Here is a 57671-nt window from a genome sequence, read left to right as displayed (position 1 = left end):
GAGAAGTTAATATTTTAGCTACTGGAAAACGACCTTTATTGGGAACTGGTTTACTTAATGGCTATGAACTATGTGTTGAATTTACAGAAGGTGGATTAGTAACAATTGAAGATTTATAAGTATTAATTATGAATTAGAAGATAAATGAAGTTTGATCAAAGGTCTCATTCAGTGATATTACTTATTTAAAGGTCAATTTCAACTTCTCATCTCATCCATCAATGAATATTATCCCCATTATTCTCAGTATATGTGCTGGGATTTGTCTCTATGTGGGTATATTACACCTACTGATTGGCTGGCAGCGATTAAAACCAGCACTTCATATCTGCTTTGGTTTATGCAGTTTGTTAGTCTGTAGCTATATCCTGGGTATGATAGCTATGTATCAAGCTACAAATATGGAAAACTATATCTATGGCAGAAAATGGGTATCTGGTACGGGATTTATCTTGGCGGTTTGTCTGACATGGTTTGTAGCTATATATACTAATTTTAAGCCAGTGCGTCTAATTTTCGTACTGAATAGCCTTTACCTGTTTTATTTTTTAATCAACTTAATTTCTCCTGCTGGTATTCCCTATTCCCATATCAGTCAGCTATCAAATTTTTCTTTACCTTGGGGTGAGTTAATTACTTATCCAGAAGGAACAACAATTAATCCCTTCATTAGATTCCAATCTCTGAGTTTAATTATTCTTGCTATTTTTATGTTTTATGCCTGTTATCGTCAATATCTTCGTAGTGAAAGGCGGGCGGCAATTGATCTGACTGTTAGTGTATATATATTACTAGGAATGTGTGTACATGATCGCCTCATAGATTTAGGGGTGTTCAAATCTGTGTATTTAGCTCAATTTGGGTTTATGTACTTTGTCTTGATTATGAGTCTACGTCTAATTAAAGAGTTGTTTCAAGCAGTCAAATTACGCCAACAATTATTAGAAAGCGATCGCCTGCGTAAAATAGCAGTAGAAGAGGAGCGAAATCGTTTAGCGAGAGATTTACATGATTCAGTATCGCAGACATTGTTTTCTGTGGCCACAATTGCCGAAACTGTACCCAGAGTATGGCAACGTCATCCAGAAGTAGCCCAGGAGAAATTAGAAGAACTTGCCCAATTGACACAGGGGGCATTAGCAGAAATGCGGAGTTTATTGGTAGAATTGCGTCCTAGCGGATTGAGAGAAAAATTATTAGGTGAATTACTAAAACAGTTAACTAAAGCAGTTAAAGGACGGGCAAAAATCCAAATTATCACCACAGTAACGGGAGATCAGCCTTTACCGGAAGAAGTAAAACTGGTATTTTATCGTGTTACGCAAGAAGCACTAAATAATATTATTAAACACGCTCAAGCTACGCAAGTGTCTGTTGTTCTTCAAAGCAATTCAGAGTATATAAAATTATGTATTAGTGATAATGGTTGTGGATTTGATATGAAAGATATACCATCGGGTCATTTAGGCATAGCAATTATGAGAGAACGGGCTGAGTCTATTGGTGCTACTTTCCATTTAGAAAGTTACTTAGGAAAGGGTACAAAGATTATATTAACTTGGTTAATCAATAGTGGGTAATTAAAAGAATTTAGAATTTAGAATGCAGAATTTAGAATTAGGTTTTGCAACGGTGATTTTAACCCCTAAACTTGGCTAAATATTACAAAATAATAACAAAATAATAACAAAATAATAAAAATATTAGAAATACTAACAGTAAAGAAGATATTATTTTAAAAATATTTTTAATTTAATACTCAGGGCATCAAAATGGAAAAAGATCAATTAATCAAACCTATTCGAGTCATAACTGTTGATGATCACGAAATCCTCAGAGGTGGGATTAAATTTTCTTTACTAGCCTTTGATGATATTGAATTAGTAGCTGAAGCACGTAATGGTAAAGAAGCAATACATCTGTGTGCAGAGTTACAGCCAGATGTGGTATTGATGGATTTGATGATGCCGGAAATGAATGGAGTTCAAACAACAAGATTTATTAAGAATAAATACCCAAAAATTCAGGTTTTAGTGTTAACAAGTTTTGTAGAAACAGACTTATTACAGGAAGTTATGGAAGCTGGAGCGATTGGTTATTTGCTCAAAGGTGCGTCAATTGATGAATTAGCGGATGCTCTACGATCTGCTGCTGCTGGTTTGTGTAAAGTAGCATCAGAGGCTCTTGTGGCATTATTTCAACAACCTCAATCTTTATCTCAACCTGTCTATAAATTGACTAAACGACAGGAAGAAGTGTTAGCATTATTGAGTGTAGGATTAACTAATGAAGCGATCGCTCAAAAGTTGAAAATCAGTCCTTCTACTATTAGACATCATGTGACACAAATCCTCAATAAATTAGGGGTAGAAAACCGTACTGAAGCCGCAACAACAGCAGTGCGAGTTGGATGTTTGCAATAATTTTTTTTAATTCATCCTGGGGGTTTAATTCCTAAACAGGCTGTTTCTGAATGTGTATATCTAGCTTTAGCTGTGAATAAAAATTGTCAAATGGTAACGGCTGATGAAAGATTTTATAATGCACTGTCTAAAGATAAGCTGTTTAGTTATTTGTGTTGGATAGAAGATTTACAATAAATTTCATTACTACAATGTCACGCATAAATCTGATGTTTATAACTATCAAAAAGCCTTAACATTCTAGAATATAGAAAATTATCGAGGTCTAGTTGTGTTTCCCATCAACAGACAACGCCGAAACCAACGCTGGAAAATTGCCGAAAACCTAGCCGGGTATCTGTTCATGATGCCCACAATCTTAATTTTAGGTACTTTTGTTATTCTCCCCATCCTCTACGCTGTCTTTCTTTCTCTCCACAAAGTTCAACTTTTAGGCGGTATTGAATATGAATTCATTGGTTGGCAAAATTTCACCCGTTTGGTAGAAGACGAACAATTAGGAATTGCGTTAAAAAATACAGCAGAATATGTGGCTATTGTTGTCCCCAGTCAAACTATTTTAGCTTTAATTCTCGCAGTTACTTTAAACTCTGGTATTCGTGGAAAAAACTGGTGGCGGATTCTTTATTTTCTGCCAACAGTCACATCGTCGGCTGTGTTAACACTCATCTTTATGTGGATTTATAATACCGATGGATTACTAAATGATTTTATCTCCTTTTTTGGACTACCTAAATATAACTGGTTAGGAGATCCCAAAGTGGCATTAAAAGGTATTATGATCATGAATATTTGGTCAACCGCACCTTTTTATATGGTGATTTATTTAGCAGCTTTACAAGATATCCCCCAAACACTTTATGAAGCAGCAGATTTAGATGGAGCAAATGGTTGGGATCAGTTTATTAGTATTACTATTCCTTTATTGCAACCTGTGACTTTTTTTATAGTAACAGTGGGGATAATTGGCACTTTTCAATTATTTGACCAATCTTACATTTTCTCTGGTGGAACTGGCGGACCAAATAACGCTACTTTAACCGTGGTATTGCTAATTTATCAAGCTGTATTTAGAAATTTACAATTAGGATATGCAGCGGCTATTGCATTTTTACTGGCAGCAGTTATCATTACGATCACTTTGATTCAACGGCGCATTTTTGGAGGTGAAAGAATGTGAATCTAATTTCTCGATTGCCCTGGCTAAAAGTCTTGTTATATCTATTGTTAACAGTTTATGCAATTATCACCCTAATTCCGTTTTTATGGGCGCTTTCTGCATCATTTAAACCTCTTTCAGAAATTATTAATGGTGCGCCAAATTTCATTCCTCAGAATTTTACTCTCGATAACTATAAGCAAATTTTTCTCCAAGAACCCCTATTTTTTCGTTGGTTATTTAACAGTGTAGTCATAGCTGTCAGCGTTACATTTTTGAATTTACTTTTAAATTCAATGGCAGGTTATGCCTTGGCTAGACTGCGATTTGTGGGTAAACGCTTTTGTTTTTTTCTGATTTTAGCTGTACTGGCAGTACCCGCACAAATTACCCTAATTCCCACATTTTTGATTTTAAAAGCGTTGGGTTGGCTCAATTCTTATCAAGGCATGATTGTGCCTAGTATGGTTAATGCTACTTTTATTTTTATGATGCGGCAGTTTTTTGTTAATTTTCCTCAAGAATTAGAAGAAGCAGCCCAATTAGATGGTTTAAATACCTGGGAGATTTTCCAAAATATTGTTTTACCCCTGGCCAAACCAGCCCTAGCAGCACAGGCGGTTTTTGTTTTTATGGGCAGTTGGAATAATTTTATACTTCCGCTGGTGATATTATTTGACCCGGAGATGTTTACCCTTCCTTTAGGTTTAAATACTTTTAAAGGCCAATACATCAGCTATTGGAATTACATCATGGCAGCTTCAATGATATTCACTCTCCCCGCTTTGGGAATTTACGCCTTTTTTAACCGCTATTTTATTCAAGGTGTAACTTTTACAGGTGGAAAAAGTTAACATTTCAATTTGTAAAGTTTTTGATAAAGATTTGTATCACAAAATCGAATATTTCAATTCCTAGTTAGGGACAAAATTAGGGTCAGCAGCTGTGAAGAGCAGCTAATGGTAAACTGATTCATGCTGATGTTAATGATAGCGAGAATATTTTACCAAAGTAATCCTGATAGCTTTTAGCCACAGGAACAGGGGTGTTATAGTTCTCCCCGTCGGCTTTATATCCGGCAAACTTTTAGCACCAGATAAATATCTATACTTATCTATGCTTTTTGGAACTATTAGTGTCTTAGCTGTGTTGAGCATTAAAAATTTGAAGGGGAAATATGTTTAGAAGACTGATTGGTGTTCTTGTTGCTGTTCTGGTGACGTTTCAGTTATTCGTCGGTAGTGCGACAGCCGTGGAAATGGATAAAGCTACCAGAACTGTCAAATTGAATGACAAAGGTGATACAGTTGTCATTAGCGTGCCACAACTTGCAAAAGGTAAAAGATTATTTAATGACACCTGCTCTCAATGTCATGCTGGGGGTGTAACCAAAACTAACCAAAACGTGGGACTAGAACCAGAAGCTTTGGCAGGCGCTACACCCAAGCGTGACAACATTGAAGGGTTAGTAGACTACATGAAAAATCCCACAACTTACGACGGTGAAACAGAGATTTCTGAAATACATCCCAGCATCAAGAGTGCGGATATATTTACGGAAATGAGAAACCTGACAGATGATGACTTGACAGCGATCGCAGGTCATATTCTCATTCAACCCAAAGTTGTTGGTACTCGCTGGGGTGGTGGTAAGATTTATTACTAAACACCAACTAGTTAGTCTCCTGACGGCATGAAGTAAGGGCAAGATTGCCCTTGCTGTGGCAAAAGTTCAGTTCCCTGTCCTGATACCTGAGTACATTTAAGCAGAACTATCATCTTTGGTTGCTTATACTTAAGTTTGTTCTTTGGCAACAGGACTCGGAACTTCATGTTTTAGTCAAACTTTGCAACTCTAACATCAAGCTGCTTTCACTCCTGACTCCTGGTGTATAAAGTTTATCCAAAAATATTTTTCCAACCGTATTTTCTAACAAGAGAAGCAATTTTATAAAAAATTCATCTATGACAGATTGTCGTATTTGGTGCTAAATGTATTTAAAATGAAAACAGAAAAATAAAACTATATCTCAGGAGAGAGCCATGAAATTAATTGCAGCAAGTTGGAGACGCTTGACTCTAGCAGTATTGACTGTACTTTTAGTTGTTAGCAGCTTTGCTATTTTTACTCCCACCGCATCTGCTGAAACTTACACCGTTAAATTGGGTAGTGACAAAGGACTGTTGCAATTTCAACCTAAAGCATTGACAATTAAGCCTGGTGATACAATTGAATGGCTTAACAACAAACTTGCTCCCCATAATGTTGTGTTTGATGCTACTAAAAACCCTGCAAAGGATAAAGCTTTAGCTGAATCTTTTTCTCACACTAAATTACTGTTGAATCCTGGACAGAAAGTGACAACAACTTTTCCCGCAGATGCGCCATCTGGTGATTACCTTTTCTACTGCACTCCCCACCGTGGTGCTGGTATGGCTGGTAAAATCACTGTTGAAGGCTAAAAATCTTGTTACTTTGACAGCAGATAATTTTTCTTGTTCAATTAGGTAGTGCAAACTACTGATCAGGTGCGGTAACGAGTTTAATCCCTTGGCAAAAAGATAGGGATCAGCTAGTTACCGCTAATTTTTATAAATTTTGCCCAAAATCCGTATTATACTATACCAAGTTATGCAAATAACTGAAGATACTATTTGCCTGATACCAATTCTTTGTGATAGCTTGCGTGGCGTAGCCATAATGGTATTGTATTCATCACCCATAATCCTTTGATGGTACAGGCCTCTGGATTTATGAGGTGGAATCAATCCAAAATCTAAAATCCAAAATCGGAGATGTGCTTGTTGCGAGGAAAATCTCTTGAGAATAATTTTATTAATTCTATTGTTAGCGATCGCTCTGTTGTTTAACTTTAAATTTATTGACCCAGCCTTAGCAGTAGAAATATCGACGGGTAGCGTAATTTTTAGTAAAAACTGCGCTGCTTGTCATATAGGAGGCGCTAATATCCTCGTTGAAAATAAAACTTTACAAAAGTCAGCACTATCAAAATATTTAGAAAATTATGATACTGACCCTATTAAAGCTATGATTAATCAAATTCAGAACGGCAAAAGTGCTATGCCAGCCTTCAAGAACAAATTAAGCGAACAAGAAATTCTAGAAGTAGCCGCTTATTTGTTCCAGAAAGCGGAAACAGGTTGGTAGAGGCTAATTGTTGAAATTCAGCAGTCACAAATCAAGAATCAATTGATTATGACTGCTGTATTCTGAAGAAAGTGAATTTTTCTTCAATTTTCTGGATTTGAGTTTTGTCTTTTTTCCTTGATTTGACGTAATTGTTCGATTAACTTTTGGGCAGATTCAGTAGAGATACTAGGCTTATCGTCATTGACTACAGGTATCACAGAAGAATTGGGAATAATCACAGCTTGATTATTCGGCTGATTTTTGCCTTTTTCTGGTTCAACCGCTTTTTGAGCATCTAGTTTTTGAACAGGTTTTAGCTCTTGAATTTTTTCAGGAATCTGAATATCGGGATTATTTTTAAAGCTGAGTTGGAAAGGATAAGAGCTAATCCGTTTTTCACTCTTAGGTGTATTGGCGCTGAAAAATTCTCTGGTTTGGGATTGCAGTTCAGGGGCTACTGACCTATCCTGGAATTTAATATCTAGGACTTTACCATCAGGGTCTACAACTAATCGACCCAAAACAGTACCTTCCATATCTCGTTTATTTGTAGAGATAGTTTCCCGGATGACTGCTTGTTCCTTGACATTGGGATATTCTTCCCGAATTGCTTTTCTGAGAGTGTTATAAGAGTCAAGCCTGGACAGCAACTGTTCCCGTTTCTTCCCTTGAGAGTCAGACTGGCTGAAACTGGGAACTTCCGCTTGTTGTTGTGCTGAATTTTCTGGTGCTGGTATAAATCTGGGGGCTGCTGATATGAATTGGCCCTTATCTTTTAGAGATGTTTCAGCAGCGATTCCAATTGGATTATCTCCAAACTTGATTTTTTGTGCTTCAGTAACTTCCTGTGGTGCTTTGGTAGAGCCAATATCAATAGCATCGGGAGATGGGTTAATTAGTGGTTCACTAGGTAATTTATTATCTGCCTGAACCTGTGGCAACCTGTTGATATTCAGTGGTTGCGTTTCTTGAATTTTGGCATCTATATCATCAACAAAAGGAGACTGTGAAGGAGAAAATCTATTTCTGATGCGGAAATTAGAAACTTGAGTTCTGAAATCGTTTCTAGCAAATTTCTGGATAGGTTGCCTTCTAGGTAAGTAAGAAAGATTATAATTTGCCGATGATGTAGGGATGGGTGGCAATACACCCTGGCTAGGTAAAGTAGCCTGTAACGGTGGTTCTATCGGAGGGATGATTGTTGTGTCACTACCAAAGTTCACCAGCGGAATTTGTGGTTGTAGTGGCAGTTGGGGTGGTTGTAAAGCAACCTGGGATGTATCCGCAGTTTGTGGCAAGCGATTTTGATCAACCGGACTTAATTCCATTAATCCTACCGCTGTTGCAGAATCAGCTTTTGCGGAGTTGCTGGAATCAACAGGCATTAATGGCACAATCAAGGCAATAGCACCGTGGATACCAAGAGAGGCTATAGCGGCTATCCCAGTGGGTTGGCTTAATATTTCTGGTATATTTTTCAGTAGGGAGACATAAGACATAGCTGTTATCGTTCACTCGGCTCAGTTGCAGTTGACTAGTCCAATTAGGCAGAAGGCTGGCTGTATAACTCTAGGACTTACTTTTTTAGTCTATTGATTAGATAGAGCCATTTCTGCCATGCTTTACTAGAGATTTTATTCTTTAAATTATATTGCCATTTTTAGAGATGGGCTTCTCTAACCAATAATAATTTCTTCTCCTGGCATTTATAAACAGGAATATTTAAGTCAATAATCTGGGGCTAGTAGGGGTAAATCACTTATTGACAAGCCTCAAATGGCGTAAGCTTGTTCCCGAATAGGTAGTCCGCCCCTATTGATTGAGCGGATAATGTAATTGCTTGTACTGCCGTTACTGGAACTGATGTTGGCAAGTGATACATCTATCAGCTTTACTATGGCAAGAAAAAGAAATGTCTCCAGAAAATATTGACTTTCAGTTACCAGATGCTTCAGTAGCAGAAAGCTGAGACAATTTAGCAATAGGTACTTCTTCCACTTCTGGTAAAGTTTCTAAAGCTAAAGCGGTAGATTGACTTGCACCAGATAAGCGTTTTAACAGATTTGGTCTGGAATCGTACAATAGGTAGATAATGCGATCGCCTACTTCCCAGTCTTGATTAACTGACATTACCTGTAGGCGTTCCTCCCTATCTATCAATAGCGGTACTAACACACCAGTCCGAACTTTTTCCTGTATATGCTCTTGTTGACTAGCAAATTCTGCCTCATTCAAAGTTGTTGTCCCCAACTTCACCCGGCCATCATTTAAGTATTCATTCCAGGTTTTAATTGGTAAGTCAGAGACAAAAGCTTGATTAACTCTAGTATTAGTTGAGGTAGAAGTTTGAGAATTACGAGGAAATACTGCCAAAACGCGAGGTGGGTTAAATTCCTCTGCTGCCCGTTGTGCTAACACAAAATTCACCTCGCCATTATTCGTCATTGCCAAAAAAGTACCCAAAGAAGCAATTCCTGCCTCTTCCAAAACTTCTGCATCCAGCGCACTACTAGCAATTACGCGCATATTTTGAGCTTCAGCTTGAGCAAAATATTGGGAGTCAGTGTCAATCATCACCACGCTTTCTCCCCGTTCTTGAAAAAAGCGGGCAATCAATAAACTCAACGGATTACAACCCACAATCACTGCCCCAGTAGCATCTTTAGAAGTGATTCGTAACCACTTCACCAGCCAACCCGCTGTTAAACCCTGACAAAACACAGTCATAATAATTGTCAGGAACACCAAAGCCTTAATGGCATCACCACCATTAACGCCACGCTGTGTCAGAGAAATAGCAAATAAAGAAGCCACAGAGGCGGAAACTATTCCTCTCGGCGCTACCCAACTTAAAAATAGTTTCTGTCGCCAATTCAGATTACTGTTCCAAGTACAAAACAGAATGTTAATTGGGCGAACCACAAACATCAACACCAAAACCGTAAATAAACTACCCCAACCCAAGGCCAACACACTGGCAATAGATAAGTCAGCAGCTAGGAGAATAAACAATACAGAAACGCTGAGAATTGTCAGCTGGTTTTTAAAGCTTTTTAACAGGCGTTCTTCAGGAACTGATGAGTTAGCAAATACTGCACCTGCAACGACTGTAGTCATAATTCCTGACTCGCTGCGGATAGTTTGCGCTAGGGTAAATAAACCCCACAGCACAGCCAACACCACCAAGTTTTTCAGTTCAAAAGAGAGAAAATTAGCGCGTTTGAAAATCCAACTCATCAGATAACCGCCAATACCCCCAATCATCGCTCCCACACCCAAACGCAAGGTTAAACCCATAATCGCTTTGATGGGGTCAGTATCACCATTCAAAATCGTATCTAGGACAACGTAGGCCAGGATAGCTCCCACTGGGTCGATTAAAACCCCTTCGCCTTCTAATAGCGTTGCTACTTGTCGATCTACGTTAATTTGTTTGAGCAGGGGTCCAACTACTGTTGGTCCAGTGACAACGACGATGGAAGCATAAAGAAAAGCTATATTCCAGGGAAATTCTCCCAACCAGTGCGCTGCCATGCTACCACCTAGCAGCGTTATTAAAGTTCCCAGGGTAACAAGCAATTGCAAGCTGACTGAAACTCTGCCCATCTCCCGCAAATCCAATTTCAGTCCGCCTTCAAACAAAATAATTGCTGTGGCTAGAGAGACAATTACTTCTAGTCCTGTGCCTAGCAGATGGGGTTGTAATAGTCCAATGCCATCTGCACCCAATAGGATACCTAAAAGGAGTAATAAGACGATGCTAGGCAGTCTGAGATAAGCAGCCATCACTTGGGCGCTGATGCCTGCCAGGACTGTGAACACCATCTGGAGGGTAATTTGAAAAGATGCTTCCATGTTGTAGATTTTGAGCGATTGATTTCAAAATCCTTTGTAAAGAACCATAAATACTAACGTACAACAGCATCCCCATCCTTAAGAAAATAAGAGATTTTTTTATGCTTAGTTGCTTATAGTACACCTTTTTTAGCTATTTGGTGACCGAATACTTTCGGAACAGCACAATAGGACTTGAGAAGTATGTGGGGTGGAGGGTGTCAGACCAGCATTTTTCCAGCCTCCATCTTCCTTTCTTCGAGAACTTTTTGATTTAATCTACCGAATTTTAGATGCCGTAAAAAATTTTTTAGCAAAAGGTGTTGACATCCTCTAAAAAATCCGGTAGATTATTAAAAGTCTGAACTCCGATGCCCCCATCGTCTAGAGGCCTAGGACACCTCCCTTTCACGGAGGTAACAGGGATTCGAATTCCCTTGGGGGTATTTTAAAAAATAAATAAACAGGTAGAAAGGAAAAATACTTTGTTTTTTCTTTGCTACCTGAAAACTAAATTCAATCATTGTGTTTTGCTAAAGCACAGCTTACAGATTGATTAAATCCCTGGCTCGTTGGCGAATTGCGAGCAGGTTTAGTTGTAGGTCTTTGCTGAAGCGGGTTTCAATAATTCCTATAGGCATTGTCAGCTTAGGCCAAACTTGAATTGTGTAGCAGAGAATTGTTCCTTCATCTACACCAAGGGAATAAGGTTCTAAGCCCCAGCTACCAGAAAAACTTTTAAAATCTCCTTCTACCATCTCAAAGCTGATGAGTTTGGGGAAGATTTCTTCTAAATCTAGGACTACACGCGCACAAAATTTGAAATTGAGCAACCGCTGAGAGCCTATTTGTTCTAGACGGATACCTCCATGGGGATGGTCTAACAGACAACTCTTCGCTAAGTTGGGAATAAATTGAGGTAAGGCTTCATAGTCTGTGAGAATCTTCCAGACTTTTTCGACAGAATGGGGAATGTGAACTTTAGCAGTGATTTGTCGCTGTCTCTCTGACAACTTTTCAACTTGGATGGTTACTGAATCAATATCCAAATTGGTTTCTAGACTATTGTCACTCATGGGGGAAGGGAAATCGAGTCCCGTTGTGTTGTGTTCTGTAGTCACTTTTGAGAATTTGGGTTATTTGCTACGGAAAACTGAGGTAGTGTGAGGGTAAAACAAATTTTGCTTAAAGGAGAGTTCTCGATGGGGATGCTCTCAACAGCAATCACCCCATGTAAATGCTCTACTAGAGATTTGACTAAAGCCAAGCCCAAGCCAGTACCTGGAGTCCAACGTCCTTTACCACGACGGAACTTGTCAAAGATATAAGCCGCTTCTTCTTGCGAGATGCCACGTCCTGTATTAATCACTTTAATAATAATTTGATTCCCACGAACCGCTTCGCTATCATGTTCTTGTTCGACTCTGTGAGTCGCCTGTAAATGAACAATAGTATCACGCTCCGAATATTTACTGACATTGTTTAACAATTCTTGCAAAATGCGATCAAAACTCTCGATTTCGGTTTGCAGTTTTAACGGCTTTTTAGGTAAATCTACAGTTATGGATAATCCTTGCTCTGTGAGTGGCTGTTCTAAAGTAGCTGCCAAGTCATTAAGTTTAGTATTTAAGTCTATAGTTTCAAATTGTGGTGCTTCCTGGTGAGATTCTAGTTTTTGGAGTGTGAGCAGGTCATTAATTAAGTTAATTTCTTTGGTACATTCTGATTCTAAAATATCTAGATATCGAGTTTGCCGTTCTGCTGTAATTCCTGGTAAACGTAAATTACGGATTGACATCCGCATATTTGTGAGAGGATACCGTAAGCGATCGCTTATATTGCTGACAAATTCATCTTTAAGTTCATTGAGTTCTTGTAACTGCTGAACATACTGCTTTGTTCTTTCGTACAATTTTGCCTGTACTTCCAAACTCCGCTTGAGTTGCTCTGTTCTTTCATCTACTAAATTTTGTACTTGCCGCAGTGTTTGTGATTGAATTATGGCATTACTTAATTGAGCGCATACCATTTCCACAAGATTTAATTCTGCTGGTTGCCAACCGCGAGCAACTTGTTGTTGTAAAACTACAAATCCTAAAACTTTGCCTTGATTTTCTAAGGGCATTAATAATGTGGAAGGAAACTCTTCAATTGCAAACAATGGATTTGGTTGCCAATTCTCTTTTTGCTCTGTCAAATTATCCATCATGATCGGTTTCCCCGATTCTACAAATATACGTTGGCATAAACCACATTCTGACAACCAAAAAGATTGTTCTAATTTGTCTAAAGTATGATCAGAAGTGCTTTGAGTTTTGTTCCATTTCCCGACTACCGTAGCTTTAGCTTTAGGAATTTGCTTTTTTTGGCGATTCCTAAACATAGGATCTGTATATTTTAATAAAATCAGTAATCCTCGATCTACTTCTAAAGATTCGGCAGTTGATGAAATCACTAACTGGAGCATTTGATTTAACTCCAAGTTACTAAGACTTAATATAGTTAATTGCTTGATTAAAGTTTGATGCTGGTTAGCTTTGTACAGATTCTGATTTTGATTAGTGAGAGTCTGTGTTTGGGCTACTTGTGCCATTGCGATCGCACAAGATGATTCTACTGATTTAAGTAATTGTTTTTCTGATTCACTCCAGTCATAGGGCTGGGATTTGATCAGGCTAATTACACCGTTATTTTTACCACTAAATCGCGTGGTAATTGCTAGAACCGATTTCATCGGTATGGGCAAAGATTGACATCCAATTGCTAGAGTTTCTTGAATCGTGGAAACATCTTCAATCGTCAATGGTTCAGTAGCGCATCTGACAACGGGTAAACTCACTGACAAATCTTGTTTTGATAATATTTGGTCAGATTGTGACATTTCCAAAGCTTGTTCATGACACCAGTTAGCAGTAGATACTTGACTAGATTCATCAGTTGTGGTTGTAACTAGACAACAGCAATCTACTTTGAATGCTACTCCTAATAAGTGAGCAATTTCTTGCAACATTGAGGATGTCGTCTGACTATTGGTAATGATCTGATTTATCTTCTGCACCAACGCCTGGGACGTTTCTTCCTGTTGCTGCATCAGCTTGGCTCGGTATGGTTGTAGTTGCTCTAAATCATCTGTGTATTGTGGCAATGATAATAAACGTTTTTTCATTATTTTTACCTTTGTGGATGATTATCTATTCTTTTACCTTTGCACCAAATTTTCTGATAATTTTTTATTGCTTTATTTTTGTATACCATAATAAATATTAAGTGATTTGCCCCTAATTTTTATCAATTTCTCTTATCTCTTTATGAATAAATTGATCGCTTTTATTTATCAACTAAATTTAACTCAATATCTGATTGACGCGATTTTCAATATTTCGATCTTGAGTAGCTGTATTATCATTAATTTAGGATATCTTGTCTATGACTTTTCATAAACCGTAATTTCTCTGGAATTAAATAAAAAATATCATAAATAGCATACGCGTTAATACTTATTTAGTTGGTAATAAATATTATGGGACTTACTGAACTCAAATTAATCGACATTAAACTTAACAAAATAAATCTAAATTTTGTGGGAATGCAGCCTCATTATTGCCAAGAGGCTGCATCGTCAAGTGAGTCTAGAAAGCCAAACTTTCAACACACAGAGGAACCATGTCGCCATTCCTCGTTAGTCCCAATAACATAGGCTGTCGAGCTTGAATTAATTTACCTGTGAGGACACAGCGTTCATCTTGCTGGGCTGTAGCTGCTATACTGGCTCGAATATCGGCATGAGAAAATCGGGGTTTCCATTCACCTGATTTTTGCTGGACATAATTCCAGAGGATATCCCGAATGAGGGCTTGATATCCTTGATTACCCGCTATCTCTTTGAGTTTATCTTTCAGTTCGCGTTCCAAACGGATGCTGGTAACTTCCATATCGGTGGTTGCGGTGCGGGTGATAGTAGGCATGATTTTTCTCCTTAGAAGTATAGACAAGATAGTAATACAAGTGTAGTATGTTTACAGTAATGTTCAATAGGTGAAATTTTTTTGTGAACTCCATTTACCCCACCTCTACTTCCTCCCATCCCACCATTTGGCAAGCCAGTTGGAAATTTGCTGCTATGGAAGTGGATTATTTATTTATTGGCATGAGCAGTCGGTATGGCAGAGAGAGAGCAGAGGGTAATAATGATTTTAGATATGTTTGCTTGAATGTGCTGAATAGTAAACCACAAATAGAGACAAGCAGCGGGAGGTACAAAAGAAATGTTGTACTGCAATAAGACCAGAAAAATATCAGGTCAATTTCTAACCCCTGCTTCCGATTTAGACGAAGCGGGGGTTTTTTAAATCAGTAACTAGTAAACAGTGAACTGATCACTGTTGTTCAGGAGTCAGACTGTTGCTTTTGCAGAAAAGTTTTGGATAGATATGCAAGCCAACCTGGAATCACAGGAGAGCATAAGAAAGAAATGTTGAAATTAACTTACACTGAAGGGAGCTTTTATTTAGAGTGTCTGACTCTGTCACTAGAAGAATGGGTGACGCAAAGAGTGATTTTGTCGATGCGGGTTGGTCAACCGCTACATTTTGAACCTAGCACGGCTTCCTTTTTGTTACCGGTTGATTTACCGGGAGTAGAAAGGCTGAAGGCTGAGGTGCAACGAAATGATAGTGAAATCATCGCCCTATCTATATGCGATGCTGAGGATTTGGAAGTTATCCTGCGCGGTTCTTGGTTATCAGATAGTTCTGAGAATAAAGTTGGTGTGTTCGTGACGACAATGAGCTATCGCACAGAGTTTTTTTTACAAAAACTGTGGCTAGAGGCTCAAGTTTGTGCGTCTTTTGTGAATGAGTAAAGAAGGCAGAAGGCAGAAGAGATTGAATACTTCTGCCTGTTTTATTTTTCTATTTCTCCATTTCTAATAATTCAGGAATGGTAACAAATTTATAACCTTGTTGTTTCAGTCCATTGATAATTTCTGGTAAAGCTTTAACAGTTCTTTCACGATTGCCGCCACCATCGTGCATTAAAACAATTGCACCTGGTTTTGCATCTCTGAGAATATTTTTAACAAATACTTGATATTTGGCACGCGGATCGGTGTCTGCTGAGGTCACTGACCACATGACAACAGAGTTTTTTTGACTTTTAGCATAAGTAGCTAATCCGTTGTTTAAATAGCCTCCGGGGGGACGGAAAATAGATGTTTTAACTCCTGTTGTTTTATAGATTAATTCATTTGTTTTTTCAATTTCACTTTTAGCTGTGGCTGCATCCATGCGTTTATATAAATGATTCCATGTATGATTACCAATAGCATGACCTTCGGCTACAACTCTTTTAGCTATTTCGGGATGATTTTTTAAGGAACTTCCTACCCAAAAGAATGTGGCTTTGACATCATTTTGTTGGAGGATATCTAACATTTCTACCGTGGTTTTTGGCCAGGGTCCATCATCAATAGTTAAAGCAATAACTTTTTCGTTGTTTTTAGGTTTAACTTGATAAACTGTCTTTCCTTGAAATTTAGCTGGGACGGTAAAATTTAAGTTTTTGATTTTAGCTGTTGGTTGTGATTTCGTATTAGTTTGATTTTCAGGAATAGAAACTCCTAAAGCTTCGCTGTTGGTTTTTAATTGGGGTGTATTTTGGGTGTTGTTACAAGCGGTTAGAGATAATGCTATGGTGGTGACAGCAATTATTTTTATTGTTTGGTTGTAGTTGTTTGTGGAATTAGAATTTTGGGACATAAAGTTATATGAGATATTTCACAGGATGGGAATTTGCATTTTTACAGTATTAACAGAAAATCTCGATTTGGGGTAGGGGTTTAACATTGCGCTTTACGCCTACTGCATTTAATTGATATACGTATGTAGGCGATCGCTTGATGATGACCTTGCATAAGCTAAATTTCGTCTCACGCGAGTTATACTCAAGAAAAAACCAAGAGAGGACTTAACGAAGTTCAGGGAGATGCTGATATTGAAAAGATGAAGCGTCCCGAAAATTCACAAAATGCAACTTCAGTAGAAGAGGAAGTAGAAGGCTTTCTGGAGAAGGTTACAGGCAGCAATAAGTAAATAGAATGCAAGTATTTAGCTATAGTACCCAGATCCCCGACTTCTGACAAGAATTTATAATTTGTGGACATAATAAATCAAAGAAGTCGGGGATCTTATCGCCTTGTCAAGGGTCAATAATGCAGTAAATTGACCCTATTTTGTTTACAGGAAACAATCAAAAGAGTTATATCTAAATACATACAATAAAATGGATACTAATACTCCATTTGACTGATGTGGATTATGTCGTTATTTTGATAACTTATACGTAAATTAGTGATAATTAATTGACAGTAATCATTATGACTAGAATTAACATTGGGTTGACAGAAGAACAGCGTTCCGGTGTGATGAATTTGTTAAATCAAAATTTAGCAGATTCTTATGTACTTGTAGTAAAAACCAAAAAATATCATTGGGATGTTGTCGGTCCACAGTTTCGTACCTTGCATGAACTGTGGGATGAACAGTATGAAGAACTGAGTGAAAATATTGATGAGTTAGCAGAAAGAATTCGGACATTGGGTGGTTATCCAACTGGCACAATGGAAGGGTTTCTGAGTCTTGCTACTCTCAAAGAACATAGTGGCGAAATTCCCACAGCAACGGGGATGGTCACTCAATTAGTGGAAGATCATGAGCAGATTATTCGTAATTTAAGAAGTCATGTAGATCGTTGTAGTGAAGAGTTTCATGATCAGGTTTCTGCTGATTTTTTAACTGATTTGATGCAAAAACATGAAGAAACGGCTTGGATGTTGCGCTCATTTATTGAGGGAAAAGCATTAGAACCAGATAGACAGAAACCAACAGAAACTAGAACTCTAGTGGGTGTGTAATTGAGAATTGTCAATAATAAGTGAAAGGAGTCTATAAGTGACAGAAAAATATCAAGCAGAACGAACAATTTCGGCAATATTTAAAGAACAAAAACAAGTTGATGATGTAATTCATCGTTTATTAGATAGAGATGTACCGAAGGATCATATTTCGGTGATGGGTCGAAATTTCCAGTCAGAAACGCGAATTTCTGGGTTTATTAGTAAACGGGATGTAATTTTAGGAGGTTTGAGAACAGGGGCTGTTTTTGGTTCTTTGTTTGGTTCTTTCCTCAGTTTACTTACGGGTGTAGGTGTGTTGTTTATTCCCTTTGTCGGACCAATTGTAGCCGCTGGTCCAATTGGGGCTGTGTTGCTGGGGGCTGCGAGTGGGGCGATCGCTGGTAGTGCTGGTGCTGGTTTAGTATCAGTTTTTACTGCTATGGGAATGCCAGAGGACAAAGCAGCGGTTTACCAAACTCGGTTACAAGCTGGAGAGTTTTTATTAATGGTAGAAGTAACAAGCGATCGCACAGGTGAATTTCAATTATTATTAGAAAGTGCTGGTGGTGAAGAAATTAACATCATTGAGAAAGCACTAGATCACCCTTGTCCTGGTCGATGTAACAAGCCAGAAGATTTATCCCCTGAAGTTCGCGCTCATCTTTCTCCAGAAGCACAGCAGTTGTTCATGAAGCGATATAACGCCGTACTCAATGAAAATAGCGACGAATTTAATGCTGAACAATCTGCTTGGGATACTGTTCATCAACAATTTGATGAAGATGAAAATGGTGTATGGTCAAAGGTAAAAATTAGCGTTTAAGTTTTGCTGGGATTTCCATAATTAATAAAAGGTAATGGGGTAAAACTCATTACCTTTTATTTATAACTGAATAAAGATGATTTTGTCCCACTTAATAACTGGTACGTCCAGTAAATAATCCCCACAGAAAAATGGCGATTATTGCGCCAACGATAGCCACAATTATACCGGGAATACTCAGAGTTGCAGATGTAAATTGTAATGTTCCTGTTTCTAATAAAGTTACTAAAGTTCCACCCAAGAAAGCCCCAATCATACCTAATACCATAGTTGCTAAAATTCCACCACCCTGACGACCAGGATAAATAGCTTTAGCGATCGCTCCTGCAATCAGACCCAAAATTATCCAAGCAATAATGTTCATAGTCTAATTCATGAAAATTCCTATCAATAGATTAAGATTAGTCATTTTATCTAATGATTAAGTCTGTCAAAGGAGGTATTTAACTAAGTAATTTAATAATTTTTTGAACGATGGATTTTCAAATAATCCCAAAAGCAAACTATAAACCCTAAAACAGAACTTGCTTTCCAGAGAAACAACCACCAAGGTTTCCACCATGCTCCAGTTTGAACTTCGACAATATCAGATAAGCCAAACAACAGAAAAATCAATGCTGTAATTTGATTTTTACGTTTAGCAATGTGAGAATCTTGTTTATAGCTATATACTATAAACCCCAAAGCAAATAAACCCCATAACACTGCCTCAATATAATTTCCCTGACGGTAAAGAGTTTCTAAAAGTTGGGCATTTTCCAGTGAACCAGACTGATTCAACCACAAAACAAACCCAATCATTGCCAAAAATAACAGGCTTAAACGTAGAATTGCTCCTTTTTTCAACTGCAAGGGAGATTGTGGATTCATATATTTAAATTGAAATTAAATGGAGAGAATTTGTTTTATTATCAGGGATAATGCAATGGCAATCATCACAGTTAATGTGATTTTACCACCAGGTATTAGTGATTGATAAATACCATTGACTAATTTTTGTTGTTCCCGTTGTCTCCAACTCATAATTGCGGGGATAATTCCTCCTAAAACCGAAATACTGAATATTCCTGTATAGTCTAGAGCAGTAAAAAAGATTGTGGGGTTTATTGTTCCTAAACTCATGGGTGGAAACAGCACTAAGGAAAAAAGAGGTAAGCGAGAAAATTCAGCTTTGGTAATTTGAGAAATATCTTGAAAAAAAGCCACTAAACCATAAACAAAACCGATAAATGATGTGATAATTGCAAACTCGGAAAAAACAGTTAATACTAATCCTAATAATTCTCCAGATGCACCTGCTCGTAAAACTTGTAATGGATCAAAAACACCACCAACTTTTAAATTATTCTTGAGCATATCTGGACTAACACTACCTAAAATCACCGCATTCCAAGCTAAGAACATAATGAGGGGAATTGCCGAACCAATAATAATTGATTGCCGAATTTTGGGAATATCTCCTTCTAGTTGTGTCACCACTACAGGAACAACATTATGATAAAAAAGAGCTACACAGATAACTGAAACTGCACTACCAACAGCATCCCAATTTTGAAATAATAATTGATCGCTTTTTATTTGCCCAGATCCTAATAATAATAAACCGAAAAAAGAAATAATCACAATTGCGACAAAAGCGCTATTTAATTTCTGAATAAATCTTTCTTTTCCTAAGTACAGAATTCCACCAAATAAGAGTGTAAACGTTGTTGTTCCTACCCAGTTAGGTAAGATTAATATATTGTCTAATCCGGCAATTTTAGTGAATGCCGAACCTAAAATATCTCCACCTTTGTTGATGTATGCCACTAACAGGGCATAGTGCATAAATAAATATGTAGCACCAGCAATTCTTGCTCCCACTTTACCCAAGGTTTTTTCTACAATTGCCAAAAAACCTATGCTGGAAATGCCTTCTGCACCCATGACATTTAAGGTTACTTCGGCAATTAATAAACCTGAAAATAAAGTGTATAACCAAACTGCAATTATTACTGTTGTCGATGGTAAAATACCAGATGGTAAGGTGACTGCGGGTAAAGCAAGAATACCAGCCCCAATGGTAGTTCCAGCAATCAAAGCTGTGCTTCCTAAGACGCTACCCGGTTGATGATTTAATTGATTGCCATCAAATTCTAGGTGAGAAAATAATCTAGTGATTTGCTGTTGTTCTGATTTAAGAACTGTCTTCATAGGGGTTTTTGCTCAGATATTTGCCCAATGGGGACAATGAAGATTAATTTATGTAAATCATTGTACCAAAAATCTTTGATTTACGCTAATTTCCACTTGTTCTTAAATCAGTGAATGCTGAAGAAGCTGAAAACTGTTAACTGTTAAAGTAATGCTATTTTTTGAGTAGGTTTGTAATTTGGTAAGATTTGATTGAGTTGGCTGGTATTTAAATTGAGATGATTTTGCAATAGGTTAGAAATCACATCTCGAAAATCTGTAGAGATATCTAAATCTCGTTTTTGATAAAGTTGAGATGGCGATAAACCAGGCCATTCTCCATAAACTTTTCCACCCCGGACTTTACCACCCAAAACCCAAACAACGTTACCATGTCCGTGATCTGTACCAGCATTATTATTTTGTTGCACTGTGCGGCCAAATTCAGACATAACAACAATGGTGGTGTTTTGATAAACATTCCCTAAACCTTCTACCAAAACTGCTAAACCTTTTCCTAATTTGCCCAAATTATTAGCTAATAATCCCTGACTACTACCTTGGTTAGCATGAGTATCCCAACCACCTACAGCCATAAAACCTAGTTCAATTCGGGAATCTTTAACCATTAATTGTGCTAATCTACTGGCATCCTTGGCAAAACCATTAGGTAAAGGCGCTCCATTATTGGCCATTTTCATTTCCTGATCCAAGTCGTTCATGATAGCTGCACGTGCCATTCTGCCTTGACGATAGCTTTGACTGAGGCTATCTTTTCCGCTGTACAATTGATCAAATGCTGTTGCTACTTGAGGGCGATCTATTAACAGTCGTTGGTTAGGTTTTCCCCCTGATGGTAAATTGGCGATGGGCATTTGTCCATACAAAATCCAAGGTGTGTTTTGTCCCACAGTCACTGCTTGGACAGGCGTTTTTTTAGCTATCACACCTAGTAAACGATTCATCCAACCATCTCTAGTCCCTTTATTACCAGGAGTTCCACTTTCCATATATTTTTGAGCATCAAAATGGGAGCGTGTAGGATCTGGTGAACCGCAAGCATGAACAAATGCTAAATTACCTTTTTGCCAAAAAGGCGTTAATGGAGATAGTGCGGGATTTAATCCAAAACGTCCATCTAAATCTATCACTCCGCCTTGTTTACCTGGTTGGGGAATGGCAATTTTTGGTCTAGCTTGGTAGTAGGCTGTTTCTGAATAGGGAACGACGAGGCTTAAACCGTCTACTCCTCCTCTGAGAAAGATGACAATTAAGCGTTTTGGATTACTTTTAGCAGTAGCTGAATGAGCAACCCAAGCATGACTACCAATAGTGGTAATCAGTGAAGTAGAAAAGAGTCCGGCTTGGATGAGAAAATCACGTCTTTTCATAAAGTAGGGAACTGGGGATTGGGGATTGGGGATTGGGGGAGAATAAATTTATAAGAAGATCGAGTGAGCCAAAACCACGCTCGGCAAAGTATCGGAGCATGGCGGAGATATTTTGCCGTGCTAAGGAACAGTGGATATAGGCGAACGGATTGCCCATGCGTGGGGCAGTCATGGTATATTGTTTTTAACAGGAACGGTAATCAACCTGTATAAAAACCTAACTGCCTAACGGCAATCTGTACCTTGGCAACTAAATCTATGGGGTTCTACTTCGTAGTTCTAGTATCACCTGGAAGTAGGTAAAAGATTTACAGGTACTAGGCGACACAGAATTTCAACTCAAACAAAATTTGCAGTAATGCAACTACCTCCGGTCAGGGGGAAAGTAACGCTTGAGGAGAGAACCACCTCTTGGTTAGACACCGCAAGGGATCTAATCTAAGTGGACTCGTTGAACCAAGAATCCCCGCACCTTTAGGTCGGGGAGTGTCAAATCTATTCCCTATTCCCTAATGAGGAATTACCAGCTTAACGCTGCATAAATTCTGGACTACCTAAGATTAAGCTGCTGCGAATTTTTGGTGGACTTGATGCGATCGCTTTTTGGGTTTGAGGAGAAAAAGCATTACCCAATGTATTCATCAGTTGTTGATAGTCTATGGGTGTGGACTGATTGGCTTTTCTTGGTTTCATTTGTCGTGTTGGTTTCAATGTCGTTAAATTACCTTTGCCAACAGGAGGAATAGTTTTTCTAGGTTTCGGTGGCTTCTCTTGGGCTAGTGTTTGTTGTGGGGGTATGCTGGATATCCTTAAACTACCATTAGCGATCGCTGTAGCAAAACTCAGCCGCCTAGTCATAGCATCAGGATTTAACCAAGCTTCTTTGGTATTTTTGTAACCGTCTGGAGTTGGACACCCATAAAGAGGCATAGCCAACTGATTGAAAAATTGTATCATTGGTCTGGTATTCTTCAGTTCTATATCTGTAGCTCTAACTACTGAAATTGCATATTGATAGGGTGTTTTAAACTTACTATTAAAGTTTTTCTGATCCCAAAATTCAGAACTTTGAAATAGAGTATTAAGCACCTCACGAATATTACCATCAGTGGCAAGATATCGCTGTTGCAGTTTTTTCACCAAAGTTTCTGGAGGGTTATCAGTGACAAAATACTGCGCTAACTTATAACTAATATGACGAGCAGTAGCCGGACTGCGAGCCAAAATATCTAAAGCTTCTTCTCCCTCAGCTTTACCACTGCCTTTAATTTTCTGTCCTAAAAAAACTTTGTCACTAAAATCATGATGTTTGGAATTGAATACAAATCCAGAACCATTATTATTTTGACTTTTATTATTAACCACGCCCCAACCACTCAAAATTCGTGCTAAGGCAATCACATCCTGTTGAGTATAGCCACCATCTACTCCCAAGGTGTGTAGTTCCATCAACTCACGGGCATAATTTTCATTTAAACCTGCAACTTTCCCATTTACACCTGGACTATGAGAAACTCTATTTTTAGCGTTATCTAAATACACTAGCATCGCCGGATGGTGTGCTGTTGCTCCCAATAAATCCCGGAAACGCCCCAAAGCATAAGGACGAATTGCTTCTTGTTCATAAGCACCCACCCAAATGCGATTACGTTTTTTTTCGGCATCCACATTGAAATGGTTATACCAAAAGTCCACCATCACTTCTTGGAGTTGACGGTTACTTTTGGTCGCCCTTAATAATCTAGCTTGAATTGTTTCATTAAATATTAAAGCAGCTGGCTTTATAGCAGCTTTTTTTTCTTGCTGATCTGGTTTTTTAACCGCAGGAATATTCGTAGAATATTGCAAAAGTTGTACCGGATTTAGCCGCAAAGTTTTCATTTGCGAAAGCTGACGAGTCAAACTTTCCGGCTCAGGAATGGAATCTGGGGAAAGTTGCTGTTTAATATAGCTTTCTACCCCCATAGCCTCTACTTTTTTAATGTCTCCAGGTGCAGGACCAAAGCTCAAACGATTAATTATATGCAGCACCTTGGGATTTACGGGTGTAGGGGCTGCATGAGTGGGAGCAATGCTTCCTAATAACAACAAAATTGATAACACCCAATATCTATTTGCTAAAGTCATAAACCTTATCTCGGTTGTGTTGGGGGAGTTGCAGGTGCTGGCCAACGTTTTTGGATATGTTCAGCCCATTTCTGCCGTTGCTTTAAAGTTAAAATTTCTCTGATTTCCAGATCATCTTGATACTCTGCATTGGCTATTTGCTCTCTGAGCGCATTGATTTGACGGTGTTTAGTATTTACCTGCTCCTTAGTGGCATTCCCCGCCAAAAGGGTCAAAAATTCTTGTTGTAATTGACGCATTTCTGCTCTTTTTGCTTGAATACGCTCTCTAACTGGGTTTTTGCGGCGAATTTCTTTAATTTGCTCCAGTTGCTTTGGTGTTAAACTTAAATCTTTGGGTAATCCCCCAGGATACTCCACCTTTGGACGGGGTTTATTTGTGGAAGTTGGGGTAGGAGTTGGGGTAGGAGTTGGGGTAGGAGTTGGGGTAGGAGTTGGGTTAGATTGGGCGATAGCAATAGAACTACCCAAGGTAATTAGCGCAACTGTGATCAGGGGAATACGATTTAACAACATTCTGATTTATTTCCTTTGATTGTGATTGTCTATATCTAGCTATGTGGTTTTATTGACAACATGAAGACTGAAAGATGAGACGACAGTTGCTCCAGTTTGTTTCCGTTATGCTCCAATTTGATTATTTAAACAAAACGCCGTGTAAACTCACACATTAAATCCACTCTACCTTTACGTAACATAGCTGGATCTAATCTTTCCGTAGTATTACAAGTCATCAATACTACTAAACGCTGTTTGATCTGCACACCAGATTCATCAATTACACTTTGGTATAAAGTTCCATCTAACAAAGCTAAAATATGCTCAGTTTTGTTGTTATATTGTGCTACTTCTGAAGCTCGATCTTGCGCTAAGTTATCAGCTTCGTTGATGATAATACAAATTCTTTCTAAGTAGCTTGGTGGCACAAAGTTAGTAATGGCATCATGATCCAAAATAAAAATTACATAACCTAAAGGGACTAAAATTTCCTTGGCTACTGATTGGGTCCATGCTGTTTTACCTGTACCTGGTTCTCCATGTACCACAACTGCTAATTGGTTTTGATTGAGGATTGTCTGTTGAACTGAGTCAGTAAAATCTTGAATTTCTTGGGGAAATGTGCGAATAGGAAATTGATTATGAACTTTACCAACACGACTTTGATATCCACTTAACATTACTGCTAAATCATAAGTGGCTTTATTAATTAAGGGCGCTAAATTTTTGGACATTAAAGTATATTGTCTTCGTCCTCGATCATAGGGATCAATTTGTAACCAAATATCGTGTTGAGACCAGTAGGCGTAAACAGTATTGATGACATCTAAACGTTCCCAGTTAACAAATTTTTCTACTGGAAAATAGAAGTCTCTCTCTGAGTAATATTGGGTAATAATATCAGGACGTTCCAATAAACGTAAAACTCTCAAAACAGTAATTTCTTGCAATAAGTTCAATACGTAATCAATAGGAATACTGTTACGATTGACAAATTGGACAATAGGAGTTTCTGTACTTAAAACGTCTTTGTAACGATAATCTGGTGTCAAGGCATCGGGTGTAATGAAGTTCCAAAATTTTTGGAATTCACCACGAGTATAGTCAGACGCTAAATTTAATATATTTGCCCACCAAGCAAAATCTTTTCTGGCTAACGCGTCTGCATAAAAACTGACTAGATTAATACTTTTTTGGGTTAACTCTTGAGTATCATTAAATATTATTTGCTGGAAATGCCCCCAATCAAAATCCCGCTGAAATGGTCGCCAACCACTAGCTATTAGGTTTTGCCGATTGTTGTTCGCAGAATTATTATCGTTACTTCGGAAATAATCAAAATCCATAGAAATTAGGAGTCAAGAATTAGGAGTTAGAAGGATACAGTGCGGTCTTGTGGTCTCTTCAAGTGAAGCAAATCTTGTTTAGCAGCCAGTAGACAAGTTTTAACGCAACTTCTCTACAGCAATAGAAAATGCTTGATACTTGATTATTGTTAAATCTTTAGCCAAGTGTATCATACATTGTAACACGTAAATTACATGACTATAGCTACGTCAAGTATTATGATTAAAATAGTGCTGTTTGAGCAAGTATCATCTCACTTCTTTACAAACTCACTCAGTATTGTCACAATTTAAGTAAATTAACTATATAATTTTTATATATAAAGTTATTGTAAACTTATGAGGAAAATATTCTGTAATTTTGCATATAATCAAAGAGTGTCGGCTAAAGATATTCAGATATTTAGCTTGAGTTTTTCTATCCTATTTGGTATAGGTAAAGATAATCAACTGAGTGCCAGTAACACACGAGCCAATCCTGAGTTAGCCCTTCCTTGTGGCTTGTGGGATTATCGTCTGGCTTGACTAATAAGAAAGATGATATGGCCGTTCTCATGCTAGTGAAGTACAAAGTTTTTTCGTTTTAGGGAACAGGGAACAGGGAACAGGGAACAGTGAATAAATTGGTGTGTACTTCATTAGACTGGGAAACGCTATAAAGCCCAATTTAATCTTCTGGAGAACAGATGTATCTGACACATTCATTCATGAGTGATGAAAAGAAGCAAAGCTCTCAGCAACCTTTGATTTTGATAGTAGAAGATCATGATGATAGTCTACTATTGCTGAGTTATGCTCTGGAATTACTAGGGTGTAAATTTATTTGTCAAAACGACAGTTACAACACACTATTGGTAGCAAAGGAATATCAGCCAGACTTAATTTTACTGGATATTTTATTACCTAGTTTAAACGGTCTAGAGGTATTACAGTATTTGAAGCAAGAACCGCGCACTCGCCATATTCCTGTGGTTGCAGTTACGGCTTTATCAGGTAGGGAACAGCAAGAACGTATTCTCAGCGCAGGTTTTAATGACTATATCAGTAAACCCTATATGCTTGAGGATTTAGAAGTGATAATTTGTCGTCTACTAAATATTAAACTTGAACATTCTTCGGTGTTTAACGTATGTCAACAAAGTTAAAAAAGTTAAAGCTAATCGAAATTAAGTTTCTTTGGGTAGTCTGATTTTGAATATACTACCTTTACCTAATTCTGAGAAAATTTCGATTTCTCCACCGTGTGCTTCCACAATTCGTTGTGATAGATGCAATCCTAACCCACTACCTGATCTTTTGTTTCTCCCTTGACGAAATCGCTCGAAAATTGTGCCTTGATCTTCAGGTGCAATTCCATAACCTGTATCTGCAACTTCTATGAAGATTTCATTTTTATCTGTTTTGTTATTTAAGGTTTCAAAAATACGAATTTCCACACTACCGATATCTGTAAACTTGATGGCATTACCCACTAAGTTATTCAAGACTCGGCGTAGTTCTAGTCTATCACCGATGATAATTCCATCATCATTACTTAGCTGATTTAACTGATGAGTGTCTAATTTGAGATTCACGTTTTTCTCCATAGCCAGAGGTGTGAGTTCGCTAATGACTTCTGCGGCTATTTCTTTGAAGTCGCATTTTTCCAAATTTAAGGTTTTTTTACCAGCCTCGAAGCGATAAACTTCTAGTAAGGTATTAACCATTTGCATTAAATTTTGGTTACTGCGAATCATCACAGCAATGGCTTGTTTCATTTCTGGAGAAATTTTGCAAAAAGTTTCCTGTTGAAACAAGGCTAACATTCGATCAGCGGCTACTAACGGTGTGCGTAAATCATGAGTTAAACGAGAAACAAAATCTTCTCGCTGACGAGTCATTTTTTCTTGGGCATCAATACTGTGCTTGAGTCTCAATAGCGATCGCACTCTAGCTAGTAATTCATCGGTATCAAATGGTTTGCGAATAAAGTCATCAGCACCCGCATCTAATCCTTCTACTACACTAGATTCATGAAAAGCTGTAATTAACAAAATGGGAATATAGCTGAGATCAGGATTACGACGAATTCTCCGTGTTACTTCATAACCATTCATCCCTGGCATCATCACATCTAATAAAATCAAATCCGGCGGCGATTGTGCCACTTTTTGTAAAGCACTTGCTCCATCTGATACTAAATCAATTTCATAGCCCTCACTTTCTAAGAGTGTTTGCACTAAAATTAGATTATCTCTTGTATCATCAACGGCGAGAATATGGTCAACCTTATCACTTTTAATCACAGGCATAATTTATACTTTACCAAATTCTGAAAAATTCATCTAAATTAATCTACTCTTGGGAATTTACAATCTAAGATGAGGATATCCTAGCGAAACTTTGTTGAATTCAAATGGTAGATAAGGTGGATTTTGATGAGAATAATAAAATCCATCGTCACTACCTAAATTTAAACTACTATAATTATCTCCATTATGAGGTGATGTGGTAATTTGACGTGGTAATTCAATTTTAAATACAGAACCCACCCCTAATTGACTTTCTAAAAATACTTTTCCTCCCATCATTTGTAGTAGTGAATTGATAATTGCTAAACCTAGTCCAGTTCCCGGATATTTACGGCTAATACCTTGATCTACTTGTTGAAATGCCTCAAAAATATGTTTAAAATCTTGATGAGAAATGCCAATCCCTGTGTCTTGAATAGTAATCGCTAATTGATTCTGAGAAATTTCTGCCACTTCTACCCTAATACCTCCATATTCTGTAAATTTAACGGCGTTGGAAAGCAGGTTAATTAAAATCTGACGTATTCTTACTGGATCATTAAATACCAAAGTATTTTCTAAATTTATTTCCACTAGCAAAGATAAATTTTTCGCTTCAGCTAATGAACGTATTTCAGCTACCGTATTATTGACTATCTTTGATAAGTCAAATATTTCTGGTTTTATCTCTAATTTACCAGCCTCCAATTTGGAAAAATCCAGAACTTCATTCAGCAGCATCAGTAAATGCTTACCATTATTGAGGATACGCTCTACCATATCCCCTTGTTGATGACTAAGTTGACCAAATTTGGGACGTAAGAGAATTTGAGAAAAACCAATGATAGCATTCATCGGAGTTCGTAATTCATGAGATATGGTTGCTAAAAATTGCGACTTGAGTTGTGATGCTTCTAACAATTTTAAATTTTGTAACTGAATTTGTTGCCGTTGTTTCTCTAATTCTTGGTTCTTCTGAATCAGTTTTTCACTACTTTCTTTAAGTTGTTGATATGCCAAATCAGCTTTTATTTCAGCACGATATAATCGAATCGCATTTCGTAAAGTGTGTGCTAAAATATCTGAGTTTAGCTGAGACTTAATCAGATAGTCTGTAGCGCCAGCTTGCAATAACTCGACAGCGATTTGTTTCTCTTCTTGTGCAGCGAGGATAACTAAAGGAACTCTAATTTTTAAAGAGTGTAGCTTATGAATTAGAGTGAAGCTATCTTGATTTGGTAGGCTAGAATCGAGAAAAACGCAGTCAAAGTTAGTATTTTCGAGAGCAGATAGAGCATGATTATGGTCACTGGCTTCACTCAGTTCCATACAGACACCAGCATTTTTGAGAACTAGACTTACTGCCATGCGATCTACTTCATCATCATCTACAACCAAAATTTTCAGCGTCTCTTTCATCAGTTTTTATTTTCGCTGTCCAATAGAGATTGATGTCCAGGATTTCTATTTCCAAACTATGTAACTACAGAATTGATAATTTTTATGTCTCTCAAATATAGATATGCAGTAATTCAGTTATTTTACGCTATATCTAATTGATGTTAGTCACATTTAATTTACCTACCTCCACTTCATCCTAGTTGTGAATTTTTATGTCTTTAACGGGTTATGTAAGCAAGTATTGGTTGTTTATGCCAAATTTATGCCAAATTTGTTTATGGTGTTGAATCTGCTAATCAGAACTCTAGTCAAGGGTAAATTGCTCACGGTTAATAAAAAATAATTCGGAAACAATTGACCATAATCCAGATGAAAATAATTCTGTAGGAAATTAGGCAGAGTCGATATAAAGTAAAATCAAATACTTTATCTATCTCAACACAATTGTAAATGAGTAGATGATTCACCGTCCTCACCCATTAGTGAGAGTTGCATACAAACATTGTGTACCATAAGCTTGAGCAGTTTACTCACTTGAATAATACTTAGTATTGATTTGTAAGTAATTACTCATTCAATCTGAAAAAGCTGGAAGTGCATATCTTATTTTCAATGATCTGAAACTGTCTAGCAGTAATCACGATCATGAATGATGAAGTTACAAGTTGGTACTGCGGTTAATAAATTTATGTCACAGAAATCTCCTCTTGTGCTAGGATGGAAATAACACTCTGGCGACTAGAAGTCCCTGCTACACAGGCAAAACCCACCTCCGTGGGTTTCAAACCCTTGATTTTTCATTAGTCCACGCAGGTAGACTTGGCTTGTATGGTAGTAAATTATACTCGCCCAAAACTTTGAAAACTTGAATGTAGTAAACTAATTGCGGCCTTATGTGACATCAATGATTATTGACAAGGATGGGAAAGGAAGCATTGATCAAGTTTAAGTAATTTGTAAAAAGCGTGGTTCTATTAATTACATAAATTTCGAGATATGAATCAAGAAGTTTTGACAGCTTTTTTTTAAACCTGGTGAGAAGCTGAAATTCAGAAAAACTGAGCTTAACGAAATTGGAGCCATGACAAGGAGATTGTATAATTTTGTATTCGTCTCAATATTTCACATTCAAAAACATTAGGCATATATCCGTAGCTAGATTTTTACTTCTATCGGAAATGAAATAAGTGAAGTTAATTATTTCTATCGATGGATGCAGCCTAGTCCTAAGATCATCTATCTTTGGTTTGGAGAAATCAGACCCCAAACTTACATTCGTGTTTTAAGTTCACAGTAGTATTAAGATATATAATTGGGTGTAAAAATGAGTGATATTAGCATTATTTTAATTGAAGATCATGATTTAACCCGGATGGGATTAAGGGCTGCATTGCAATCACACGGCGGCTTAAGAGTGATTGGTGAAGCTGCAAATGCCACTCAAGGTCTCAAACTGTTAGAAACTACTAAGCCAGATGTGGCTGTAGTTGATATTGGTTTACCCGATATGGATGGAATTGAACTCACACGCAAGTTTAAACGCTACCAAGCAGAAACTGGACAAACCAACACAAAAATCCTGATTTTGACCATGGATCACACAGAAGATGCAGTTTTAGCAGCTTTTGCTGCGGGTGCAGATTCTTATTATATGAAAGAAACAAGCATTAATAAATTAACCGAAGCCATACAAGCGACTTATGCTGGTAACTCTTGGATTGATCCGGCGATCGCCAATGTGGTATTAAAGAAAATGCGCTTGGGTTTACCAGGAGAAACTGTCACATCTGATAAACCAAAAACTGTCAAAATTGAAGCTTTGTCCACAGAATATGAGCAAGTTTTGGAAACCTATCCCTTGACTCAGCGGGAACTAGAAATTTTAGAATTAATTGTTGATGGTTGTAGTAACGGACAAATTGCTGAGAAGCTGTATATTACAGTGGGAACAGTCAAAACTCATGTTCGCAACATTTTGAATAAACTCTGCGCTGATGACAGAACCCAAGCAGCAGTTAGGGCTTTGCGTTCTGGCTTAGTAGGATAATAGGTGACAGGTGACAGAGATAATCTGTAATTTTTATGATCACTTGTAAATTAACCGCTCTTGCAAACATTCAGCAATCCGTTTGGCCGCACCGGGACTACCCATGCGCTTAACTCCGTTTTCGGCAATTTCCTGGAAAAAATCGGGATTTCTGAATAGGGATTCTACTACTTGGGGAACTTTTACTGGTTGGTCTACTAAAATTAAAGATGATCCTAAAAGACGACTTTGGGCTTCTGCAAAAGCAGGGTTATATTGAGGACCTTTACCAGGAATAGCGATCGCAGGTTTCCCCAAACCAATAAATTGTTCCGTTGCAGTTCCAGCCATAGCGATCGCTAAATCTCCCAAATGTAAACAGTCATTATAAGCTTGTTGGGTGAGAAGAAGATAAGCATTTCTTTGTTTAAAGATCAAAGCATTAGCATCAGCAAGTTGAATAGGAGATTGATCCCAGTTTTGCCAACCCATAATTTGTAAAGTTTGAGATAAAATATTATTATCTAAACCGGAAGCGATCGCACCTAAAAATATTACCTCTCGCTCCCCAAAACTAGCAATCACCGCAGATACAGCCATCATTATCATTTCCCAGTTAGCGTAAGCCTCATTTGCACGAGAACCAGGAAGCAGAGTCACAATCAAAGGACGAGCAATTTCTTGTTGTTCAACATCTGCACTATAAAATCGAGGGATTTTCAACGTCGGTTCTAAACCATCCATCATCGGATTTCCCAAATCAAAAGCAGGAATTGGCCATTTTCTTAATATTTTCGTTGTCAGCGCATCTCTAGGAAACACCGCCCGACAACGACCACTCATCAACCACCTTTCCCAAGGATGGTAAATCGAACCAGAAAAATTTTCCCAACGTGCCGACTTTGACTTTCTAGGTAATAAACCCAACTCATCCCGCACATAATATTCAGATTTTGCCGTCCCTACAAACGCATAATTTGCACCACTAATAGCTGCAAACAACAGTGGTACAATATCCCCCACAGCTAAAATAGCATTTTGATTACCTAATTTTGTTTGCGAACTCACCCAACGCCGCACAGCTTGAATTTGTTGCCAAGTTAGTTGCACCAAACCACCGCCCACATCTCGCATCAGTTGGCGGCTATCCATATAAATAAAACCACCAGAAGGCATAGCCTGAACCTTACCAATACAAGGAACATTAAATCTTTGGTAAGCACGTCCTTCACCAACCAGCGGTAAAGCAAAAATATTAGGTGGCGAACATAGACATTGCAGTTCCTTGATTATACGTACAGCAATGATATCTTCTCCATGACCATTGCTTAAAACCAGTAACTGTAACCCAGGACTAGTGTCTAAAGAGTTGGTAACTACAGGTAATGGGGATAAATCACTCATATAATTTTAGATTTTGGATTTTAGATTTTGGATAGGAACATTTGCCAGGTATTGCAATTTGTGATCAAAAAATCTGATAATAAATAATATCAATTACCAAAACAACCAATACCCAGATCCCCTACTTTCTTGATAAGCAGGGGATCTATTCCTTAGTAACGGCTTTTTTGACCAGAAACAAAAAATTATAATTAACTGTCTGTTTATCCATAGGTACTGATTCCCATCCAATTCAATTTACCCTACACCATTCTTATTGACTGCGACTAACTAGCAGTTGATCAAGTTAATCAATATTAATTCTTAATTATGCGAGTTTCTTCTGCGGCCATTTTGACCTTAGCTACTTTAGCGGCTAGTAATGTCACCCAGCAAGCTCATGCTGCACCGACTCCAACCACAAATCCAGCGGATCAAACCGCAACAGCTACAGACGTAGTTATAGTACCTGATGTGGAAACTCAAACAACACAGCTAGAAACCTTAGCCTCCCCAGAAACTACTTATGCTGTAGAATTTAGCTCTCCATCAGTATCTCAGCCTGTGGTTGTCCAGAATAATTTTAGTAATAGCAACAATAAAAACTTGACTACAAATGATAATTTAGTAGTTATAGCCACCAAAGTCCAGATAATTGGCGCTAATCCAGAATTAGAGCAGATAATTCGCAAAGTTATTAAAACCCAAACTGGGGGAGAAACCAGTCAAAACCAACTCCAACAAGATGTAGCCGCAATTTTAGATACTGGTTTATTTGCTGATGCCAATGTTAATAGTAGTAGTACATCTACTGGCTTAAATGTTGTCTATCAAGTCAAGCCAATAGTTGCACAAGCAATACAACTATCTGGTGCAAAAGTTCTCAGCTATCAAGTAGCCTTAGAAAACTTTCAAAATCAGATCGGTAAAGATATTAGTCCCGCAGCACTGGAGAAAATAGTCCAACAAATTAACCAGTGGTATAAAGAAAATGGTTATACCCTAGCCAGGGTAATCTCAATTCAACCCAGTCGCCAAGGCATCCTCACAGTTAATGTAGCAGAAGGTTTGCTAGGTGATGTCAAATTTCGCTTTGTGAATGAAGAAGGACAAAAGGTTGATAAGAATGGTAATCCCATCAAAGGACGTACTAAAGATGATTTCCTAAGACAGCAACTCAAATTACAGCCTGGTAAAGTCTTTCAGGACAATTTAGCCCAACAGGATGTACAAACTTTATATAAGTTAGGTTTATTTCAAACCGTAAATGTTGTCTTTGAAGGAGATGCAAGGAAAGTTGATTTGATTTACGAACTTCAAGAAGTAGGAGCGCGTTCAGTTAACTTAGGTGGTGGCTACAATGCTGATGATGGGATATCCGTAGTATTAAGCTATCGAGATCAAAATGTTGGCGGTGTGAATGATACTTTAGCTGCAAATGTAGAAGTAAATAGACAGGATGTACTGTTTAATACTAACTTCAATAGTCCTTATCGAGAAACTAATCCTGAACGCCTTGGTTACAACATCAAGACCTTCCGTAGACGACAACTTTCTGATACCTTTGATGATACCATTAAGTTGGCCAATGATGACAAAGTAAGGGAAGGGAAAATTGGCGGTAGTGTGAGTGTTCAGCAAGAAATTGATGGTTGGGATGCTGCTGTCGGTCTTAACTATACTCGTGTTACTATTCGCGATCGCTCAGGTAATATTACTCGAAGAGATGCTAACAACAACCGATTATCTTTTAGTGATACAGGAATTGATGATCTAACTACCGTATCCTTCACAGCTACCAAAGACGAACGGGATAACCCAGTCAAAACCACTCAAGGTTCTCTCCTGAGTTTCAGCACCGAACAATCTATACCTGTTGGTCATGGTCAGATTACCATGAATCGGCTGCGAGGCAATTATAGCCAGTTTATGCCCGTGCAATTATTTAACAGCAAACAGCCCCAAGTATTTGCCTTAAATCTGCAAGCTGGAACTGTAGTGGGTGATTTACCACCTTATGAAACCTTTAACTTAGGTGGGTCTAATTCAGTGCGTGGTTATGATGCTGGTAAGGTAGCAAGTGGTCGCAGTTATGTATTAGCTTCTGCTGAATATCGCTTTCCCATCTTCCCCATTGCTGGAGGTGTGCTGTTTGCTGACTTTGCTACTGACTTAGGTTCTGGTGATACCGTGATCGGAGATCCAGCAGGTGAGCGAAATAAGCCTGGTAGCGGTTTTGGCTATGGTGCAGGTGTGCGCGTTGATTCACCTTTAGGCTTAATTCGTGCTGACTATGGCATTAATGACCAAGGAGATAGTCGGGTGCATATTGGTATAGGTCAGCGATTTTAAGAATTTCCAGGATGTTAGTTGGTGGTCAAAGATCCCCGACTTCTTGAGTTAATCTTCTCATTTATCACTTCAATTATCTGAGAAGTCGGGGATCTGAATCTCTCAATTCAGCAGAAATATTGCGTAAGTCTTGATTAATTAAGGTAAAATTGCAACAAAGCCTTGGTTTTGAGTCTATGCGTCAATGTCTTAATCCTGACTGTCTTTTTCCTAACCCTGATAATTCCCAATATTGTCAGAAGTGCGGTAATAAGTTACTTTTGCGTGAAAGATATGCACCGCAATCAATTTTAGGTCAGGGTGGTTTTGGTAGGACGTTTTTAGCTATTGATGAGGATAAACCATCAAAACCTTTTTGTGTAATTAAACAATTTTTACCCCAAGCACAGGGAACGGATAGTATTGAAAAAGCATCTCAGTTATTTGCACAGGAAGCACAACGTTTAGAGGAGTTGGGTAAACATCCGCAAATACCTGAGTTAATGGCTTATTTTACATCTGATAATCGTCAATATTTAGTGCAGGAATTTGTTAAAGGTGCAACTCTACAAACTGAGTTAGATAATAATGGTGTTTTTTCTGAACAGGAAATTAGAGGTTTATTAATAGAAGTTTTGCAAATATTGGATTTCGTTCATGGTAAACAGGTAATTCACCGAGATATTAAACCAGAAAATATTATTTTAAGTAGTGATAATAAGTTATTTTTAGTAGATTTTGGGGCGGCGAAAATAGTTAAACCACAGCAACGCACAGCTACAGGAACAATTATTGGTTCTGCTGAATATTGCGCCCCTGAACAGTCAATGGGTAAACCATTATTTATTAGTGATTTATATAGTTTAGGGGTAACTTGTTTGCATTTATTAACAGGAATTAGCCCTTTTGATTTATATAGTCCAATGGAAGGGGAATGGGTATGGAGAGATTTTTTAAATGGAAATGTGGTAAGTAATGAGTTAGGGAAGATTTTGGAAAAATTAGCAAGTCCTATTGCTAAACATCGTTATCAATCTGTGAAAGAAGTAATTCAGGCGTTAAATTTTGTAGATCAAAATAAGAGGCGATCGCCATCTAAAGTTTTACCTGTACCACCTCCACCACCTCCAGTTACTAGACGATCTCAAGTGTCTACACCACCATCTCAACCATCTCAACCACCTGTAAAAATTCCTCAACCATCTGTTACTGTACCTAGTCAGTATCAAAAACTAGAGAAATTATTAGCAGAGGGTAAATGGAAAGAAGCCGATGAGGAAACAGGGAGAGTTATGTTACTGGTAGGAAAACAGGAAAAGTTAGGAGTCTTCAGTATGTTAGAAAATTTTCCCTTTTTGACTGTGGGAGATATTGATAATTTTCCCCATGAAGACCTGCATACTATTAACCAATTTTGGCTAAAATACAGTAAAGGAAAATTTGGCTTTTCTGTCCAGAAAAAGATTTACCAGGATTTGGGCGGAACAAGAGATTACCAATACCAAATGTGGAATCAATTTGGTGAAAAGGTGGGATGGAAAAAAGGAGAAACGTGGTTCGATTACAGTGATCTTACCTTTTCGTTAACAGCACCAATAGGACATCTTCCCTTGGGTGGAAATCTGATTATTACTTTAGGACAAAATGGTGGACTGGGGTTGGTAGATAAATTTGTAGGAGGTTGGGTTGGTGGGATGATAAGTTGGAGTTGTGGATGTCTTCTCTTGCGTCCAGACCTGTAGATTCTAGTCTAGAAAAGATTACAGCACCCGTATATCACCTCCCATATTGGTATGACGGGATTGGTTCGGTTTTTCTTGGGGGTATGATGGGATTGAGATTGTCTTTTCTCGCGTTGAGACTTGTGGACTATAAAATTTAAAGATTACAGAAAAATATTAAGTCAGAATCAGGATAACCAGGATTAAAGGATGTACAGGATGTTACTGTTAACCTACTAAAAAATAACAGAAATTTCTCTCTGTGTCCTCTGTGCCTCTGTGGTTCGTTTCTTTCATAAACTTGTGCATAAAACCGAAAAAGTCAGAATCAGGATAACCAGGATTAAAGGATGTACAGGATGTTACTGTTAACCTACTAAAAAATAACATGATCAAAGATCCCCGACTTCTATGATAATTAAACTGATAAATAAGAAGATTAATAAAAGAAGTCGGGGATCTAACCCAACCCAAAAACCCAAACATTGACAACACAATGCACCTGCATTACATTAAAAATAAAAAACAAACATCAAAATTGTTATGGTTGTCAAACCAAATCCATCCTCCGAGTCCACCCTAACAGACAGATATCAAACCACAATACCCGAACCCGTGCGTAAAGCTTTAGGCTTGGGTAAACGTGATAAAATTCGCTATGTGATTCAACCCGACGGTAAAGTAATTATTTCTCGCGCTGATCAAAAAGAAGAAGATCCGATATTGGGGGAATTTTTAAACTTTATTGCACAGGATATACAAAAAAATCCTCAACACCTACAAACAATTAAACCAGAATTAGTAAACCGTATTCAATCCTTAGTTGCTGATGTAGATATTGATCTGGATGCACCACTATCAGACGAGGATGAGTAAAATTGTCTGAAAATCAAACTTTAATAATTAATGGATGGACTATATTTGCTCATTCCTCGTTTTTAGAACAGTTAGAAGAACTGATCATACAGGTAGAAAACTTACGTCAGAAATCTCCTCAAGAATACAAACAGAAAAACCCCACAAAACGTCTATCTGCTATTTTCAAACTTGCATTTAATGTCATTCCTCAAGATCCAACATTAAACGATTATCGTCAAGGTACAACCCTGGGAGATGAATACAAACACTGGTTTAGAGCTAAATTTTTTCAGCAATACCGATTATTTTTTAGATATCATCAACATGGTAAAATCATTGTTTATGCTTGGGTAAACGACGAAAACACCAAGCGAGCATATCAAAGCAAAACAGATGCTTATCGAGTATTCCAGAAAATGCTAGAAAGTGGTAATCCTCCAGATGATTGGAATGATTTACTCAAAGAAGCAGAAAATCACACTCATCATTTAGAACAGATTTTCAAAACAGAGATTTAGAAAAATATTAATTCAAAATCAGGATAACCAGGATTAAAGGATGTACAGGATGTTAGTCGGTGGTCAAAGATACCCGAATTCTGAGATAATTGAGTTATCAATGAAAAGATTAACTAAAGAAGTCGGGGATCTCAATTTCCTAGTCACAGATACACAACTGAAAAACAAGGTAAAATCAAAGAATGATCAACCCAAGGTGAGCAATGGAAACCCAACAACTGAAAGCCCTGATTAAAGAAACTATTTTAGAACTGATAGAAGAAGAAAAATGGACAATTAAAAAATTTTTAATCCCAATCTTGACCAACAAAGAAAATGAAGAATGGAACGAGTTTTCCTTAGAACAAGCTATGAGAGACTTAGAAAATGATCATCTTCCTGAATATACAGAATCCGATTTGATAGAAAAATGGCAATAGCAGGTCAAATAGTTCTTTTCAGATTTCCGCAAACTAACCTGACGCTGGGGAAACTACGCCCTGCACTACTCATCAAACCCCTATCCAATAATGTATATGATGACTGGCTATCCTGTATGATTTCCACAAAAACAGGACAAGAAATAGCAGGATTAGATGAAATTATCTCACCCCAAGATGTTGATTTTTCGCAAACAGGCTTAAAATCAGAAAGTGTGTTTCGAGTTTCACGACTAGCTGTAGTTTCCGAACAGATACTTTTAGGAAAAATTGGTGAAATTTTTGAAGCAAGGTTAACAAGAATTAGACAAAATCTAGCAAATTGGATTTTAAAAGATTAAATATATTTTCATGATTTAAGGATGTACAGGATGTTAGTTGGTGGTAAAATATACCCGACTTATGAGATAATTGATCTGATGAATGAGAAGATGAACTCAAGAAGTCGGGGATCTTAATCTCCTATCAAAATAGCGATCGCCATTATTGCCTCAGACTTCTGTAAAAACTCAAAATTGTGTAGTATAATAAGACAAGTGCTGTTTATTTAGTCACCCAAAAAACATTATGCGCTTAAAAAGATGGGAATCCCCCCGCAAAGAAGGGAGAAACGACAAAGGCCGGGGCGGTTCAGCCAGACAGAGACAACTGAAGAAACAAAGACAGATGCTGAGAAACAAGCTCAAAGAGCAGCAAAAGCCAGAAAACAACCAAAACAACCATCAAAACAACAAGCCCAGGGAAGGAATAGAAGCCTTCCTTTTTTTGTGCCATATCCCCTCAGATCCCCTCAGATCCACGACTTCTTGGAGAAGTCGGGGATCTATCTATATTGAATTATTAAATTTTTTCTGAAAAGCACTTGACAGAACCTATATGGTTACTGCTATATTAGTTAAAGCTGAGTCATTGGGGCGTAGCCAAGTGGTAAGGCAGCGGGTTTTGGTCCCGCCATCCCTAGGTTCGAATCCTAGCGCCCCAGCATTATTAAGGGTAGATTTTTTAATCTACCCTTTTTGGTTTTTCACATCTGCCTGTGTTTTCAGAGTTGAATTTTTTTCTGTTATTTTTCTGGTGATTTGAGAGCTTGATCTAAAACTTGTCTAGCTTGTTCTGCTTTTATTTTTGCTTCTTGATAACGGATATTAGCTTGAGCAAAAGTTTTGAGAACCTTAAAACCTTCCTTGAGACGAGTAATTTCTTCCTCAGTTACAGAATTATCGGAAAAAAGTACATCAACTGCTTTACGAATTTCCAAAGCCTCAACCCGGGTTTCTTGAACTTTCAACTTTAGGGTAGCTAAATTGCTAAGAATTTGGACGGCTTGAGTAATGGCATCCTCACCGCTAGTATTATCAGTAGTTGGTTCTTTGACTTCAATTAATTGTTGAGGACCAAATCCTTCTTCCAATTCTGTAGGTAGTTGATCAGCTTCCATCAATTCCATCAACTGATCCATGGCTTTATCACGGGCTTTAGCCGAATCTTTACCAGGAACAGTGAGAATAATTTCTGGGCTTTGAGCGAGAGTATATTGAACCATAGTGGGGTAAAATTTGCTGGTTTACCTAGCAGGTAATTAATTTTAACATTTAAATGCCATAAGATCCCTGAATTCTTTGAAAGCTTGGGGATCTAAATTGAAAATTTAGAATTTGTAATTTTCTTGCTGTTTATAATTACCAATGACAAGTGAAATAATTATTTATACTAAAGAAAAGAACTGTAAAATACAACAGGAGAGGAGAGCAATGACTCCCAATCCCGCTATTATGCGATCTGTGGAACAATTGGGCTACCGTGTTACTGTTGGTGATGTGGCTAGTCAGGCTGGTTTGAATGTAGGTGAAGCAAATCAAGGATTATTAGCTTTAGCTTCTGATGCTGGTGGACATTTACAGGTAGCAGAATCTGGTGATATTGTTTATCAATTTCCGCAAAATTTTAGAACAATCTTACGTAACAAATACTTGCAGTTGCGGTTGCAAGAATGGTGGAAAAAGATTTGGGGAGTGTTGTTTTATTTAATTCGCATTTCCTTTGGTGTTTTGTTAGTTGCTTCTATTGCGCTGATTACTATCACCATTATCATTATTATTACTGCTGCTAATTCAGACAGAGATGGAGATAATAGAAGCAGCCGTTCGAGTGGTTTCAATTTTTTCTTTTTCCCAGATTTATTCTGGTATTTTAGCCCCGATTATGGTAGTCAGGAAAGAAGAAGAGAAAGAAGAGAAAATAGTGAGTTCAATTTCTTGGAAGCTGTATTTTCGTTTTTGTTTGGTGATGGAAATCCTAATGCCAATTTAGAAGAAAGACGCTGGCAAGAAATTGGAAGTGTGATTAGGAATAATCAGGGAGCAGTTGTAGCTGAACAAATTGCACCTTATTTGGATAATTTGGGTGAGAAATATCAGCAAGAATATGAAGATTATATCTTGCCTGTGTTGGTGAAATTTAATGGCAAACCCCAGGTAAGTCCTGAAGGGCAAATTGTTTATTATTTCCCCGAATTACAAGTACAAGCTAGTAAAAAAATCCGTCAACCAATAGAGCCATATTTAGATGAAATTACCTGGCGGTTTAGTGCAGCTAGTTCAGGACAAATTATGCTCAGTGCGGGTTTGGGTGCAGTGAATTTAGTGGGGGCTTTGGTATTAGGCAGTTTATTGAAAAGTGGTACAGTTGCAGCCCAAATAGGGGGATTAGTTGGTTTTGTCCAGGGAATTTATTGGTTATTGTTAGCTTATGGGATTGGTTTTTTAGGAATACCTTTAGCGCGGTATTTTTGGATTCAATGGCGTAATGGTAAAATTGTTAATCGTAATGATGAGCGTTTGCAAAGAGCTAGACTGTTAACAAATGCTGATGATTCTTTACAGGAAAAGATGGCTTTTGCTAGTCAGTTTGCAACAGAAACAGTCATTGGTAAAGAAGATTTAATTTATTCCAGTGATACTGATTTACTAGAACAGGAATTTGAGCAGGTGAAAAGGCAAAATCGGTTAGATGAAGATAGATGATTGGTGATTGGTGATTGGTGATTGGGAAAGAATTTTCTCCCCATCTCCCCATCTCCCCAATCCCCAGTCTACTTAGCTTGAATAGGAGTTAAGGCTACACCTTTGTAATAATGTCCTAAAATTTGTAGGTGGTTTGCACCGCGTTGAGCTAAATTATATGCTCCCCATTGGCTCATACCTAAACCATGTCCAAAGCCTAATCCTTGGAGGACAAAGTTACCATTTGCGTCTTTATTGAGGGTGAAACGGGTACTTCTGAGCTTGAGTGCGGTACGGACTGCTTCACCTTTGAGGAGTTTAGTACCTTGATCACCAACAATTCTGAGGCTTTTAACGCTGCGGAAAGGTGACAGAGATTCGATCATGATATCTTTGATGTTGCCTATACCGGAAATTCTGCCGCTAATTTCCCCTGGGGAGAAAGTTCTTACCCAGTTGCATTCTTTGATGTTTTGATCAAAGTCTTGGACAGCGCGTAAATAAGGGAGGGCATTTCCCCAAACGTCTTCTACGTTTTCGGTGTGTCCACCAGAACAGGCATGAAAAACTGAGAGAATAATGCGGTTGTCGTAGGTGAGGACTTGACTGGCTGTGCTATCTACTGCGGCGTAGGTGTTACGAGATTCGCTGCTAACACCTTTGTAAATTTGCCAACGGTCGGGGGTATCTCCTAAGTCATAAACGGGGTTGTTACGCTGTTTTTCGCGCTCGTAGAGGGCATAGGTGCGGGCAGCGATCGCTTGGGCTTTTAAGGCTTCTTGCGGCCAGCTAGAGTTCATTTCTCCTCCCAGAACGCTGTAGAGATATTCTTCTAAATCTACCCAGTTGACTGCGGTTAAGCCTTTTTCGGTGGGGATAACTAGAGTTCTACCGCGAAACCAGCGATCGCCTATATAGACAAATCCCTTACCTGTGGGTTCAATCCAAAATAACCCTGATTGCCATTTATCCAAAGCAACACCTCCAGGAACTGCTTGAGCAGCATAAGCACTCATTCCTGGTAGTTGTCCAAGGGTACGGCCAGCACTATCTTTAACTATTGCTGTCGTGGAAGCACCAACTTTGACCTGATTTACTCCCCTTTCAATTGCTACGCGCAGAATTACAGATGCTTGAGCAGGAGCAACTAAAACAAACCATAAGAGGATACCTATCCACCAATGTCGTCCTTGAATCTGGGAAAATAAAGCGCCTAAATAAAGTTGGATGTTCATACTGATTTTTGAATCACAAGCCTCTACAAGTTTAAAAGATATTTTTCCTTGTGAGGAAGTTGCCACTTCTACTGATTATCAGTTTTTTCACTGTCACCTGTCACCTGTCACCTGTTCCCTGTTCCCTGAATTATTGACTTCATTGGCAACAATACCAATTAAATTCAACTGACTCAAGATTTCTGTTGTTTGCATGAGTTCGTGTGGGGTTAACTGGCCGATGCGTCCAACGATGATCACACCATTAGAAACAGAGGCGATTATTCTGGCATCAACACTATCTAAAACAGAAGAAGCATCTATTATTACTAGGTCATAGATTTTTTCAAAAGACTCAATTAATTCTTTCAGCCTTCCTGAACTCAGTAGATTGACTATATTATCTGCTTTTGGACCAGCAGTTAAAACATCAATTGATGGGTGAATAGGTTGAATATAATTATGAAATTGAGTTTTGATGTCATCCAGCAATAACAGAGACAAACCCCAATCATTGGAGATTTGCAGAATATTGTGTAATTGGGGCGATCGCAAATTAGCATCAATTACTAATACCCGTTGGTGCATATTAGCTGCACTAGCTCCCAACCCTAAAGCTAATGTTGTTTTTCCTTCTCCTGGTAGTGCGGAAGTCAAGGTTAAGGATTTAAAAGGCAAGGAGTTCTTAAAGATTTGCAGATTGTGGTAAATCATATCCAGGGTTTCATGGCTGGATAATTTAGGTTTCTTTGCGGTGATTGCAGATGAAGGTTTTTCCCGTTTATACCTTAATATTTTTTTCAGCCTGGTTTTAAAACTAGGTTTACCTAATTTTGGCACAGATCCTAATAACCGAATATTCGTCAGCTTCTGTAAATCCAAAGGCGAAAAAATAGCCTGATTAAACATTTCCCAAATCAAGGCTAAAATTATCCCTAAAATTGGTCCAATTACTACGCCACCAATAATCAATAACCATTTCTTGTTAGCGATATAAATCCCCAAATCTGGTTCTTCCAAAACTTGCCAATCAAATCCTCCCTGAGCAATTTTCATTCCCAATGACTGTTGTAATTGTACCAGTTGTTCAAGTGTTTGACGTTGGACTCTTACATCTGACAATAAGCGGTTATACTCTGCTATCAGGCTGGGATATGTATTTAGCTGTGAGCGGATTACTTGTTCAGATTTAGCTAATTTATTGTCCTTAGAAATGAGTGAAAGTCTTTGTCTATCTAATTGTTTTAAATCATTAGCTAACTGGGTATCAACTCCTGATGAATTTTCTATTTTGCTATTATTATTAATTGCTGAATTTTTCAATTCCTGTTGCAATAATTCTGTTTGAATTTGGCGTTTTTCCTTGAGTCTGACGATGATTGGAGAATTATCAGTGTAACGCAAACGCTCCTGAGCCAAATTAATTTCTGTGTTTCTAATTTCATTTACTAAAGCTTCATAGCTCTGGGAACGACTCAAAATATCAGCCAATTTTGCATTTTGCTTTGAAGATACTAATTTTTCCTGCAAACTATTGTAGCGAATCTGTATATCTTCAAGCTGGGAACGGTGAGTTTGTCGTTGTTTTTGAATATCAGTAAGAGATTCTAACAAGATTTTACTTTGTAATTGCGGATCAATTAAATTATGCTTCTTGCGAAAAATAGCTAATCTTTGTTCAGCCGCTAGTGACTCTTTTTGCAACTTGGGTAATCGATTATTAACAAAAGCTAAACCTTGATTAACACGTTGATTTTTTTGTTCAATATTGTAATCTTGATAAACTTTCTGAAGAGCTTGTAATACTCTTTGAGTTTTTGCTGGATTGGGATCTTTAAAAGAAACTACAAATACTTGATTATAAATCTGATTAGATTCTGCTATTTCTGCTGCTGGTTTTATTTGTAAATATCCTGGCTTGCCAGTTTTAACTTTACCCTTGATATCTTCTATAGTGAGATTGGGATAATCAGCAACTAGTAAATCAACAGCTTTTTGGACTAGCTTAGAACTCATCATTAATTGCATCTGGCTGGTATATTTGACAGATGAAATATTAGAGGTATTTAATGTATTTTTCGCATCAGTTGGGATATTATTTGAGTCAGATTCTTGTTCCAAATCATCACTAATCATGATTTGCATAGAACTCTGGTACATGGGTTTTGTGATTACAGCTAAAAGACTTGTAACTGAAATCACTGCACAGGAAACCCCTAAAATTAAAAAGCGGCGATAAAACAGAATTGTAGATATTGTTCTAATATCAAATACGCTTTTTTTAGAGGTGTTAACCAGTTGTTGACGATTAATACCAGTTGTAGCCACTATAAAAATCCTCTACTATCAAAACAATATATCTGAAAGATAATGACGGCAAAAATTAGGAGACAATTTATACTCAACTTTTATCTCTTCAATTACCAATACTTATTCTTGCCAGGATGATATAACTACTTGATAGAACGTATCTTTAAGTAGCTATTCCATAATTAATTCATCCAGATATATGCCCGGTCAGCACTATGATAGTAAATTTTCATATAAATTTTTTAAATATTTAATGAAGGATAAAAAGGGAATATATTAAGATTGACATAAAAATCCGGTTTTTCCCTGTTAAAAGTCTATAGAAGTAATTAGAGTGAGGTGATTGTAAAAATACTGGATACTGAATAATCTCAAGCAATTAAGCTTTCTGCTGCTTTTTTTATTCTCTTTAATTTTATTCAGTATCAAGAAATACAAAAAATCAGCAAGCAAATTCGGGAAGCTCTACCGTTAATTTGGCACTAATTAATTTTAATAAACTGCTAAAAACTCCTAAATTGTTATTTATTTTCTTGCATACTTCTCACAACCTTTGTCACCAAATTTCTAGGGAAAAATCTGACACTTTTCGCAAAAATTTTATTTAAAAGTCCGGGAATAACAATTGTTTTTCCTCGCATTAAAGCATCATAGCCAATGAGGGCTACAGTTTCAGCATCCATCATTTTTTGACCCTTTACTAGTTTAGAATCTGCCATTCCTGTACGTTCATGAAACTCAGAAACTGTTGAACCTGGACAAAGAACTGTTACCGTCACACCTGTACCTTCTAACTCATTAGCAATAGCTTCAGAAAAGGATAAAACATAAGCTTTGGTTGCAAAATAAACTGCCATTAAAGGACCTGGCTGAAAAGCCGCAGCGGAAGCAACATTGAGTATTTTTCCCTTACCTCGCTTGACCATATCCTTGAGAAATAATTTAGTTAAATGGGTCAGACAAACCAAGTTTACCTGCAACATTTCCAGTTCACTTTTCAGACTAGTTTCATTAAATAAACCATAAGTACCAAATCCGGCATTATTTACAAGTATATCAACGTGAATACCAGTTTCTTGCAATTCTGTAAAAATCTCTTCAGGAGATGTGGATATAGATAAATCTTTGACAATAGTCTTAACAAGAATATGGAATTTTTCTTTCAAATTATCAGCAACTTCTAGAAGTTTAAATTCATTCCTATCTACCAAGACAAGATTATAATTCTCAGAAGCAAATATGTAGGCTAATTGGTAGCCAATTCCACTAGCAGAACCAGTAATAAGAGCAGTTTTTTCAGACTGTTCTTGTGCTTTTAGTTTCATGTCAAAAATTTGGTGAAATTCACCAGAAGTAATATCAATTGAATGTTTCTGAGTCCAGAGTTATGAAGCAAGAAAAAATAAGTTGGCAAGAAATAAATTAATATTCTTACCACTTACTTATTAGTTTAAATCAACCACTCTTTACCCGCATCGACATCACTATAGTTAGGCAAGACTGAGGAAACCAGTCTGCATTAAATAGGAGGTGTAAGTTATCAATAATTGCGAATCAATGGGAGGACAAACTATGGAACTTCCTTGCAAAGCTTCTAAAGTTTCTGCACAGCTAATGATTGGTCTTCTCGCTTGCAAATACAAGTCAGGAATAGTGATTTGTTCATCAGACCAACGCTCTAATAAAAATGGTCGCAGAGTGTATAAAGGATTCTCTTGAGAATTGACATTATTGATTAACTCTGATTGCCATTGTTCGTAGGGAATCATCTCCAGTGCAAAGCCAAAAGTGCGTATCCATTCCACTAAAGACTTTAAAGAAGCTGGTTGAGGATGTTGTAAATGGAAAGCTTTGCCAATTGATTTTTCCTGACGAGATAGATAAACAACAGCTTTGCTCACATAGTCTACAGGAGACATATCCAACATATAATCTACATCAGGAAAATATCCCATTTGTAGACAGCCTTTAATCATCAAATTGATGAAATCATGGGTATTACAAATCCCAGTTTTGCTATCTCCAGAAATCAAAGGTGGTCTGTAAATAGTAACAGGTAATCCTCTGTCACTGGCAATTTTAACTAACTTTTCTGCTACCCATTTAGTTTGAGAATAACCAAGGAAAATACCTTGCCAATCATGAAAATCATCCTGTTCTTTGACAACTTTACCAGCATAAGCAGTTGATTCAAAAACAGCGACACTAGAAACATAATGTAAAGGTTTAACTTTGGTTTGACAAGCTAAACGTAAAACTTCTTGAGTTCCTAAAACATTAGCTGCTTTTAATGCTGAATAAGGATAAACATAATTCAGCAAAGCAGCACTATGATAGATGACATCAATATTAGCAGCTAGATGTTGAAATTGTTCTGCACCAATACCCAAAAGTGGCTGTGCTAAATCACCAACAATAGGAATAAGTCGAGAACTATATTTATCATCCCAAATTGCATACTGTTGGAGATTTTTTTCTAATTTGCTCTTACCTTCAGTAACATCAGCAGCACGCACTAAACAATAGATAGTTGCTTGTGTTTCTGCTAGGAGTTCCTTAATTATAAAAGCACCTAAATAACCTGTCCCCCCAGTTAAAAAGACGTTTTTAGGGTTGCTGATAGATGCAGATAAAACACCAACTGGTTGAATAGTGGGGTCAAGTACAGCTTCCGCACCTAAATCTAAGAAAGGAGGAGCAATATTAACAGTAGAAACTGTGCCACTTACTCCATCTTGTACCTGAGATTTTCCTGGTACTTCTTCAGATAAACGTTGAGAAAGTGCGGCAATAGTTGGATAATGCCAAAGTAAAACAGGAGATGGTTTAAAACCTAGTAATTGCTCCAATTTACTGATAATAATCATAGCTTGGGCTGAATCCAAACCATAATTTTCTAAATGTTCTTGCACATCAATTTCTGCTGGTGTTGTTCCTAGAAGTTCAGCCAGATTAGAAACCATGCAAGCTTGAATATCTTCAGCAGTATAAGTAGGTTTTAAATTCATTTTTACATCTCCAAAGTAGAACGAAGTGGGCGATAATGACTGTAGAAATTAGGGATTTGCAAACCTTGAATTTTCAGGTTTTGAATCCGGTATAAGAATGCTGTTCCCAAAATGATTTGATGAGCAACATCAACAACATGACGATTTTGAGGTTCTGCTAAATAAGAACCACGCACCCAGTCATTGAAACCACCCATAGCCGGACCGCACCAAATTTGGTAATCGACTTCTCGACCTTTTTCACCACTGCTAGACCAACGGGAAGATAAGCCTAAATACCAACGGAAAATTAAAGCCATTTTTAATTTAGGATTATTAACCGCTTTACCTAATTTTTCAGGATTTTTCTGAGATAAATAAGCGGCTGTTCCTTCCCAAACTTCAGCGATAGTTTTACGGAAGATTTGTTTTTCTAACTTCTCTCTTTCCGCTAAAGGAATATCTTCAATTGAGTCATAATTGCGGTATAAATCATATAGCTTTTGCGCCCGCATGGGAAACATTGTTCCCCGTTTTAAGACTTGTAATTTAACTCCCATTTCAAACATATCAGCAGCAGGAGCCATCATCATATCCGCCATTTCTGCTTGTGCTAATAATTTTTTAGTATATTCACAAGCTCCCGATTCAATGCAGGATTGATTAATTGAACCGGTGACTACATAAGCAGCACCCATCATAAAAGCAGCTAAGGCGGATTCTGGTGTCCCAATTCCTCCTGCTACTCCCACTCTAATGGGTTTTTCGTAATTATATTGTGCTTGAATCTCATCCCGCAAAGTAATAATTGAAGGGAGTAAACAAACCAAAGGACGATTATCTGTATGACCGCCAGAATCAGCTTCTACGGTAATATCATCAGCCATTGGTACTTTGCTGGCTAGACTTGCTTGTAATTCGGTAATTAGCCCTTGTTCAAGTAATTCTTTGAGAATTCTTGCAGGTGCTGGGTGCAAAAATTTACTCGCAACTTCCCGACGAGAAATTTTAGCAATGACTTTATTTTTGATTTCAATTTGATGATTAGCATTTAAACTTAGTCCAGCAACTCGATAATAAACGATGTTAGGAGTTAAGTCTAAAAATGCCGATGCTTCTACTGTTCGTACTTGATATTTGAGATATAAGTCTACAGCGCGGCGTTCTATTGCTAGTTCGTTAGGGCTGTGAATTAAATTAAATGCGTAAGGTCCTTGAGGTAAGGCTTCTTGAATGCGATTGATGGCTGTTTCTATTCGTTCTGGAGTTAAACCACCTGCACCAAAAGAACCTAAGAGTTTCTCTTTTCCTAGTGCAATTACCATTTCTTCGGAAGCAATACCACCAGCCATTGCACCAGTCATATAGGCACATTTGACACCATGAACTTTGAGAAAGTTAGGGTCGCCAAATTGTTGTAGTCGCAAAGGTGGAAGCGCTATTAACAGTTCTGCTTGTGCTGATGAAACGTTATCAGATGATGCTAAATAACCATCATTTGTCACGCCTATGTTACCTGCAACTTTAACTATGTAACAGGGTTTATCTAATGTGAGTAATTTATCTTTGATGACGTTTTGTTCAAAGGCTATGCAATCTAATGAACCTCTCCAAGTTTGGGTTTGGGGGTTGGAGAATGTGGAAAATGTCAGACCGTTATTGTGTTTATTTAGTACCGTATTAAATGTTGTCACGGTAGGTTTTTCCTCAAGTTGTAAGCAATGGATGTGGGAGGAAGATTTAGCTCACGCAGAGACGCAGAGAAGGAGGTTTGATATTTCTACGTCTCGGTGTGATATTTTATTATTTATCTTCGCTAATGAGGTTTTGAGCGCAAGCTAATTGGAGTTGAATTATTTGGCTCATTTGTTGGCTAAAGTCTTGTCTAGCTTGTAGAAAGCTGGTATGGGCTTTTGTTAATTTTGAGTTGTTGCTACTCAGTTTTTGATACTGAGATATTTTTAAATCATTCATCTGGATTCTGTTAGTGGTTTTTTGGGGTGTTGGGTTTTCAGTGATGCTTAACTCAGAAAAGTTTAATTCTTCTTTCAGATTTAAACGGTTATCCATGATAGTTTTCATGGTTGTTTTTTCTGGTTGGGGGTAAATTTCATGGGGGGGAATTTTGATTTGTGGCTTGAGGGAGTTGATGATTTTATACTCTGGGTAATTAGTAATTGTTTGTGGTTGTTTTTGAGAAGTATCTTTTTGGAAAAGCTGCCGGTTTTCTGCACTCAAAATTGTCGCAGTCATGGATTTTCCGCCTAGTGTTACTTTTCTCAGGGCTGCTTTATTTTGTTTTGTTGTTGCTAAGGATAGGTTATAAAGTGGAGATAAGTTCACATTTACTCCATGACTAAGCAATTTCGCTAGTGCTTTAACTAGTGAAGTATGGTCATCAATTCCACGTCGATTTAGGGATACAGTAATGTGTTCTTGATTGCTGAGATTTTTATCTATCCAGCGTGAACAAATACCACCAGCACCTGCTTCAATAAAGATTTTTGCCCCGTCAGCATAAACGCGATTAACTAAGCGAGGAAAGTCGAGTTGGTGACATAATCCTTTAGCAATGTTGTGAGCAATTTGTTCACTATTAAGTAAAGTTGGTTGATATTCCGCAGCAGAATAAAAAGTAATACCAGGAATTTTTTGCGCTGGTAAAGTGTATAGTTTTTCCAGTTCTTGAGATTCTGATTCCATTGCTGGACAATGAATTACATGATCAAAAGGAGCAGGAAAAGCATTACAGCCAAGGGTTTTAATGACTCGCTCACAAGCTGCTGTTTCACCAGCAATTAATACTTCTTCGGCTGTATTAATCTGTGTTAAATAAACATGATTTTCATTTTTTAAACATTCTCTAACCTGGTCTGGACTGGCCATGAGAACGTAATTACTCCAGAAATTATTGTCTGAATTTACATCAGTTTTTGGTAGTTTCCAATATTCACGTACAGCATTTTTGGGACCAGATAATCTATCTCCAAATAAAGCTGATGAATTAAAGGTGTTACTTACTTCATAAAAATTGCTCCAAACTCCTTGAGCAACCATCATGCTAGTTTCACCTAAACTATATCCAAAAATATATTTGGGTTTGATTTGAAAATCATCGGTGATAATTGTGGAGATGAGTCTAGTAAAAAGCACTTCTGCTTCAAACATGGCCAGGGAATCATCGAACAATTTCTTTTCCAGAGTTTCTAGTTGTCGAGTTGATAATTTACTCAAACTTCTGGGAAATACTAGTTTTTCTACATCCGCAGCGCGTTCGTAAAGACTTTTGACAATGACATCATCGAAGGCTTTAGGAAATAAACGGAAGAGACTACGACCGATACCTAGATAAGAGTTAACAGCAGCAGGATAAATAAAGGCAATTTCTCCATCTTTACCCAGTGGTTTAGGTGTAAAATAACTACCTATGGGAGTCTGCCAATCTTTACCATTGGCAAAGGCATTAGTTACACCTTTTTTTGCTGAATTAATTTCTTTGAGTAATTCTTTTTGGTTGCGTCCAGTGAGAGAGAGTGTATATTTTGCCTGAGAATGCTGTTGAAATTTGACAAATGTTTGACTAGCAATGTCTTTTATATCATCAGCATTTTCAATTGTTTGTTGCAAATTATCCAGGGCTGCAAATAAGTTAGACTGGTCATCAGCCGCAATGGGTAACAAATGAAAAGGTCTTGATTCTAAATATCTACTACTGCGTTCTATTTGTTGGGTTTCTTCTGATAAGATAACATGGGCAAAAGAACCATCACAGCCGATACTATTAATAGCGGAAGTTCTACATTTGACATCTCTTTGTGAGAACCAAGGTCTAGATTCAGTCACAACGTAGAAAGGGCTACCTTCCCATACTTGCGGTGTTTTCACACCAGACCATTGGGGAGTTCCGGGAATATATCTGTGATAAAGACTTAGTGCTGTTTTAATTAAACTAGCTATTCCTGAAGCGACAAAAGTATGACCAATATTGGCTTTGACGCTACCGATTGCACAGTGTAAACCATCACCAACGGGGGGATAAGCTTGGAGGATACCGTTAATTTCGGCTTCATCTTCTGCGGGAATTCCACTACCGCAGACTTCTAAATAATTGACTTCTGTGGGTTGAATTCCTGCTTGTTGAAAAGCTTGTTGACATACTTGGTTGATAGTATTAGCATCTATAGCCATTGAGGGAGATTGACCGATACTAATACCATCAATTACTGCATAGATGCGGTGATTATTTTGTAGTGCTGTATCATATCTTTTCAGAACTACTGCACCTGCACCTTCTCCTACTAACCAACCGTCGGCTTTTTGGTCAAAGCTTAACGTATTTATCCCTGTATTTATTTGGCCAAATTGACTGCGGAGTAAGACGTTTTCTACACCACCTGCTAAGTCAACTGCACCCACAACTACTGCTTCCACCTCCCCGGTAGCTAGTAGCATTTCTGCTAATTCTAAAGCTTTAAAAGTTGCAGTTTCTACGGCGCTAACAGTGAATGAAGGTCCAGAAAAATTCCATAATGAAGAAATACGACTGGCCATAATGTTAGCAACATAGCTGATATATTCACCAATATCAACTTGGTGGTGAATACTATCTTTAACTATGGCTTCCAGTTGGGCGATTTTTTCTGGTGATAAGGCAATTTCTGCGGCGTTTAAACCGTCTTTAAGTTGCCAAGATGAATTCCAACGTTGTTGTAGCTGGTGTACAGATAATTCTGTATCTGCGGCGATAATTACAGCTACATTACTGTGAGGTTGAATGTTACCATCTTTGAGGGCGCGATCGCAAACTTTCAATAATAAAGTTTGTTGTGGGTTGAGTTTTTCAACTTCGTTAGGAGGGATTTTGTAAGCTAATGTGTCAACTTCAAAATCTGTGATATAAGCCCCATCTGGTGCTGTTCCTGCTTCTAAACCATACTCTTTCAGTAATTTTTCTTGTTCATTAATACCATGCCATCTTTTTTCTGGCAGGGGCTGAAAATGCTGTTTTCCGTCGTAAATACTACTCTCAAAAGCATCCAATCCGTCACAATCACCAAAAAAAGCATCCATGCCCACAATTGCCATTTTTGCGGTCTTATTTTCTTGGATATTCATTTGCTAACTTCCCCTTGTTCCAAAATTAAATGAGAGTTTGTTCCACCAAATCCAAATGCACTTAAAGCTACGTGCTTAGTTTCTTTAATCGGCCAAGGTATGGGAGTTCTGACAATGTTTTGAGGCGAAACAACATTATTTTCAGAACCCATAGGTTGACTGATATTAATAGTTGCTGGAATAACATTATTTGACATACTTAAAATTGTCTTTGTTATCCCCACCATGCCAGCAGCAACGAGTAAATGACCGACATTTGTTTTAGCTGAACCCACCAAAGGCGTTGCTTGATTTTCACCAAAAAAGCCTTGGACAGAGTTAGATTCGGTGGTATCTCCTAAGAGAGTGCCGGTAGCGTGACACTCTAAATAATCAACTGTTTTAGGGTGAAGTTTAGCCTCAGTATAAGCTCTTTGATAGGCGGTAATTTGCCCTTGAGCATTAGGACTGAGGAGATGTTTACCTTTGCCATCATTAGATAAACCATTACCGCAGACTGTTGCTAAAATTTTGTCTCCATCTCTAACAGCATCACTGTATCTCTTGAGCATTACCATCCCAATTCCTTCGGAGGTAATTAAGCCCCGTGATGTTTTATCAAGAGGACGACTAACGCCATTTTCTGGATATCCTTGAATACCCGAAAATAGCATTCTTAAAAACAACGGGTCTGACGCACTAATAGCACCAGCTAACATCAAATCTGCTTTACCAGATTGCAAATAATGGGATGCTAATTTAATGGCATAAAATGATGATGAACAGGCAGCATCTATACAGCAATGAGTTCCAGAAAGCGCAAAGGCATGGGAAATTATGGCAGATGGTAAACCGGAAACCATCGCATTATATGGTGATGCTTTGGCTGCGGTTAATAAACCACCTAAACGAAAGTCTTTTTCCTGTAAAAGTTCACCAATAGCAGGTTCAATTGTTTGCTGATAAATTGGGGCAAACAATTGATTAGATGCTTTGGTTGGTAAAGCCAGAGTTCCTAAAATTACGCCACATTTTGAGAGTGCAGATTCATTTCCCCAATAGCCACTGTTAACAATTGCTTGTTTAGCTGCATACAGTGACCATTTAAATGTATTGTCCAGACTTTGTACAAATTCCGCAGGTAAATTGTACTCACTAGGATTAAAATCAAAGTTACGGATAAATCCACCTTTAAGAAAGTAGAATTTTTCCGGTGTACCTTTATTTGAATCGTAGAATATGCTAGGATCTAAACCTAAGTCGTTGACGCTGATATCAGAGGTTGAGTCTTTTTCTTCGCTGAGATTCTGCCAAAACTGTTCAGGATTGTTTGCGTCTGGGAAGAGGCATGATAATCCAATGATGGCTATTTTTTCCACTGTTGAAATCCTCGTTGGGGCATAAGACGTGAAGGAAATTTTTATTTCCTCAGTTTTAGGATTTACGCTATTCCCCCAATCGTGGTTATTCAGTTATCAGTTGTCAGTGAAAAAAGGCAAGAGGGAAAAGGTAAAAGTTGATTAATTTTCTCCAATCACCAATCCCCAGTCCCCTGTTTACTTCTTACTTAACATTTTCATCGGCCAAATGACTGCTTTTGCGCCTAAGATACGTGAGTATATTTTTCCTTCTCGATTGTGAATAATGAAATTGACGGTTGCACCAGTATCTGTTTTAGCTTGAACTTCACAGGAAACATAAAATGGTATGTTGAATGGTACAGCTAAATATTGTTCACAGTATGTTAATTGTCCTGGTAAACAAACCTCTTGATAAAAATGATTTAACCATAACCATAGGGTTTGGGTACTCACATCAATTATGTAAGGATTGTGCCATTTAACAGGAAACTGTCCTTGTTGTTGGGCTGAAATTTCTTGCCAACAACATTCGGCTGTAAGTTTTTCGGGGCTAATGTTTAAAATTCTGGTGATTTCTTGAAAAGCAGGTCCATGAAATAAGGACAAATCGCCATTTTGATAAAATCCTTTACCTGTGGTAGTGACAATATTATCTTCTCTGAAATCCATTGATTCATAAATGGGAGCTTCTGGCATATTTCTGACCAGTTTAATCAGAGAACTGAAGTGATAATGAGTTCTACCTTCTGGAGTTTTACTCAAAATTTTGGTCTGAAATTCTACAAAATCACCATCTTTTTTGGCAACTTCCTGTATTTCTAGAATATGCTCATGAGCTAGACTTGAATTAAAGGTAATTCCCTTTAAAACTTTGAAGTCTTGACAACTGAAATATCTATAACCAGGATAAATTTCTTCGCAACCATTCACCATCCATGATTTAGCACAGGTAGCTGGTAATACGGGTGAACCTGCAATTGTATGGTCATGCAAAAATGGATTTTCGGCTAATGTCATCCGTCGTCGAATACGATAGCTGCGAAGTTCTGAATCTAAAGGCATTGCTGGCAGTTTCATGGGACTACCAATCACCACTTGGGAATGATTTTGATAAGCGGGATGCAGTTCATTAACTAACATTTGCGTGCCAATATCTACAGGAATAATATCAATTCCTCTTTCGGCAAATGCTTTTTTTAATTGAGGTGTCACCATGCCACTATCCCAACCACCCCAGTTAATTGCAACTACATGAGAGTTTGGATAATCTTTCTTAAATTGGTGGGCTGATTTGTTGAGAATTTCGTTAGCTATGGCATAATCACTTTGACCAATATTCCCATAAAAACCAGTCACTGAAGAAAACAAAACTAAATGCTGTAAATCTTGAGGATTAACACAATGCAGTAAATTTTGTAATCCTTGCACTTTGGCCGTATAAACCTTTTCAAAATCTTCAGATGTTTTCTTTTCAATTAACTTATCAGCTAAATTACCAGCACCGTGAATAATGCCTGTAATTTGACCAAACTTTTGCGCTACAGCATGAAGTTTTTCTGTTAATGCTACTGTATCAGTCACATCAACGCTGATATATTCAGCCTTTCCTCCCGCTGCGGCAATTGCTGCTAAAGTCTTCTTAATTTCCCGACTGGAATTAATCTCATTAAATATCTTTTGTACCATCATGGGTGTTGGCTTCTCACCTTGAGAAATCAAATTTTCCATGATGCGTTTTTTCAAAGCTCCATCTTCCAAACAATCACGAGCATATTCTGGCTCTGTAGTGATTTCTGAACGTCCTAAAAGAATAAACTTACAAGATTTTTGCTGTGCTAACTTAATGGTACATTGAGCAGTGATTCCCTTTGCTCCACCACTGACAACAAAAACAGATGATGGATTAACTTGAAGTGTTGCTGTCATGATTTCACTTGATAATTGATTCTGCGTTGATGAATAAATTTATGAATTTTTTACGCAAAGACGCAAAGAGGAAAAAGATTGTTTTTGAGCAGGGGCAATTCATGAATTGCCCCTACAGGTTATTCGGCTTCAGCTATGAGTGTGACTCGTCCTTTAGAACTATAACCAACTTCACCAATATATCGGTTGGAATCGTGCAATTCTGCTACGATATATTCTGCTGATTGGTGTGGGTCTAAGTTGGGACTTAAATCAATTGCTCTCAAGAAAACTTTTGGCCATTCCCATCTCAAACTTTTGGTTAATCCAAATAATCCTGCGCCGATAATTCCGAAGTTTTCTGTGTGGTTTAAACCAAATGCACCGTCGAGATGGACAACTGTACAGAAGCTGACTCTTCCTTCTAAATCAGCGGCTGTGTTGAGCGATTGTTTGAGATGTTTCGCCATCAAAAATACTTGTTTGACAATCGCTTTTTCTGTTTCTAGATAGGAGGCGGTGAATTGTGGATGTAGGTGAATGAATGCCCCAATCTTTCCATGTTGAGTAGTTATACTCTGTAATAGTAGTTGCAGATGTTGTTCACTCATATTTACCAAGGTAATGCGGTTAACACCTGCTGGTAATGGCAATTGTTCTGCAACTAGTGATTGAGGGAAACTTAAAACTACTACTTTCCAACCTTGTTCGATGAGTGCATGAGCTAGTTTGCTGGTGGTGAGAGAACCATCATCAGTGATTAAAGCAATGTGTCCTTCTGGTAGTTTGCATTCCCAAAAATCTGGTTTTGGTAAGCTTTTTAGTTTTGCAGGACGACGAGGAAGATTGGGGTCTACTATTGGCGGTGGAGTTAAATCCACCACCATATTTGAAATATTAGAAATCGGTTTTATCTGCTCAGAATCAAGCTTTTTTTTTTCACCTCCCGCCAGTTTCTGGAGGTAGTTAACAATTTGTCCAATTGTTCGCAGGTCGCCTAATTCTTCTATATTTGGTTTGGGTAAATCGGGGTATGCTTCTTGCATCGCTCCTAAT

Annotated in this window: 46 protein-coding genes, 2 tRNA genes and 1 pseudogene (1 of these 49 only partly in view); 23 read left to right on the top strand and 26 right to left on the bottom strand. The window is 37.8% G+C overall.

Annotated elements, in window-relative coordinates; all coding sequences use genetic code 11:
* From VB694_RS09795 to petJ, 8 genes are all read left to right on the top strand, one after another.
* A protein-coding gene (locus VB694_RS09795) for a clan AA aspartic protease (protein WP_323360126.1) crosses the window boundary here: on the top strand, window positions 1-119 show its 3' portion. Its footprint begins 235 nt before the window's first position; 119 of the gene's 354 nt are visible here — the last part of the coding sequence; the start codon falls outside the window, past its left edge; the stop codon is at window positions 117-119.
* A gap of 153 nt (window positions 120-272) precedes the next feature.
* Complete coding sequence (locus VB694_RS09790) at window positions 273-1580, top strand: sensor histidine kinase (protein ID WP_323360125.1); 1308 nt, start codon at window positions 273-275, stop codon at window positions 1578-1580.
* Window positions 1581-1772: 192 nt separating this feature from the next.
* Window positions 1773-2423, top strand: coding sequence for a response regulator transcription factor (locus VB694_RS09785; RefSeq protein ID WP_323360124.1), 651 nt, complete (start codon window positions 1773-1775; stop codon window positions 2421-2423).
* Between the two features lie 271 nt (window positions 2424-2694).
* A complete protein-coding gene (locus VB694_RS09780; protein WP_323360123.1) occupies window positions 2695-3603 on the top strand; it encodes a sugar ABC transporter permease in 909 nt (302 codons plus the stop codon).
* The gene (locus VB694_RS09775; protein ID WP_323360122.1) at window positions 3600-4436 is read left to right on the top strand and encodes a carbohydrate ABC transporter permease; all 837 of its coding nucleotides are present in this window, start codon (window positions 3600-3602) and stop codon (window positions 4434-4436) included. The genes VB694_RS09780 and VB694_RS09775 overlap by 4 nt, the downstream gene beginning before the upstream one ends.
* Window positions 4437-4759: 323 nt before the next feature.
* Entirely contained in the window at window positions 4760-5248 is a 489-nt protein-coding gene (gene psbV, locus VB694_RS09770) for a photosystem II cytochrome c-550 (protein ID WP_323360121.1), read from the top strand.
* Between the two features lie 377 nt (window positions 5249-5625).
* Window positions 5626-6045 (top strand): plastocyanin, encoded by a 420-nt coding sequence (petE, locus tag VB694_RS09765; protein ID WP_323360120.1) that lies wholly within the window; start codon window positions 5626-5628, stop codon window positions 6043-6045.
* Between the two features lie 358 nt (window positions 6046-6403).
* Window positions 6404-6751 carry a cytochrome c6 PetJ gene (gene petJ, locus VB694_RS09760; protein ID WP_323360119.1) on the top strand — a complete coding sequence of 116 codons (348 nt, stop codon included), beginning with the start codon at window positions 6404-6406 and terminating at the stop codon, window positions 6749-6751.
* Between the two features lie 83 nt (window positions 6752-6834).
* Here petJ and VB694_RS09755 read toward each other — a convergent pair whose 3' ends face one another.
* On the bottom strand, window positions 6835-8232 hold the full coding sequence (locus VB694_RS09755; protein WP_323360118.1) for a hypothetical protein: 1398 nt from the start codon (window positions 8230-8232) through the stop codon (window positions 6835-6837).
* A 436-nt stretch (window positions 8233-8668) separates the two neighbouring features.
* The gene (locus VB694_RS09750) at window positions 8669-10588 is read right to left on the bottom strand and encodes a cation:proton antiporter (RefSeq protein WP_323360117.1); all 1920 of its coding nucleotides are present in this window, start codon (window positions 10586-10588) and stop codon (window positions 8669-8671) included.
* Between the two features lie 352 nt (window positions 10589-10940).
* On the opposite strand from VB694_RS09750, the gene VB694_RS09745 reads away from it, so the two are divergent.
* Window positions 10941-11013: transfer RNA gene (locus VB694_RS09745), tRNA-Glu, on the top strand.
* Between the two features lie 99 nt (window positions 11014-11112).
* Here VB694_RS09745 and VB694_RS09740 read toward each other — a convergent pair.
* The 3 genes from VB694_RS09740 to VB694_RS09730 all read right to left on the bottom strand — a co-directional run bounded on the left by VB694_RS09740 (window position 11113) and on the right by VB694_RS09730 (window position 14532).
* A complete protein-coding gene (locus VB694_RS09740) occupies window positions 11113-11688 on the bottom strand; it encodes an SRPBCC family protein (protein WP_323360116.1) in 576 nt (191 codons plus the stop codon).
* A complete protein-coding gene (locus tag VB694_RS09735; protein WP_323360115.1) occupies window positions 11685-13733 on the bottom strand; it encodes a GAF domain-containing protein in 2049 nt (682 codons plus the stop codon). Before VB694_RS09735 ends, VB694_RS09740 begins: the two co-directional genes overlap by 4 nt.
* 463 nt (window positions 13734-14196) lie before the next feature.
* Entirely contained in the window at window positions 14197-14532 is a 336-nt protein-coding gene (locus tag VB694_RS09730; RefSeq protein ID WP_323360114.1) for a hypothetical protein, read from the bottom strand.
* 83 nt (window positions 14533-14615) lie between these two features.
* Between VB694_RS09730 and VB694_RS09725 the strand changes: the two genes are divergently transcribed.
* Entirely contained in the window at window positions 14616-14849 is a 234-nt protein-coding gene (locus tag VB694_RS09725) for a hypothetical protein (RefSeq protein WP_323360113.1), read from the top strand.
* Window positions 14850-15038: 189 nt separating this feature from the next.
* On the top strand, window positions 15039-15428 hold the full coding sequence (locus VB694_RS09720) for an alr0857 family protein (protein ID WP_323360112.1): 390 nt from the start codon (window positions 15039-15041) through the stop codon (window positions 15426-15428).
* Between the two features lie 49 nt (window positions 15429-15477).
* Here the strand turns inward: VB694_RS09720 and VB694_RS09715 are convergent, their stop codons facing one another.
* On the bottom strand, window positions 15478-16323 hold the full coding sequence (locus VB694_RS09715; protein ID WP_323360111.1) for a polysaccharide deacetylase family protein: 846 nt from the start codon (window positions 16321-16323) through the stop codon (window positions 15478-15480).
* Window positions 16324-16940: 617 nt separating this feature from the next.
* On the opposite strand from VB694_RS09715, the gene VB694_RS09710 reads away from it, so the two are divergent.
* Window positions 16941-17477 (top strand): Dps family protein, encoded by a 537-nt coding sequence (locus tag VB694_RS09710; RefSeq protein WP_323360110.1) that lies wholly within the window; start codon window positions 16941-16943, stop codon window positions 17475-17477.
* A 37-nt stretch (window positions 17478-17514) separates the two neighbouring features.
* Entirely contained in the window at window positions 17515-18282 is a 768-nt protein-coding gene (locus tag VB694_RS09705; protein WP_323360109.1) for a ChaB family protein, read from the top strand.
* Between the two features lie 91 nt (window positions 18283-18373).
* On the opposite strand, the gene VB694_RS09700 is transcribed toward VB694_RS09705, so the two are convergent.
* The 7 genes from VB694_RS09700 to VB694_RS09670 form a co-directional block, all read right to left on the bottom strand.
* Complete coding sequence (locus VB694_RS09700; RefSeq protein WP_323360108.1) at window positions 18374-18646, bottom strand: GlsB/YeaQ/YmgE family stress response membrane protein; 273 nt, start codon at window positions 18644-18646, stop codon at window positions 18374-18376.
* 92 nt (window positions 18647-18738) lie between these two features.
* Entirely contained in the window at window positions 18739-19152 is a 414-nt protein-coding gene (locus VB694_RS09695) for a hypothetical protein (RefSeq protein ID WP_323360107.1), read from the bottom strand.
* Window positions 19153-19167: 15 nt separating this feature from the next.
* The gene (locus VB694_RS09690) at window positions 19168-20475 is read right to left on the bottom strand and encodes an amino acid permease (RefSeq protein WP_323360106.1); all 1308 of its coding nucleotides are present in this window, start codon (window positions 20473-20475) and stop codon (window positions 19168-19170) included.
* Window positions 20476-20618: 143 nt separating this feature from the next.
* On the bottom strand, window positions 20619-21845 hold the full coding sequence (locus VB694_RS09685) for a DUF1501 domain-containing protein (RefSeq protein WP_323360105.1): 1227 nt from the start codon (window positions 21843-21845) through the stop codon (window positions 20619-20621).
* Between the two features lie 528 nt (window positions 21846-22373).
* Complete coding sequence (locus VB694_RS09680; protein ID WP_323360104.1) at window positions 22374-23972, bottom strand: DUF1800 domain-containing protein; 1599 nt, start codon at window positions 23970-23972, stop codon at window positions 22374-22376.
* Window positions 23973-23977: 5 nt separating this feature from the next.
* A complete protein-coding gene (locus VB694_RS09675; protein WP_323360103.1) occupies window positions 23978-24487 on the bottom strand; it encodes a hypothetical protein in 510 nt (169 codons plus the stop codon).
* A gap of 125 nt (window positions 24488-24612) precedes the next feature.
* Window positions 24613-25815: an AAA family ATPase gene (locus tag VB694_RS09670; protein ID WP_323360102.1), complete on the bottom strand. Its 1203-nt coding sequence runs from the start codon at window positions 25813-25815 to the stop codon at window positions 24613-24615.
* A 686-nt stretch (window positions 25816-26501) separates the two neighbouring features.
* Here VB694_RS09670 and VB694_RS09665 point away from each other — a divergent pair.
* Window positions 26502-26960 (top strand): response regulator, encoded by a 459-nt coding sequence (locus tag VB694_RS09665; RefSeq protein ID WP_323360101.1) that lies wholly within the window; start codon window positions 26502-26504, stop codon window positions 26958-26960.
* Between the two features lie 21 nt (window positions 26961-26981).
* On the opposite strand, the gene VB694_RS09660 is transcribed toward VB694_RS09665, so the two are convergent.
* Together VB694_RS09660 and VB694_RS09655 are read right to left on the bottom strand one after the other, a co-directional pair.
* Window positions 26982-28106 (bottom strand): hybrid sensor histidine kinase/response regulator, encoded by a 1125-nt coding sequence (locus VB694_RS09660; RefSeq protein ID WP_323360100.1) that lies wholly within the window; start codon window positions 28104-28106, stop codon window positions 26982-26984.
* A gap of 57 nt (window positions 28107-28163) precedes the next feature.
* On the bottom strand, window positions 28164-29504 hold the full coding sequence (locus VB694_RS09655; protein ID WP_323360099.1) for an ATP-binding protein: 1341 nt from the start codon (window positions 29502-29504) through the stop codon (window positions 28164-28166).
* Between the two features lie 1306 nt (window positions 29505-30810).
* On the opposite strand from VB694_RS09655, the gene VB694_RS09650 reads away from it, so the two are divergent.
* On the top strand, window positions 30811-31533 hold the full coding sequence (locus VB694_RS09650; RefSeq protein ID WP_323360098.1) for a response regulator transcription factor: 723 nt from the start codon (window positions 30811-30813) through the stop codon (window positions 31531-31533).
* Between the two features lie 39 nt (window positions 31534-31572).
* Here VB694_RS09650 and VB694_RS09645 read toward each other — a convergent pair whose 3' ends face one another.
* Window positions 31573-32916 (bottom strand): lipid-A-disaccharide synthase-related protein, encoded by a 1344-nt coding sequence (locus VB694_RS09645; protein WP_323360097.1) that lies wholly within the window; start codon window positions 32914-32916, stop codon window positions 31573-31575.
* Between the two features lie 309 nt (window positions 32917-33225).
* On the opposite strand from VB694_RS09645, the gene VB694_RS09640 reads away from it, so the two are divergent.
* The 7 genes from VB694_RS09640 to VB694_RS09610 all read left to right on the top strand — a co-directional run bounded on the left by VB694_RS09640 (window position 33226) and on the right by VB694_RS09610 (window position 39724).
* Window positions 33226-35247, top strand: a complete 2022-nt coding sequence (locus VB694_RS09640; RefSeq protein ID WP_323360096.1) for a BamA/TamA family outer membrane protein — start codon at window positions 33226-33228, stop codon at window positions 35245-35247.
* A gap of 176 nt (window positions 35248-35423) precedes the next feature.
* Window positions 35424-36968, top strand: coding sequence for a protein kinase domain-containing protein (locus tag VB694_RS09635; protein WP_323360095.1), 1545 nt, complete (start codon window positions 35424-35426; stop codon window positions 36966-36968).
* 522 nt (window positions 36969-37490) lie between these two features.
* Window positions 37491-37823, top strand: coding sequence for a type II toxin-antitoxin system PrlF family antitoxin (locus tag VB694_RS09630; RefSeq protein WP_323360094.1), 333 nt, complete (start codon window positions 37491-37493; stop codon window positions 37821-37823).
* 2 nt (window positions 37824-37825) lie between these two features.
* Complete coding sequence (locus tag VB694_RS09625; RefSeq protein WP_323360093.1) at window positions 37826-38323, top strand: type II toxin-antitoxin system YhaV family toxin; 498 nt, start codon at window positions 37826-37828, stop codon at window positions 38321-38323.
* A 203-nt stretch (window positions 38324-38526) separates the two neighbouring features.
* On the top strand, window positions 38527-38742 hold the full coding sequence (locus VB694_RS09620; RefSeq protein ID WP_323360092.1) for a hypothetical protein: 216 nt from the start codon (window positions 38527-38529) through the stop codon (window positions 38740-38742).
* Window positions 38733-39083 (top strand): type II toxin-antitoxin system PemK/MazF family toxin, encoded by a 351-nt coding sequence (locus tag VB694_RS09615; protein ID WP_323360091.1) that lies wholly within the window; start codon window positions 38733-38735, stop codon window positions 39081-39083. Before VB694_RS09620 ends, VB694_RS09615 begins: the two co-directional genes overlap by 10 nt.
* 569 nt (window positions 39084-39652) lie before the next feature.
* Window positions 39653-39724, top strand: a tRNA-Gln gene (locus tag VB694_RS09610).
* Between the two features lie 81 nt (window positions 39725-39805).
* Here VB694_RS09610 and VB694_RS09605 read toward each other — a convergent pair.
* Complete coding sequence (locus tag VB694_RS09605; RefSeq protein ID WP_323360090.1) at window positions 39806-40285, bottom strand: hypothetical protein; 480 nt, start codon at window positions 40283-40285, stop codon at window positions 39806-39808.
* A gap of 208 nt (window positions 40286-40493) precedes the next feature.
* Here VB694_RS09605 and VB694_RS09600 point away from each other — a divergent pair, with 208 nt between their 5' ends.
* Window positions 40494-41765 carry a hypothetical protein gene (locus VB694_RS09600; protein ID WP_323360089.1) on the top strand — a complete coding sequence of 424 codons (1272 nt, stop codon included), beginning with the start codon at window positions 40494-40496 and terminating at the stop codon, window positions 41763-41765.
* A 68-nt stretch (window positions 41766-41833) separates the two neighbouring features.
* Here the strand turns inward: VB694_RS09600 and VB694_RS09595 are convergent, their stop codons facing one another.
* From VB694_RS09595 to VB694_RS09555, 9 genes and pseudogenes are all read right to left on the bottom strand, one after another.
* Window positions 41834-42979 carry a SpoIID/LytB domain-containing protein gene (locus tag VB694_RS09595; RefSeq protein ID WP_323360088.1) on the bottom strand — a complete coding sequence of 382 codons (1146 nt, stop codon included), beginning with the start codon at window positions 42977-42979 and terminating at the stop codon, window positions 41834-41836.
* Window positions 42980-43072: 93 nt separating this feature from the next.
* The gene (locus VB694_RS09590; RefSeq protein WP_323360087.1) at window positions 43073-45286 is read right to left on the bottom strand and encodes a polysaccharide biosynthesis tyrosine autokinase; all 2214 of its coding nucleotides are present in this window, start codon (window positions 45284-45286) and stop codon (window positions 43073-43075) included.
* A 503-nt stretch (window positions 45287-45789) separates the two neighbouring features.
* Entirely contained in the window at window positions 45790-46593 is an 804-nt protein-coding gene (locus VB694_RS09585) for an SDR family oxidoreductase (protein ID WP_323360086.1), read from the bottom strand.
* 165 nt (window positions 46594-46758) lie between these two features.
* Window positions 46759-48276, bottom strand: a complete 1518-nt coding sequence (locus VB694_RS09580; protein ID WP_323360085.1) for a thioester reductase domain-containing protein — start codon at window positions 48274-48276, stop codon at window positions 46759-46761.
* 2 nt (window positions 48277-48278) lie between these two features.
* On the bottom strand, window positions 48279-49949 hold the full coding sequence (locus VB694_RS09575; RefSeq protein WP_323360084.1) for a PfaD family polyunsaturated fatty acid/polyketide biosynthesis protein: 1671 nt from the start codon (window positions 49947-49949) through the stop codon (window positions 48279-48281).
* 109 nt (window positions 49950-50058) lie between these two features.
* Window positions 50059-53370 carry a type I polyketide synthase gene (locus VB694_RS09570; RefSeq protein WP_323360083.1) on the bottom strand — a complete coding sequence of 1104 codons (3312 nt, stop codon included), beginning with the start codon at window positions 53368-53370 and terminating at the stop codon, window positions 50059-50061.
* Entirely contained in the window at window positions 53367-54728 is a 1362-nt protein-coding gene (locus VB694_RS09565; protein WP_323360082.1) for a polyketide synthase, read from the bottom strand. Before VB694_RS09565 ends, VB694_RS09570 begins: the two co-directional genes overlap by 4 nt.
* Window positions 54729-54905: 177 nt before the next feature.
* Window positions 54906-56636, bottom strand: a complete 1731-nt coding sequence (locus VB694_RS09560) for an SDR family NAD(P)-dependent oxidoreductase (RefSeq protein WP_323360081.1) — start codon at window positions 56634-56636, stop codon at window positions 54906-54908.
* A 119-nt stretch (window positions 56637-56755) separates the two neighbouring features.
* Window positions 56756-57671 (bottom strand): annotated as a pseudogene (locus tag VB694_RS09555) (polyketide synthase); the annotation flags it as partial.

The sequence above is a fragment of the Anabaena sp. UHCC 0451 genome (assembly GCF_034931405.1).
Lineage (GTDB): Bacteria > Cyanobacteriota > Cyanobacteriia > Cyanobacteriales > Nostocaceae > RDYJ01.
The sequence above is the reverse complement of the archived record's forward strand: the minus strand, read 5'-3'. Positions and strand labels throughout refer to the sequence as shown.

What these genes read in the sequence shown, in the direction of transcription:
- VB694_RS09785 (WP_323360124.1), top strand. Translation starts at nt 1,773, where the DNA reads ATGGAAAAAGATCAATTAATCAAACCTATTCGAGTCATAACTGTTGAT.
- psbV (WP_323360121.1), top strand. Translation starts at nt 4,760, where the DNA reads ATGTTTAGAAGACTGATTGGTGTTCTTGTTGCTGTTCTGGTGACGTTT.
- petE (WP_323360120.1), top strand. Translation starts at nt 5,626, where the DNA reads ATGAAATTAATTGCAGCAAGTTGGAGACGCTTGACTCTAGCAGTATTG.
- VB694_RS09755 (WP_323360118.1), bottom strand. Translation starts at nt 8,232, where the DNA reads ATGTCTTATGTCTCCCTACTGAAAAATATACCAGAAATATTAAGCCAA.
- VB694_RS09750 (WP_323360117.1), bottom strand. Translation starts at nt 10,588, where the DNA reads ATGGAAGCATCTTTTCAAATTACCCTCCAGATGGTGTTCACAGTCCTG.
- VB694_RS09735 (WP_323360115.1), bottom strand. Translation starts at nt 13,733, where the DNA reads ATGAAAAAACGTTTATTATCATTGCCACAATACACAGATGATTTAGAG.
- VB694_RS09730 (WP_323360114.1), bottom strand. Translation starts at nt 14,532, where the DNA reads ATGCCTACTATCACCCGCACCGCAACCACCGATATGGAAGTTACCAGC.
- VB694_RS09720 (WP_323360112.1), top strand. Translation starts at nt 15,039, where the DNA reads ATGTTGAAATTAACTTACACTGAAGGGAGCTTTTATTTAGAGTGTCTG.
- VB694_RS09715 (WP_323360111.1), bottom strand. Translation starts at nt 16,323, where the DNA reads ATGTCCCAAAATTCTAATTCCACAAACAACTACAACCAAACAATAAAA.
- VB694_RS09710 (WP_323360110.1), top strand. Translation starts at nt 16,941, where the DNA reads ATGACTAGAATTAACATTGGGTTGACAGAAGAACAGCGTTCCGGTGTG.
- VB694_RS09700 (WP_323360108.1), bottom strand. Translation starts at nt 18,646, where the DNA reads ATGAACATTATTGCTTGGATAATTTTGGGTCTGATTGCAGGAGCGATC.
- VB694_RS09695 (WP_323360107.1), bottom strand. Translation starts at nt 19,152, where the DNA reads ATGAATCCACAATCTCCCTTGCAGTTGAAAAAAGGAGCAATTCTACGT.
- VB694_RS09690 (WP_323360106.1), bottom strand. Translation starts at nt 20,475, where the DNA reads ATGAAGACAGTTCTTAAATCAGAACAACAGCAAATCACTAGATTATTT.
- VB694_RS09685 (WP_323360105.1), bottom strand. Translation starts at nt 21,845, where the DNA reads ATGAAAAGACGTGATTTTCTCATCCAAGCCGGACTCTTTTCTACTTCA.
- VB694_RS09680 (WP_323360104.1), bottom strand. Translation starts at nt 23,972, where the DNA reads ATGACTTTAGCAAATAGATATTGGGTGTTATCAATTTTGTTGTTATTA.
- VB694_RS09675 (WP_323360103.1), bottom strand. Translation starts at nt 24,487, where the DNA reads ATGTTGTTAAATCGTATTCCCCTGATCACAGTTGCGCTAATTACCTTG.
- VB694_RS09670 (WP_323360102.1), bottom strand. Translation starts at nt 25,815, where the DNA reads ATGGATTTTGATTATTTCCGAAGTAACGATAATAATTCTGCGAACAAC.
- VB694_RS09665 (WP_323360101.1), top strand. Translation starts at nt 26,502, where the DNA reads ATGTATCTGACACATTCATTCATGAGTGATGAAAAGAAGCAAAGCTCT.
- VB694_RS09660 (WP_323360100.1), bottom strand. Translation starts at nt 28,106, where the DNA reads ATGCCTGTGATTAAAAGTGATAAGGTTGACCATATTCTCGCCGTTGAT.
- VB694_RS09655 (WP_323360099.1), bottom strand. Translation starts at nt 29,504, where the DNA reads ATGAAAGAGACGCTGAAAATTTTGGTTGTAGATGATGATGAAGTAGAT.
- VB694_RS09650 (WP_323360098.1), top strand. Translation starts at nt 30,811, where the DNA reads ATGAGTGATATTAGCATTATTTTAATTGAAGATCATGATTTAACCCGG.
- VB694_RS09645 (WP_323360097.1), bottom strand. Translation starts at nt 32,916, where the DNA reads ATGAGTGATTTATCCCCATTACCTGTAGTTACCAACTCTTTAGACACT.
- VB694_RS09640 (WP_323360096.1), top strand. Translation starts at nt 33,226, where the DNA reads ATGCGAGTTTCTTCTGCGGCCATTTTGACCTTAGCTACTTTAGCGGCT.
- VB694_RS09635 (WP_323360095.1), top strand. Translation starts at nt 35,424, where the DNA reads ATGCGTCAATGTCTTAATCCTGACTGTCTTTTTCCTAACCCTGATAAT.
- VB694_RS09630 (WP_323360094.1), top strand. Translation starts at nt 37,491, where the DNA reads ATGGTTGTCAAACCAAATCCATCCTCCGAGTCCACCCTAACAGACAGA.
- VB694_RS09620 (WP_323360092.1), top strand. Translation starts at nt 38,527, where the DNA reads ATGGAAACCCAACAACTGAAAGCCCTGATTAAAGAAACTATTTTAGAA.
- VB694_RS09615 (WP_323360091.1), top strand. Translation starts at nt 38,733, where the DNA reads ATGGCAATAGCAGGTCAAATAGTTCTTTTCAGATTTCCGCAAACTAAC.
- VB694_RS09605 (WP_323360090.1), bottom strand. Translation starts at nt 40,285, where the DNA reads ATGGTTCAATATACTCTCGCTCAAAGCCCAGAAATTATTCTCACTGTT.
- VB694_RS09600 (WP_323360089.1), top strand. Translation starts at nt 40,494, where the DNA reads ATGACTCCCAATCCCGCTATTATGCGATCTGTGGAACAATTGGGCTAC.
- VB694_RS09595 (WP_323360088.1), bottom strand. Translation starts at nt 42,979, where the DNA reads ATGAACATCCAACTTTATTTAGGCGCTTTATTTTCCCAGATTCAAGGA.
- VB694_RS09585 (WP_323360086.1), bottom strand. Translation starts at nt 46,593, where the DNA reads ATGAAACTAAAAGCACAAGAACAGTCTGAAAAAACTGCTCTTATTACT.
- VB694_RS09580 (WP_323360085.1), bottom strand. Translation starts at nt 48,276, where the DNA reads ATGAATTTAAAACCTACTTATACTGCTGAAGATATTCAAGCTTGCATG.
- VB694_RS09570 (WP_323360083.1), bottom strand. Translation starts at nt 53,370, where the DNA reads ATGAATATCCAAGAAAATAAGACCGCAAAAATGGCAATTGTGGGCATG.
- VB694_RS09560 (WP_323360081.1), bottom strand. Translation starts at nt 56,636, where the DNA reads ATGACAGCAACACTTCAAGTTAATCCATCATCTGTTTTTGTTGTCAGT.